At 41.6% G+C, this 57,671-nt stretch carries 50 protein-coding genes, 1 tRNA gene and 1 pseudogene; 25 read left to right on the top strand and 27 right to left on the bottom strand.

Features of this window, described 5'->3' with window-relative positions; translation table 11 throughout:
- Nucleotides 1-116 precede the first annotated feature (116 nt).
- From H6G92_RS02025 to H6G92_RS02015, 3 genes are all read left to right on the top strand, one after another.
- The gene (locus H6G92_RS02025) at nt 117-668 is read left to right on the top strand and encodes an REP-associated tyrosine transposase (protein WP_190890218.1); all 552 of its coding nucleotides are present in this window, start codon (nt 117-119) and stop codon (nt 666-668) included.
- A gap of 401 nt (nt 669-1,069) precedes the next feature.
- Nucleotides 1,070-3,265, top strand: a complete 2,196-nt coding sequence (locus H6G92_RS02020; RefSeq protein ID WP_190890216.1) for a lytic transglycosylase domain-containing protein — start codon at nt 1,070-1,072, stop codon at nt 3,263-3,265.
- Nucleotides 3,266-3,544: 279 nt separating this feature from the next.
- On the top strand, nt 3,545-4,921 hold the full coding sequence (locus H6G92_RS02015; protein ID WP_190890214.1) for an MATE family efflux transporter: 1,377 nt from the start codon (nt 3,545-3,547) through the stop codon (nt 4,919-4,921).
- Nucleotides 4,922-4,936: 15 nt separating this feature from the next.
- Here the strand turns inward: H6G92_RS02015 and H6G92_RS02010 are convergent, their stop codons facing one another.
- The 3 genes from H6G92_RS02010 to H6G92_RS02000 form a co-directional block, all read right to left on the bottom strand.
- A complete protein-coding gene (locus H6G92_RS02010) occupies nt 4,937-5,926 on the bottom strand; it encodes a D-alanine--D-alanine ligase family protein (RefSeq protein ID WP_190890212.1) in 990 nt (329 codons plus the stop codon).
- A 165-nt stretch (nt 5,927-6,091) separates the two neighbouring features.
- On the bottom strand, nt 6,092-7,252 hold the full coding sequence (locus tag H6G92_RS02005; RefSeq protein ID WP_190890210.1) for a KamA family radical SAM protein: 1,161 nt from the start codon (nt 7,250-7,252) through the stop codon (nt 6,092-6,094).
- Nucleotides 7,253-7,942: 690 nt separating this feature from the next.
- The gene (locus H6G92_RS02000; protein WP_190890207.1) at nt 7,943-8,347 is read right to left on the bottom strand and encodes a hypothetical protein; all 405 of its coding nucleotides are present in this window, start codon (nt 8,345-8,347) and stop codon (nt 7,943-7,945) included.
- A 439-nt stretch (nt 8,348-8,786) separates the two neighbouring features.
- Here H6G92_RS02000 and H6G92_RS01995 point away from each other — a divergent pair, with 439 nt between their 5' ends.
- Nucleotides 8,787-9,071 carry a DUF427 domain-containing protein gene (locus H6G92_RS01995; protein WP_069070791.1) on the top strand — a complete coding sequence of 95 codons (285 nt, stop codon included), beginning with the start codon at nt 8,787-8,789 and terminating at the stop codon, nt 9,069-9,071.
- Between the two features lie 193 nt (nt 9,072-9,264).
- Here the strand turns inward: H6G92_RS01995 and H6G92_RS01990 are convergent.
- The 13 genes and pseudogenes from H6G92_RS01990 to alr form a co-directional block, all read right to left on the bottom strand.
- Nucleotides 9,265-9,838: pseudogene (locus H6G92_RS01990) on the bottom strand (Uma2 family endonuclease).
- Between the two features lie 67 nt (nt 9,839-9,905).
- A complete protein-coding gene (locus H6G92_RS01985) occupies nt 9,906-10,271 on the bottom strand; it encodes a type II toxin-antitoxin system RelE family toxin (protein WP_190890205.1) in 366 nt (121 codons plus the stop codon).
- Entirely contained in the window at nt 10,261-10,500 is a 240-nt protein-coding gene (locus tag H6G92_RS01980) for a type II toxin-antitoxin system RelN family antitoxin (protein ID WP_190890203.1), read from the bottom strand. Before H6G92_RS01980 ends, H6G92_RS01985 begins: the two co-directional genes overlap by 11 nt.
- Nucleotides 10,501-10,722: 222 nt before the next feature.
- Entirely contained in the window at nt 10,723-10,998 is a 276-nt protein-coding gene (locus tag H6G92_RS01975) for a hypothetical protein (protein ID WP_190890200.1), read from the bottom strand.
- Between the two features lie 113 nt (nt 10,999-11,111).
- The gene (locus tag H6G92_RS01970) at nt 11,112-14,813 is read right to left on the bottom strand and encodes a HEAT repeat domain-containing protein (protein ID WP_242059037.1); all 3,702 of its coding nucleotides are present in this window, start codon (nt 14,811-14,813) and stop codon (nt 11,112-11,114) included.
- A 156-nt stretch (nt 14,814-14,969) separates the two neighbouring features.
- Nucleotides 14,970-15,410, bottom strand: a complete 441-nt coding sequence (locus H6G92_RS01965) for a hypothetical protein (protein WP_190890198.1) — start codon at nt 15,408-15,410, stop codon at nt 14,970-14,972.
- A gap of 457 nt (nt 15,411-15,867) precedes the next feature.
- Nucleotides 15,868-18,903, bottom strand: a complete 3,036-nt coding sequence (locus H6G92_RS01960) for a hybrid sensor histidine kinase/response regulator (RefSeq protein WP_190890196.1) — start codon at nt 18,901-18,903, stop codon at nt 15,868-15,870.
- Nucleotides 18,904-18,988: 85 nt separating this feature from the next.
- Nucleotides 18,989-21,817 carry a methyl-accepting chemotaxis protein gene (locus H6G92_RS01955; protein WP_190890195.1) on the bottom strand — a complete coding sequence of 943 codons (2,829 nt, stop codon included), beginning with the start codon at nt 21,815-21,817 and terminating at the stop codon, nt 18,989-18,991.
- A 62-nt stretch (nt 21,818-21,879) separates the two neighbouring features.
- On the bottom strand, nt 21,880-22,377 hold the full coding sequence (locus H6G92_RS01950) for a chemotaxis protein CheW (protein ID WP_190890193.1): 498 nt from the start codon (nt 22,375-22,377) through the stop codon (nt 21,880-21,882).
- A 4-nt stretch (nt 22,378-22,381) separates the two neighbouring features.
- Nucleotides 22,382-22,759 (bottom strand): response regulator transcription factor, encoded by a 378-nt coding sequence (locus H6G92_RS01945; protein WP_190890190.1) that lies wholly within the window; start codon nt 22,757-22,759, stop codon nt 22,382-22,384.
- Between the two features lie 62 nt (nt 22,760-22,821).
- A complete protein-coding gene (locus H6G92_RS01940) occupies nt 22,822-23,889 on the bottom strand; it encodes a response regulator (RefSeq protein ID WP_190890187.1) in 1,068 nt (355 codons plus the stop codon).
- 1,016 nt (nt 23,890-24,905) lie between these two features.
- Nucleotides 24,906-24,987: transfer RNA gene (locus H6G92_RS01935), tRNA-Leu, on the bottom strand.
- Between the two features lie 90 nt (nt 24,988-25,077).
- On the bottom strand, nt 25,078-26,265 hold the full coding sequence (gene alr / locus H6G92_RS01930; RefSeq protein WP_190890186.1) for an alanine racemase: 1,188 nt from the start codon (nt 26,263-26,265) through the stop codon (nt 25,078-25,080).
- Nucleotides 26,266-26,553: 288 nt separating this feature from the next.
- On the opposite strand from alr, the gene H6G92_RS01925 reads away from it, so the two are divergent.
- The 11 genes from H6G92_RS01925 (at nt 26,554) to H6G92_RS01875 (ending at nt 35,926) form a co-directional block, all read left to right on the top strand.
- Complete coding sequence (locus H6G92_RS01925) at nt 26,554-27,051, top strand: HNH endonuclease (protein WP_190890185.1); 498 nt, start codon at nt 26,554-26,556, stop codon at nt 27,049-27,051.
- A gap of 702 nt (nt 27,052-27,753) precedes the next feature.
- Nucleotides 27,754-29,037 (top strand): DHH family phosphoesterase, encoded by a 1,284-nt coding sequence (locus H6G92_RS01920; protein WP_190890184.1) that lies wholly within the window; start codon nt 27,754-27,756, stop codon nt 29,035-29,037.
- Nucleotides 29,038-29,278: 241 nt separating this feature from the next.
- Entirely contained in the window at nt 29,279-29,485 is a 207-nt protein-coding gene (locus tag H6G92_RS01915) for a DUF29 family protein (protein ID WP_242059031.1), read from the top strand.
- A 372-nt stretch (nt 29,486-29,857) separates the two neighbouring features.
- Nucleotides 29,858-30,352 (top strand): phosphohistidine phosphatase SixA, encoded by a 495-nt coding sequence (gene sixA, locus H6G92_RS01910; RefSeq protein WP_190890183.1) that lies wholly within the window; start codon nt 29,858-29,860, stop codon nt 30,350-30,352.
- 108 nt (nt 30,353-30,460) lie between these two features.
- The gene (locus H6G92_RS01905; RefSeq protein WP_190890182.1) at nt 30,461-31,597 is read left to right on the top strand and encodes a citrate synthase; all 1,137 of its coding nucleotides are present in this window, start codon (nt 30,461-30,463) and stop codon (nt 31,595-31,597) included.
- 107 nt (nt 31,598-31,704) lie between these two features.
- Nucleotides 31,705-31,893: a hypothetical protein gene (locus H6G92_RS01900; RefSeq protein ID WP_190890180.1), complete on the top strand. Its 189-nt coding sequence runs from the start codon at nt 31,705-31,707 to the stop codon at nt 31,891-31,893.
- Nucleotides 31,894-32,072: 179 nt separating this feature from the next.
- The gene (gene nuoH, locus H6G92_RS01895) at nt 32,073-33,191 is read left to right on the top strand and encodes an NADH-quinone oxidoreductase subunit NuoH (protein WP_190890177.1); all 1,119 of its coding nucleotides are present in this window, start codon (nt 32,073-32,075) and stop codon (nt 33,189-33,191) included.
- Nucleotides 33,192-33,330: 139 nt separating this feature from the next.
- On the top strand, nt 33,331-33,915 hold the full coding sequence (gene ndhI / locus H6G92_RS01890; protein WP_190890175.1) for an NAD(P)H-quinone oxidoreductase subunit I: 585 nt from the start codon (nt 33,331-33,333) through the stop codon (nt 33,913-33,915).
- Nucleotides 33,916-34,019: 104 nt separating this feature from the next.
- Nucleotides 34,020-34,634 (top strand): NADH-quinone oxidoreductase subunit J, encoded by a 615-nt coding sequence (locus tag H6G92_RS01885; RefSeq protein WP_190890174.1) that lies wholly within the window; start codon nt 34,020-34,022, stop codon nt 34,632-34,634.
- A 59-nt stretch (nt 34,635-34,693) separates the two neighbouring features.
- Nucleotides 34,694-34,999 carry an NADH-quinone oxidoreductase subunit NuoK gene (gene nuoK, locus H6G92_RS01880; protein WP_006199065.1) on the top strand — a complete coding sequence of 102 codons (306 nt, stop codon included), beginning with the start codon at nt 34,694-34,696 and terminating at the stop codon, nt 34,997-34,999.
- A gap of 6 nt (nt 35,000-35,005) precedes the next feature.
- A complete protein-coding gene (locus H6G92_RS01875; RefSeq protein ID WP_190890173.1) occupies nt 35,006-35,926 on the top strand; it encodes an NAD(+) kinase in 921 nt (306 codons plus the stop codon).
- 16 nt (nt 35,927-35,942) lie between these two features.
- Here H6G92_RS01875 and H6G92_RS01870 read toward each other — a convergent pair whose 3' ends face one another.
- Nucleotides 35,943-36,110 carry a hypothetical protein gene (locus H6G92_RS01870; RefSeq protein ID WP_190890172.1) on the bottom strand — a complete coding sequence of 56 codons (168 nt, stop codon included), beginning with the start codon at nt 36,108-36,110 and terminating at the stop codon, nt 35,943-35,945.
- A gap of 232 nt (nt 36,111-36,342) precedes the next feature.
- On the opposite strand from H6G92_RS01870, the gene H6G92_RS01865 reads away from it, so the two are divergent.
- The 3 genes from H6G92_RS01865 (at nt 36,343) to H6G92_RS01855 (ending at nt 40,104) form a co-directional block, all read left to right on the top strand.
- On the top strand, nt 36,343-37,137 hold the full coding sequence (locus H6G92_RS01865) for a GNAT family N-acetyltransferase (RefSeq protein ID WP_190890171.1): 795 nt from the start codon (nt 36,343-36,345) through the stop codon (nt 37,135-37,137).
- Between the two features lie 377 nt (nt 37,138-37,514).
- Nucleotides 37,515-39,176 (top strand): glycosyltransferase family 39 protein, encoded by a 1,662-nt coding sequence (locus tag H6G92_RS01860; RefSeq protein WP_190890169.1) that lies wholly within the window; start codon nt 37,515-37,517, stop codon nt 39,174-39,176.
- 208 nt (nt 39,177-39,384) lie between these two features.
- Entirely contained in the window at nt 39,385-40,104 is a 720-nt protein-coding gene (locus H6G92_RS01855) for a DUF4079 domain-containing protein (RefSeq protein ID WP_190890167.1), read from the top strand.
- A gap of 280 nt (nt 40,105-40,384) precedes the next feature.
- Here H6G92_RS01855 and H6G92_RS01850 read toward each other — a convergent pair whose 3' ends face one another.
- Both H6G92_RS01850 and cobU read right to left on the bottom strand, forming a co-directional pair.
- The gene (locus tag H6G92_RS01850) at nt 40,385-40,834 is read right to left on the bottom strand and encodes a hypothetical protein (protein ID WP_190890165.1); all 450 of its coding nucleotides are present in this window, start codon (nt 40,832-40,834) and stop codon (nt 40,385-40,387) included.
- A 49-nt stretch (nt 40,835-40,883) separates the two neighbouring features.
- Nucleotides 40,884-41,456 carry a bifunctional adenosylcobinamide kinase/adenosylcobinamide-phosphate guanylyltransferase gene (cobU, locus tag H6G92_RS01845; RefSeq protein ID WP_190890162.1) on the bottom strand — a complete coding sequence of 191 codons (573 nt, stop codon included), beginning with the start codon at nt 41,454-41,456 and terminating at the stop codon, nt 40,884-40,886.
- A 216-nt stretch (nt 41,457-41,672) separates the two neighbouring features.
- Between cobU and H6G92_RS01840 the strand changes: the two genes are divergently transcribed.
- The 6 genes from H6G92_RS01840 to H6G92_RS01815 all read left to right on the top strand — a co-directional run bounded on the left by H6G92_RS01840 (nt 41,673) and on the right by H6G92_RS01815 (nt 48,753).
- On the top strand, nt 41,673-42,482 hold the full coding sequence (locus tag H6G92_RS01840) for a hypothetical protein (RefSeq protein WP_190890160.1): 810 nt from the start codon (nt 41,673-41,675) through the stop codon (nt 42,480-42,482).
- Nucleotides 42,483-42,616: 134 nt separating this feature from the next.
- Complete coding sequence (locus H6G92_RS01835; protein WP_190890157.1) at nt 42,617-43,549, top strand: glycosyltransferase; 933 nt, start codon at nt 42,617-42,619, stop codon at nt 43,547-43,549.
- A 67-nt stretch (nt 43,550-43,616) separates the two neighbouring features.
- Nucleotides 43,617-44,573, top strand: a complete 957-nt coding sequence (locus H6G92_RS01830) for a glycosyltransferase family 2 protein (protein WP_190890155.1) — start codon at nt 43,617-43,619, stop codon at nt 44,571-44,573.
- A 26-nt stretch (nt 44,574-44,599) separates the two neighbouring features.
- The gene (hpsU, locus tag H6G92_RS01825) at nt 44,600-45,181 is read left to right on the top strand and encodes a hormogonium polysaccharide biosynthesis acetyltransferase HpsU (RefSeq protein WP_190890153.1); all 582 of its coding nucleotides are present in this window, start codon (nt 44,600-44,602) and stop codon (nt 45,179-45,181) included.
- A gap of 554 nt (nt 45,182-45,735) precedes the next feature.
- Nucleotides 45,736-48,132 (top strand): hybrid sensor histidine kinase/response regulator, encoded by a 2,397-nt coding sequence (locus tag H6G92_RS01820; protein ID WP_190890150.1) that lies wholly within the window; start codon nt 45,736-45,738, stop codon nt 48,130-48,132.
- A gap of 144 nt (nt 48,133-48,276) precedes the next feature.
- Complete coding sequence (locus H6G92_RS01815) at nt 48,277-48,753, top strand: hypothetical protein (RefSeq protein ID WP_190890148.1); 477 nt, start codon at nt 48,277-48,279, stop codon at nt 48,751-48,753.
- A gap of 43 nt (nt 48,754-48,796) precedes the next feature.
- On the opposite strand, the gene H6G92_RS01810 is transcribed toward H6G92_RS01815, so the two are convergent.
- From H6G92_RS01810 to H6G92_RS01800, 3 genes are all read right to left on the bottom strand, one after another.
- Nucleotides 48,797-49,195: a nuclear transport factor 2 family protein gene (locus tag H6G92_RS01810; protein WP_190890146.1), complete on the bottom strand. Its 399-nt coding sequence runs from the start codon at nt 49,193-49,195 to the stop codon at nt 48,797-48,799.
- A gap of 38 nt (nt 49,196-49,233) precedes the next feature.
- Complete coding sequence (locus H6G92_RS01805) at nt 49,234-50,241, bottom strand: zinc-binding dehydrogenase (protein ID WP_190890143.1); 1,008 nt, start codon at nt 50,239-50,241, stop codon at nt 49,234-49,236.
- A 91-nt stretch (nt 50,242-50,332) separates the two neighbouring features.
- Complete coding sequence (locus H6G92_RS01800) at nt 50,333-51,127, bottom strand: aspartyl/asparaginyl beta-hydroxylase domain-containing protein (protein ID WP_190890142.1); 795 nt, start codon at nt 51,125-51,127, stop codon at nt 50,333-50,335.
- A gap of 117 nt (nt 51,128-51,244) precedes the next feature.
- On the opposite strand from H6G92_RS01800, the gene H6G92_RS01795 reads away from it, so the two are divergent.
- Nucleotides 51,245-52,723 (top strand): amidohydrolase family protein, encoded by a 1,479-nt coding sequence (locus H6G92_RS01795; protein ID WP_190890141.1) that lies wholly within the window; start codon nt 51,245-51,247, stop codon nt 52,721-52,723.
- Between the two features lie 359 nt (nt 52,724-53,082).
- Here H6G92_RS01795 and H6G92_RS01790 read toward each other — a convergent pair whose 3' ends face one another.
- From H6G92_RS01790 to H6G92_RS01770, 5 genes are all read right to left on the bottom strand, one after another.
- On the bottom strand, nt 53,083-53,544 hold the full coding sequence (locus H6G92_RS01790; RefSeq protein WP_190890140.1) for an antibiotic biosynthesis monooxygenase family protein: 462 nt from the start codon (nt 53,542-53,544) through the stop codon (nt 53,083-53,085).
- Nucleotides 53,544-54,446: a DUF4437 domain-containing protein gene (locus tag H6G92_RS01785; protein WP_190890139.1), complete on the bottom strand. Its 903-nt coding sequence runs from the start codon at nt 54,444-54,446 to the stop codon at nt 53,544-53,546. Before H6G92_RS01785 ends, H6G92_RS01790 begins: the two co-directional genes overlap by 1 nt.
- A 152-nt stretch (nt 54,447-54,598) precedes the next feature.
- Nucleotides 54,599-55,423, bottom strand: coding sequence for an alpha/beta fold hydrolase (locus tag H6G92_RS01780; protein ID WP_190890138.1), 825 nt, complete (start codon nt 55,421-55,423; stop codon nt 54,599-54,601).
- 150 nt (nt 55,424-55,573) lie between these two features.
- Complete coding sequence (locus H6G92_RS01775) at nt 55,574-55,873, bottom strand: protealysin inhibitor emfourin (protein WP_190890136.1); 300 nt, start codon at nt 55,871-55,873, stop codon at nt 55,574-55,576.
- Nucleotides 55,874-56,050: 177 nt separating this feature from the next.
- Nucleotides 56,051-57,130 (bottom strand): M4 family metallopeptidase, encoded by a 1,080-nt coding sequence (locus H6G92_RS01770; protein ID WP_190890133.1) that lies wholly within the window; start codon nt 57,128-57,130, stop codon nt 56,051-56,053.
- Between the last annotated feature and the right edge of the window lie 541 nt (nt 57,131-57,671).

The following is a 57,671-nucleotide window of genomic DNA, read 5'->3' as shown; positions in this document are numbered from 1 at the left end:
CTTGTAGGATGCGTTAGCGCCAGCGTAACGCATCCCCCATGTAATCAACGTGCTGAATTATGGATTCTCAGCTGGATTTGGGCAAACTAATCAACAAATCCGAATAGCATCATTCAATGACCAATTACCGCAGAATAAGGATTGAGGGCGGCACTTACTTCTTTACCCAGGTCACACATCAAAGACAACCGTGGCTTTGCACGGATATTGCCCGTCCTTTGCTGCGGTCTGCATTTCTCAAGGTTCGTAAAAAATATCCGTTTGTGATCGATGCCATTGTGTTGTTACCTGACCACATCCACTGCATCTGGACTTTACCACCCAATGATAGTGATTATGCAACTCGTTGGCGATTGATTAAAAGCGATGTCACCAAGCAAGGAGCGTCTAAGCTACAGTTGCTGGCAAACCGGAGTGAATCACGGCAGAAACGCAGAGAGAGCAATCTTTGGCAGCGACGATTTTGGGAACATTGGATTCGAGATGATGCTGATTTTGCGCGGCATTGTGATTATATCCATTACAATCCAGTACAACATGGGTTGTGTCAGCGAGTAATCGATTGGAAGTTTTCAAGTTTTCACCGATATGTAGCACAGGGTATTTATTCGGTTGATTGGGGAATGAAGGAGGAATTGATGCCCTTATTAGAGGTATGGGATCGGTGAGTTCAAGGTTTTGGGTGATGCGTTACGCTGCTGCTAACGCATCCTACAAGATCGGGCGATCGCACTGCGAACAGCTTTTCCACCAGGGAAGCGCGGGTATAAATTAATTTATGTTGCGTTTCGTAAAGCCTGCGGCATAGCTACGCTTAGGGTGCAGTCTCTCGTAGAGTAGCCGCAGCATCTATAGACTTTTCTCCTCTTCTGACAAATCATTTATGACATACCAAAGATAGATGCAATAGTATCTAATATGTGTTAATTACTCATTACTGCCAACAGTAGGATTGAAAATTAAGATTTTTCTACATAAAATTAAAAATCTAAAATTAAAAATTGGTAACACTGATGGTTAAGAGTGTTAAAGTTTCAGGAAATTCATCGGAACTTTTCAGCGGGTATTCATGCTGAAGAAACTACAGAAAAAACAAATTTCCATAATTGCGGGTGCGGCACTCTTTGCCTTTTTAGCTGGGGCAATGGTATCAGCACCTGAGATTGGTAAATCCGTTGGGCAATGGCTCAAACTGGGTAAGAATCAGGCAGAGCAAGCATCTGATGCTAGTATTGCTCAATCAGCCGTCTTTCCACTGATATCACAATCTCTGCCAGAACGGGCGGCAAAACTAGCAGAAATCGCAGGGCAGTCGCGATCGCCTGACCGAAATCGCGCTCGTTATCTTTTAGCGAGTGATTATATTGAAAGAACCCAAGCGCAAAAAGCCCTAGCTTTACTGCAAGGCTTAGAGAAAGACTATCCTATTCTTGCGCCCTACATTTTGCTGAAACAGGCGCAGGCAGAGGATATGCTGGGGGAAGATGGTAAAGCCTCGGATCTTAGGCAAAGTGTACTGAAACTGTATCCCAAAGAAGCGGCCGCAGTAAAAGCACTATATTTGATTGCCCTACCGAAGCAGCAAGAAATAGCGATCGCTCAATTTCCTTCCAATCCTCTAACTTGGGAAATTATTCGTAAACGCTTACAAGAAAATCCCAATCAGCCACAATTACAATTGATTTTGGCTAAATATGCCTATGACCAACCTGGTATAGTGGGCGTTTTGGATCAGTTGGTAAAACAGCCTACCCTCAAACCCGAAGACTGGGAACTCATTGGTACAAGCTATTGGGAAAATAATCAATTTCTCAAAGCGGCGAATGCTTATGCCAAAGCACCTAAAACATCGCGCAACCTCTACCGCACTGCACGAGGCTTACAGGTAGGAGGCAAAGATAAAGAAAAAGCGATCGCCACTTATAAACTACTAGTACAGCAATTTCCAAATGCTGAGGAAACTGGGACTGCGCTACTACGGTTAGCAGAAACCGCAAAAACAGGTAAAGACGGCTTACCCTATCTTGACCAAGTAATTAGTAAATTTCCGGAACAAGCTAGTACTGCACTGGTACAAAAAGCTAAAATTCTCCAAACTCTCAAGGATCAAAAGGCAGCTAGCGCAGCGTGGCAATTACTCATAGCCAAATACGGCAATTCTAATGAAGCGGCAGAGTACCGCTGGAAAATAGCCCAAGATAAAGCCAAAGCTAAAGATTACGTCGGTGCTTGGCAATGGGCAGAACCAATTGTCAACAACAATCCCAACAGTATTTTGGCTCCGAGAGCAGGCTTTTGGGTAGGAAAATGGGCAGCTTCACTAGGGAAACAGCAGGAATCTCAAACTGCTTATGAGTATGTGGTTAGCCAGTTTCCCTACTCATACTATGCATGGCGAGCCGCGACAATGTTGGGGCTAAATGTTGGCAACTTTGACAACGTGCGCGTCATGAACCCAGAAGTAATCGCACCCCAGCGTCCGTTACCGCCGGCTGGCTCTGAAACTTTCAAAGAATTGTATCTGCTGGGTCAAGACCGTGATGCCTGGTTACAATGGCAAACAGAATTTCAAAACAAAATTCAGCCAACGGTAGCAGAGCAATTTACTGAAGGGTTGATGCGGCTGGCTAAGGGAGAAAATCTCATCGGAATTGACAAAATTTCTAAATTGGAAGACCGGGAAATCCCAGCTGAACTTGCCCAATATGAGACTCTGAGCAAACAAATCACCTACTGGCAAGCCCGTTATCCATTTCCCTATCTTCGAGAGATTGAAAAGTGGTCTACTGAGCGTCAACTCAATCCCTTGCTAGTCACTGCTTTGATGCGTCAAGAGTCACGGTTTGAACCAAAAATCAAATCCGTCGCTGATGCCACTGGCTTGATGCAGGTGTTGCCGAGTACAGCTAAATGGATCGCCCCACAAATCAAAGTGGATTTCAAAACAATAAGCCTAGAAAATCCCAACGATAACATCATGCTGGGTACATGGTATTTGGATCATACCCATGAGCAATATAACAATAACTCCTTGCTCGCGATCGCCAGTTACAACGCTGGCCCCGGTAATGTCTCCAAATGGCTGCAAACCCTAACTACACAAGACCCAGATGAGTTTGTTGAACAAATTCCCTTTGATGAAACTAAAAATTATGTACGGCAAGTATTTGGCAACTACTGGAATTATTTGAGGCTTTACAACCCTGAGATTTCTGGCATTGTGGCAAAGTACTCAACTACACACCCCAAATTGCCGACGCAGTAATTTTACTCAATCGAATGAGCAAGTACAGAGCAGAGGAGCAGGGAAAGCACATATACAATTTTACTTCTCCTCATCTCTAGCTCAAATGCAAAATTTTACACATAGTTAAGTGGGGCGATGCCTAGGTTAGTCTGCGCCTACGCGGTTTTTTCTGTTGAGAGGGTCAGGCGATCGCTTATTTCACTGTTCACAGCTTAAGTTGAGCGCGGCTTAGGTATTAATATATCTTAATATATTAAATGTTACTTTTTTCGCGCCATCCTTAATTTCTGTGCCCCAATGGAGTTAACTTCAAAAGAATTTAAGTCAGAACTGATATTAGAAATCCAAGCCTGCCTGCAATTGGCAGTTCCTCTGGTAATTACTCAAATATTAGAAGCGGGCATTCCTTTATTGGATGGGGTGATGATGGGCTTACTTAACAGCCAAGCCCTAGCAGCAGGTGCTTTAGGTGCTGTTACCTTTTCTACCTTAGCTTCCATTTGTCGTTCTATTCTTTCAGCAGCAGGTGTGAGTGTCGCAAATGCCTTTGGTGCAGGAAAGATAGACCAAGTTCGCCGAGCTACCGGCCAAGGAATTTGGTTAGCTGTAACCATGTGCTTGCCTGTGATGTTTATCATTTGGCACTTTGACTATATGCTGCTGCTGACTGGTCAAGAAGAAAGCAATGTTTTATTAGCTCAAACATATTTGCGGTCTATTGTTTGGGGTTTTCCTGCTGCACTCGGTTTCTGTATCTTAAAAGAAGTTAGCTCTGCGCTCAATCGTCCTCAATTTCTAACAGTAATTACGGTAGCTGGACTATTATTGAATGCGGCTGCTAATTACGTGCTAATGTTCGGTAAATTTGGTTTACCAGCCCTTGGTTTAGCCGGTATAGGTTGGGCAAGTACACTCATTTTTTGGCTGAATTTTATCGCCGCCGCCAGTTGGATTTGCTTTGATAACTACTTTAAAGATTACCAGCTTGATCGCGCTCTGCACCAGTTCGATAAAGATATGTTTATAGATATCTTTCAAACTGGATGGTTCTTGGGGTTGCAGTATGGAGCAGAAATTGGAGTATTCACTGCCACTGCTTTAATGATGGGGTGGTTTGGGACAGAGACGTTAGCAGCCCATGAAATTACTGTTGAGACAGAAAGTTTTGTCGAAACGGTTTCTATAGGTATTTCCTATGCCATCACGATGAGAGTGGGACAGTTGAGAGGACAAAATGATCTTAGGGGTGCAAGCAGAGCAGGATTTATCTGCATTGCGCTTGTTACCCCCATTGTGAGCATTGTGGCACTAATTTTTTGGCTGTTTCCCAACTATATTGTGGCAATGTATTTGGACACCAGTAATCTGGATAATATCGAGATCGTTAAAACGGCAACTTCTTTCCTAGCCGTGGGGGCATTAGTCCAGATATTTTATAGTATTCAGACTATTGCTGCTGGTGCATTAATCGGGTTGAAAGACACCAAAGTGCCAGTGTTAATAACTATGTTCGCTTACTGGGGTGTAGGTCTAGGTGGTGGCTATCTGATGACATTCACTTTAGGCTGGGGTGCTATAGGTTTATGGTTGGGTTTAGTACTAGGGCTACTTATGGGTGCAGTGCTTTTAACTTGGCGTTTTTATCTTTTGACTTCTGAGATTGAGTCTGCTTGAACAGCCCTAAAAATTTCAGCATTTGTACCTTTGCCATGCAGACTCGACAATTTCAGCAATGATTTCTGTGTATGTCACACCACCCAAACGTCCCATAATTACCAGGTCTGAGCGGATATGGTGTAGTCCTGGCAGTGGGTTAACCTCCATAAACTGCAACACACCACTAGCATCGCAGCGCAGATCCACGCGGGCAGCGTCACGGCAACCAAGAGTATGGTAAACATCCAATGCTAGTTGCCTTGCCTGTGCTGCCAGTGGTTCGGGATCTATGAGTAAACGATAAGATACCCGTTCTAGATACTCATCTTTATTAAGAGTGGTATAAGCGAAAGCTTCAGTTTGTCCTGTAAAAATTACTTCCATCACACCTACTACCTGTGAGTTGCTACCGTTACCAATAATGCCCACTGTTACTTCTCGACCGGGAAGAAAGGTTTCTACGAGTACGGACTGCTGAAAAAGTTCGCGTAACATTTGATAAGTATTGACTAGCCCCTCGCGTTCTTTGACAAGAGAACGCTCAGTTACCCCTTTAGAACTGCCCTCCGCCACAGGCTTGAGGAAAACTGGCATTGGCAGCGACACGGCTGCTGCTTCTGCGGTAGTACTCACAACTTCAAAGGGAGCTGTAGGCAAACCGCGATCGCGCACCACCCTTTTAGCAAGTGCCTTATCTAGCGTTAAGGCGCAGGTGAGCGGATCGGAAAAGGTGTAAGGTTGAGCAAATAATTCGCAGACTGCCGGGACTTGGGCTTCACGGGAGCGACCCTGCAAACCCTCAGCAATATTGAAAACCAGATCCCAGCGATCGCCTTTTGCCAAACGCAGAGCCAGTTCTCTACCATTGCCGACACGTTCAAATTGATGACCTAACTGAAATAGTGCATCTTCCAACCCGATGATAGTTTCTTCATCGTCGAACTCCATGACTTCAGATGCACTGAAACCAGCCTGAAGGTAGTCTGCCTTCAAGTCATAACACAGACCAATTAATAACCCCATAGCCTTATAATTCCCAGTGAAAAAGCTTTCGCTGTTAGCTTTAATGTACAAATTAGGTATCTTCATTGAGGAATGAAGATTACTAAATCCTCAATGAAGCGAAGATATCTGATCAACAATATCAAACCATACAGGAGATTTGTCGTGGCGATCAACTATATAGTGTTAGCCCTGCTCCACAGGATCTACATAAGTGTATGTCTCACCTGCCCAATTTCGCACTGTAGCTGTGCCCTTCTCATAAGCAACTAGAGTTTCGGCTTGAATTGGAACTTTACCACCGCCGCCAGGGGCATCAATTACATAAGTTGGTACAGCGTAGCCAGTAGTATGACCACGCAATTTAGAAATTAAATCAAGCCCTGTTTGAACACTCGTTCGCAGATGTGCGGTGCCAACAACTGGGTCGCATTGGTAAAGATAATAGGGACGTACACGCAGCTTCAGAAGACCGTGAAACAGATTCTTGAGAGCTTTTTCAGAGTCATTCACACCTTTTAAAAGCACAGTTTGACTACCTAGAGGAATACCACCATCAGCTAGGCGATCGCAAGCTTGCGCCACTTCTGGGGTAAGTTCTCGGACATGACAAAAATGCAAAGACAGCCACACACGATGCTTGCGGAGCAAAGCAACCAGTTGCGGTGTAATTCGCTGTGGTAAGAAACTCGGCACACGAGAACCAATCCGAATAAATTCAATATGCTCAATGGCACGTAACCGCCCAAGCAAATTATCTAAAGGTTCATCAGACATCAACAAAGGATCACCACCAGAAATTAGCACATCACGGATCTCGGTGTGTTCTTCTAGGTAAGCGACGATCGCATCCAAGCGCCGGGTTACTGGGTACATCTCACCTTGGCTCACCAAACGAGAGCGGGTGCAGTAACGACAATAAGCAGCGCATGTGTCTAGAGCAAGCAGCAACACCCGGTCAGGGTAGCGGTGTACCAGTCCTGGCACTGGAGTATCGTTATCTTCACCGCATGGATCTACCATGTCTGCTGTACTAACTATTAGTTCTTCTTGGCGTGGAATGACTTGTAACCGTAGCGGGCAAAGCGGATCTTCTGGATCAAGTAGTGATGCAAAGTATGGGGTTACGGCTACAGCAAACTTCTCTGGTGCGATTAAAAGTCCCTGTTCTTCAGTAGCACTAAGCCTTAATAACTTCTGAAAATGTTCCAGCTTAGTCAACCGATGACGCATTTGCCAGCGCCAATCGTTCCAGCGTTCTTGATTGTAAGTCTCTCCTAAAATCTGACAAATTTCTTCACACCGAACATTGGTAACTAGAGGCTCTAGAATAGTGTTTTTGATCATGGTTAGAACTAAATTAATCTGAGAATAATAAACCAATCACAGCCTAGTTCTTTTACCTGCATTCGTAGATAAAAGAAAAAACTATTGACAAATGTGACCAATCCTGAATTAAACTCCTCATCAAACAGGTAGTGATTGTTGTGGCGTAGAAATATAAATAGTTTGACTTGTTTGATGTCAGAGATGATGGCTATTTCTGCCTCTAATAACAAGGATTTGGCACATCCTCAGTATAATCACGGCAATGATTAAGAGCGTTCATAATTGCCTCAGATTTAAATGCCTCAGCCTTAGCAGCATAAACAGCTGGCTTTTTATGAAGATGAGGTGGAATTTTAACATCGACTTGAATACAAGGCATGAAAACAAAGTTTAAGTACTCTAGAAATGATACCAAAAGTTTAACAATAAGTATCTTTATACACAGAATATAACTCTGCTGTTATGCTTGTTAATTTAATTATTTAGCTTTTTTGATTGAGATAGGTATTAGGCAGGCTAAAGATGATGACTAATTTCCAGAAAAACCAAAAACCTCTTTCAAAGCCAAACAGGCTAAGAAAAAGGCATGAATCCAAACACTATCCACCCACTAAGGATGAAAATAATTTTTTGGTGTAAAAACCGACAACATACCTTAGTAGGTCAAGAAAGGCTATAAATCAGTTACAAACTTTGTCAAACCTGTACTTAGTAATCTGAATCGCTAGGATTGCTGAGTGATGTCAATTGCGACTCGACCGCATTAAGATAACCTGGATCATTCAAAACTTGTGCTGGTAATTTGTGAGCTTTGATAGCAGCCTGAACTACATCTTTTGCAGTCAGGTTTCCTGTTTGGTATTTAAATACTAAAGCGCTCCCACTGGGAATACCCTGCTCTTTAAAATAACCTTGATAAGCTAGAAAGGCAGTATTGAAAGGTTGGAGATAGCTGGCCTTTGTGGAATTAGCATGTAAAGTATTAGAGTTAACATCTGTGTTGAGTTGTCCGCTACTATTGTTAGTATTAACTGTTTGAGCGCCAACAATTTCAGGTATAAAAGCAATACAAGCAACGATAAGCGCAGAATTGATCAAGTTTATAAGTTTCATAAATTTTTCCTCATTTGAACTAGGTTAATTAGTTTTATCTAGTAATCAAATCCTATTTTTTGGCAATTTCAACCACATAAAATGAATTGTTTGCCAGCGTTTATCGAAGGTGCGATCGCTCACATATATGTAATGATGATATTCTCTTCTAAATTTTTTTTACTTTAGGCTATAAACTAAAATCCAACTGGGTTTTGGCTAATTAACTTTGCATACCAATATGCTAGAAAATCTTTCTGACAAAAGCAAATACTTTTAATTCTTAATTGGATAAATAAAATTGATTGTAATTAATACTGACATTGCCAAGTTTTCTCTCAACTTTACTTACCATTCATTTGAGCTTGGATAAACTCTGGTGTAAGTTAGCCGTTAAGGAGGATAAAATAAGCTGAACGTGTCAAAATGTTAAGTGTATAGTTTATTTGCAAACTCACTTATGCCGAAAGCAATTTGGAATGGCGCAGTTTTAGCCGAGAGCGATAATACCGTAGTTGTGGAAGGCAACCATTATTTCCCTGTTGACACCATTAACAAGCAGTATTTCACAGAAAGCAATACTCACACCACTTGTCCCTGGAAAGGTGTCGCTAGCTACTACAGTATCGACGTGGATGGACAAATCAACAAAGATGCTGCTTGGTACTATCCCAGTGCTAAGGAGAAAGCTAAGAATATTGAGGGTTATGTCGCCTTCTGGAAGGGTGTAAAAGTTGAGGCTTAATAAGGGTTCCTGAAAGTATTTTAGTTTCAGGGACATTGATATTATGTCCAGCTAATTGCCCATACATAAGATAATTTGCCCGCGCAGAGAGAAGTCTGAGCGGGCTTCGTATTTAAACTATTTGCGAATTTATTTTAAAATTCAAAAACTCTGGGATATTAGTCTTACATCTTTTAACTGAATATTAATCATTTTATGAATTGACTTTTGTTGGTTTTAGCCATGCAAAAACCTGTGTAACTGTTAAAATCAGTTGCAAAAATTCAGCTACAGGCAATACTTCATCTCCAGTCATCTCTATAAGTTGCTGTCCTAGCAAAAATACTAATATTAAGCGTTCATCTGGATCGATTAACCACTCTAATCGAGTACCGTGTTTTAGACAGTGAAGAATATTTATAATTACCGTTAGTTGTATTCTGTTCTGGTGAAATAATTTCAATTGTCCAATCAGGATAAATACCAAAGGTATTTTAAATTTCCCCATTAGCATCAAAGGGAATGCGTTCCCAAACAAATACACTCACGTCTGGTACAATCGAACGTCCACCAAAGGTACAGCGTAATTCTGGAAAAGCCAAAGCAATTTCTTGTTCTTCAGCTATTTGGCTAATTGCGTTACAAAGTTTTAGTTGTAGCCGAGAATGTTTGCCTTGCGGCATTGGTTTCTGGTAGATACGACCATCGATAAATTCACTAGCAGGCTCTGTTTCTGGCAGTTTGAGGAACTCTGCTAAGGAGATTGATTTATGCAGCGTACTTGTCATAGCTGTGCAAATGCCATATTTGATTAGAATCTTAGCATTTTCTATCCTTGGATTTTAGGAAGCGAGTCTATTCTCCTTGATGTTGCTGCTTAAAATCAGCTAATATTTGTTGAATTTCTTCTGCTGAAATGTCTTCTTGTTCAGATTTAGAGTAGATGGTTACTAAAATAATATTTGTATCTGTCTTTAAATAATAAATTACTCGATACCCACCACTTTTACCTTTTTGAACATCACTATTTTTGGCCCGTAGCTTAAAAATTGTATATCCAACTCCGGGTATTTTGTCTCCTGGTAATTCTCCTGATTGCAGTTGTTCTATTATTGGTTGAATATCATTACTAATATTCCGGTACTTTTTGGCTAAGATACGCAGATTACGTTTAAATTTAGCAGTGGCTTCGACTTGAATCAAAGGTGGTTCACTCTGCATCAATACCTTCCCACAGTTGAGATATAGGTATAGTATTTCCGGTCATTGCATCGTACCAACCTTGACGAAAACTTTCACAGGCAGACTCAACAAGTTCATCATCCTCTTCATTCTCTTCCGTGATTAAGACAATGACTCGGACGCGGCTGTGTTTTGCTATAGTCAACGGCTTGTCTAAAGAAATTTGACCCCATTCGTTCACGGTTCCCTTGACTTCAATTGCTTTCATTGTCGTGAATCTGAGTTGTGCTGTTAATAGTATAGGACTTGTATATATAAGTTTTGTTTAAGCTGTGGTAACGATCGCATAAGCATTTGCCACAAATAGATAAGCTCTGGTAACGAAACCACTTCATTGATAAGCTTTGCTTAAGCGTTGTTAACGATCGCATAAAGGTTGTCACAAATAGATAAGCATTCTTAACGAAATAACTTAATTGATAAGTTTTGTTTAAGCGTTGTGAACGAAGACATAAGTTTTGTCACAAAAACACAAGCATTCTGGACGAAACAAGTTGTGTTCTGAACGAACAGACAAGTTTTCTGTAACAACAGACAAGCGTTCTGAACAAAACAACTTGTGTTGTGAACGAACAGACAAGTTTTCTGTAACAACGGACAAGCATTCTGGACGAAACAACTTGTGTTGTGGACGAACGGACAAGTTTTCTGTAACAACGGATAAGCATTCTGAACCAAACAACTTGTGTTGTGGACGAACGGACAAGTTGTGGTAACGAAAACAACTTTATTCTTAACGTCCGCTTCTGTTTTGGTAACAAATTGACAAGCTGTTGCGTTGCGGCAACTTTATTTGTAACGTCGTTGTTGCAAAATTACTTAAACTATTCTTGTGAAGAGGATTTTCTTTAAGCTTTGCATTGCACGAGTAGCAAAATTATGCTGATGCCAAGCTTGATAGAAATCGCGGTAAGGCATATTCTTAGCGCATTCCCAGGCTAAATCGTAGTACTCATCATCCAATCGCCAACCACTCAAAGCTTTGACTACCTTAAAGCGATGCTCATTGTCTCGTAGGATTCCCCCTAAGCTTGATATTGCTGCCTTACGGGTGTCGTTATCCACAGTAGTTGATTGCAGCAGTTGCACCAAGGCAGCGATCGCAATTTCATTGCCAGTGCCGATTTTCCCTAAGCTTTCTGCTGCCTGCCTACGGGTGTTGTGAAACACAGTAGTTGATTGCAGCAGTTGCACCAAGGCGGCGATCGCAATTTCATTGCCAGTGCCGATTTTCTCTAAGCTTTCTGCTGCCTGCCTACGGATGTAGTCATCCACAGTAGTTGATTGCAGCAGTTGCACCAAGGCAGCGATCGCAATTTCATTGCCAGCGCCAATTTTCCCTAAGTTTTCTGCTGCCTGCCTACGGGTGCCGTTATCCACAGTAGTTGATTGCAGGAGTTGCACCAAGGCGGCGATCGCAATTTCATTGCCAGTGCCGATTCTTCCTAAGCTTTCTGCTGCCTCCCTACGGGTCAGGTAAGACACAGTAGTTGATTGCAGCAGTTGCACCAAGGCGGTGATTGCAAATTCATTGCCAGTGCCGATTTTCCCTAAGCTTTCTGCTGCCTCCCCACGGGTGTAGTCATCCACAGTAGTTGATTGCAGCAGTTGCACCAAGGCGGCGATCGCAATTTCATTGCCAATGCCGATTTTCTCTAAGCTTTCTGCTGCCTCCCTACGGGTGCCGTCATCCACAGTAGTTGATTGCAGCAGTTGCACCAAGGCGGCAATCGCAATTTCATTGCCAGTGCCGATTCTTCCTAAGCTTTCTGCTGCCTCCCTACGGGTGCGGTCATCCACAGTAGTTGATTGCAGCAGTTGTACCAAGGCGGCGATCGCAATTTCATTGCCAGTGCCGATTCTTCCTAAGCTTTCTGCTGCCTGCCAACGGGTGTAGTCATACACAGTAGTTGATTGCAGCAGTTGCACCAAGGCGGCGATCGCAATTTCATTGCCAGTGCCGATTTTCCCTAAGCTTCCTGCTGCCTCCCCACGGATGTAGTCAACTACTGTGGATGATTGCAGCAGTTGCACCAAGGCTGCGATCGCAATTTCATTGCCAATGTCGATTTTCCCTAAGCTTTCTGCTGCCTCCCTAGGGGTGTAGTCATCCACAGTAGTTGATTGCAGCAGTTGCACCAAGGCGGCGATCGCAAATTCATTGCCAGTGCCGATTCTTCCTAAGCTTTCTGCTGCCTCCCTACGGGTGCGGTAAGACACAGTAGTTGATTGCAGCAGTTGCACCAAGGCGGCGATTGCAAATTCATTGCCAGTGCCGATTTTCTCTAAGCTTTCTGCTGCCTGCCTACGGGTGGAGTCATCCACAGTAGTTGATTGCAGCAGTTGTACCAAGGCGGCGATTGCAATTTCATTGCCAGTGCCAATTTTCCCTAAGTTTTCTGCTGCCTGCCTACGGGTGCCGTTATCCACAGTAGTTGATTGCAGGAGTTGCACCAAGGCGGCGATCGCAATTTCATTGCCAGTGCCGATTTTCCCTAAGCTTTCTGCTGCCTGCCTGCGGGTGTAGTCATCCACAGTAGTTGATTGCAGCAGTTGCACCAAGGCGGCGATCGCAATTTCATTGCCAGTGCCGATTCTTCCTAAGCTTTCTGCTGCCTGCCAACGGGTGTAGTCATCCACAGTAGTTGATTGTAGCAGTTGCACCAAGGCGGCGATCGCAAATTCATTGCCAGTGCCGATTCTTCCTAAGCTTTCTGCTGCCTGCCAACGGGTGTTGTGAAACACAGTAGTTGATTGCAGCAGTTGCACCAAGGCGGCGATCGCAATTTCATTGCCAGTGCCGATTTTCCCTAAGCTTTCTGCTGCCTGGCAACGGGTGTAGTCATCCACAGTAGTTGATTGCAGCAGTTGCACCAAGGCGACGATCGCAATTTCATTGCCAATGCCGATTTTCTCTAAGCTTTCTGCTGCCTGCTTACGGGTGCCGTCATCCACAGTAGTTGATTGCAGCAATTGCACCAAGGCGGCGATCGCTTTTGTACGGTCTGTTTGTTGCAATACAGACCTAGCTTCCCCTTTAATTGGATAAATAAATTCTGTCCAGTTCTGTTTTTCGATACTGAAATAACCAAAGCCCGATTTGACAATTTGCGCTAGTATTTCATCGGCTCTAGAATAACCTCTAAACTCGGCAATTCCTGCCGCAGCTAAAAAATAGGCGCGATATTCATAACATCCTTTATCTATATCTTCTCTATTCCAATTACCACATCCATCTTTAAAGTTGATCAAAGCATTAACAAACTGCTGCTTTTTATTTTTGAGGTTTTCTTCTTCTCGCCCTAACCAAAGTAATATTGTTTGCTTCCATTGCGGTTCAAAGATGCGATAAGTTCCTTGGCTGGGATTATGGGGAACGTGCTTGAGAAAGAAATGCCCGTCATCAATTGCTTTAGCAGCAAAATACTCTTGAAATGAGGCATGAAAGAAAGCGTAAACAGGTTTTCTATTTGTATCTATCCCTACACAGTTCAGCCAACCGCGATTTAGTGCCAATTTCAGCAGCGAATTTTCATCTTCAGCATTCCCTAAGAAGCGAGTAACAAAATCCTCTTGCAAGCGAAAACGGGTTGCTTCTTTGTCTATTGCTTCTTTAGCTAATTCCCCTAGTTTGCCATTGAGTTGCTGACGCTGGCCAGAGTTTGTAGTAAATTTATCTTTTTTCCACTTGTAGAAGTCATCAACAAATTGCTGATATAGTCCCGCTTGAGTATCGGGTAATTTACCATCTCCTGATTGCCAATTCAAGCAGAGCAGCGTCAACCGCAGAGGATTTTTCACTAAATCTTGAATCCGTTCTTTACCTGATTCTTTCAGGGCAGTGCATAACTGCTTTCCAGTTTCGGGAATAGTAGCGAACCGTTTGTGAATAAATCTCTCTACCTGTTCAGGATAAGAAAAATCTAAACTGCGATAGGTATCAAAATCATCAAGTGCATTAATGCTGCTATCCCACAGATTAACCCGACAGGTCAGTACAATCCGCGCTTGAGAAATTAATCCTGCTTCACGGAATTGTCGGGCAATTTCTGCGAGAGGATTACCTGAAGATGCGAACATTTCATCTAACCCATCTAGCAGCAGCCACACATTATTTTGATTAAATAGAGCAACAAAATCATCCTTCAGTTGCGTAGTGGCTTCAGCTTTACCTATTTTCTCAGCCACCTGAATCAACCAAGTCTCGAATAAATAAGATTTTAGTTCCTGACCTCGCAAATCTGCTAAAGATACCCAAATGACAATCGACTGATCAATCTCACGAGATACCCAATCAGCAATCTGCTGTAATAGTGTTGTCTTTCCTGCTCCTGGTTCGCCAATGATGGCAATCCGTTTACCTTGACTTTTAGGTGTGTTCTTCTGTTTGAGAACTTCTTTAAGAAAAGCATCATAATCAAATGCTTTGGTGATTTCTGTCTCCTTGTACAGTTCTGAACCCTGTTCTGGAGAAACATCACCCTGACGTTTAGATTGTTTTTTACGCTCAACTAATCCCAGTGGTACGTAAACATCATCAACTTGCAGGATGACTCCTTCAATTGATGTCAGAGGATTTGTAGTCAGCTTTCGCCGTTTTGCGAGTATTTCACGGCAGACTTTGCGCCAGTTATCGGGAGTTAACTTTGTCCCATCCTCCCCTTGGAACGACTGTAGTCAGCTAAACGTGACTGGAGCGTTAAATTGATTGCCTTGGAAGAGATTCTTAATCTCATCTGCTAACTTTGCATTGTTGACAACTGAGGGCTGCGAGTTGATTTGTTCTACTAATTTTTTAATTTCCTTAGCAGTCTCAGACTGGTCCTTGTTGACTGCTGTTTCTACTTCCACAACTGCTTGAGCAATTTCCGGATCTTGGTCTGCTGCGGCTTTCAGTTCCAGCACTGCTTGACCATAATCTAAACGCTGCAGTTCATTTCCCTCAACAGCACTGGTGAGTAATGGCGACTTATTCTTTTGGCGGAGCTTTTCTATTAACTTGCTACTTGCCGTCCATATAGCATCACCAATGTTTTCGCCGATTTTCTCCAGTGGTTTAGTCAAAAGCGTAGTAGTTGCGATCGCAGTCACAACAGCCGTCAGCGTCATAGGTTCCATAAATTCACTATAGATAAGTTTATGTCAGTAATTACTTCAAGCTTGATAAATACCATTTCGCAAAAGCTTGGCGATTATTGCCAACATAACTCAGAATATCACGCAATTTAGTAGCAATTATCCAGTTGGGTTCTTAGTTGCCAGGAACTAGCGAATTGCAAAAATCTTTAATTAACCCTATTCTGGAGAGTCCATCGTGGAGAGTGCGATCACTTAAATCATACTACTTCTTTATACGCGGACTAATGAAAAAGGCAAATTTTTAACCCACGGAGGTGGGTTTTGTTTGTGTAGCCGCGATTTCTAATCGCCAGGGCTACCGCAAGGCGGAAGTCAAAAATCAAAAGCCAAAATAAATATGCATAAACGTTTCGTTGATTTACGCCGTGCTGTACTAGAGCGTTAGCCTTTGCTGTAAAACACCCTACGAAAATATCTGAAACATAATTATGAATTATTAATTAGAAGCTGCCTTTTGCGCTACAGTGCGAATTATTTCCTCCAGCGTTTGGAGTAATTCTTGCTCATTATAAGGTTTAGAAAAGTAAGCCCGCGCCCCTAATTGCATAGCGAGTTGTCGATGTTTATTGCTACTACGAGAAGTCAGCATTGCAACTGGAATATTTTTTGTATCAACATCTGAATTTACCTTACCTAAAAAGCCATAACCATCAAGGCGAGGCATTTCAATATCACAAATTACTGCTTCAACTCTCAATCCACTATGGAGTTTTTCTAAAGCATCTTGACCATCTTTAGCTTGCTCTACTTGATATCCTCCTTTTTCAAGGGTCAGAGCTAAAAAGCGGCGAACATTAATTGAATCATCTACGATTAAAATTGTGCCTTTCTGCTTAACAGATGCTGCTGATATTTTCTCTTCATCAAATATGAGGAACGGTGTCTTTAACCTTGCTGATGGTAATTGAGTACCTCTGGGAGTCCGCCGATTTGTAGCAATCCAATACAGCAACTCATTAACATTAACTAGTGGCACTACTCGACCATCACCGAGAATTGTGCAGTTGCTGAAGCCTTCAGGTAAAGGTATATTTCCCTCAACTTGGCGAATAGCAACTTCCTGTTCACCCCAGCAACGGTCTATTTGGATAGCTACTGGCTGATTATTACCTTTGACTACTAACACGCTGTTAGCATTAATTGCGGCTGGAGTCTCCAACTCTGGGCTATCGTAGCGCAGGCAATTAAACTCTAAGTAGCGAGTCAGGCGAATCAGTGGTAGCATGGTTCCTTGCCAATTTAGAACTTCGCTACCTGCCATTTGGAAAACTCGCTCGTCTTGGAGTAAAGATATTTCTGAAATGACATCTGTGGGAAATGCCAATAGGATTTTGTTGATTTCTACCAGCAGAACTCGCGCAACGGAAAGTGTAAATGGAACTGATAGGGTGAAGGTAGTACCAACCCCTGGTTCCGTATCAACTTTGACATCTCCTCGAATCAGTTTGAGGTTATTGCGAACCACATCCATACCAACACCGCGGCCAGATAATGCTGTCACTTGCTCGGAGGTGGTAAAACCTGGTTCAAAAATTAGTGATAACAGTTCTTCATCACTAGCATTAGCGAGTAGAGAAGCATCTAATCCCATAGCTAGAGCGCGGGTGCGAATTTTCTCCAGAGAAATGCCCCAACCATCATCACGGATAGTAATGAGGGTACGATTACTGCGGTGAGTAGCTGTAATTTCAATCAATCCTTGTTCTGGCTTACCCAAAAGGCGGCGGGTGGCTGAGTCTTCAATACCATGATCGAAGGCGTTCCTTAATAGGTGCATTAAAGGTTCGTTTAATGCTTCTAAAATGCTGCGTTCAATTAAAGTGTTGCCACCTTCAATTTTTAACTGGACATTTTTCCCATACTCTACATTTAAATCGCGCAAAGCTCTAGGAAAACGTTCGACTAAATCGGACAGCGGCCGCATCCTGATATGATTTAGTTTTGTCTGTAACTGTTTCGATGTTTTATTTAGTTTACGAGCAATTTGGTCTGTATCATCTACACTGAGTTGTACATCAGTTGTAACTTCCTGTACCTGAACAATGGTTTCCATAACTTCCTGCGATCGCAGGTTTAAATCGTTATAGCGATCCATCTCTAAGGCATCAAATTCCCTTTCTATACCTTGTGTTTGGTGGCTATTTTTATCTTGCACCCGCACTTCAGTAGACATGGAAGCTTGAGTGGAAATTTTGTCGTAGACTATACGTAATTCCTGATTTTCGCGGTCGAGAACTTGGACTCGTTGGTTAAGGTTACGAACGAGTTTGCGTAATCTTTCTAGTTGGGAGTTTAACCCATTCCGCTGAACAATTAGTTCGCCAAATAAATCATTAATTTGCTCTAATTGTTTGCTAGGAACTCGAACGCTATTTTCATGAATTTCCCTCTCTTTAGCAACGCCATTTTGTTCTCCTTTGCCTTCACCAAATCTGGCATCTGGAGAATTATTTTCTTTAGCAAATATTGTATTGTGCTCGGTGACATTGACAGCATTTACGTCATCGGCAAATTCTGCATCCACAAATGTAAAATTAGCCGCGATACCTGCGGTGGGCTGCACCAACGCTTCATCATTAGTCCAATTTTCCCTAATGTTTTCTGGTTGCCAAACAGATGTTGACACTGCTTCTGTGTCTGTGGCGATAAACTGTGGTATTACTTCTGCTGGTAATAGTAGCTGGGATTGCGTATAACTACCAAAATCAAGTTCTGTAGGCAAGTTATCTAATTGATTCGTCAGCACCAAAGCTTGCGATCGCCGCCATGCTTGCAATGCTAACTGGGCAATTTCGGGAATGCGCGAGCTAGTAACAGTTTCCAATTGCTGTGTTACTGACTCACAAAGCTTGGTAAAAGCTGCCAACTGGAGCATTTCCCCTAAACCACCCAATTCAGCTGCCATGATCACAACTTCTTCATGCAAACCGGACTGTTCGCTATCTGCCAATACAGATTCTAGACGCTGTAAACACTCTTCTACTTCTGTGCCAAATAGCAAGGGGATAACGTCTTGGCCATCTTCTGGGGACAGCATAGTTGAGGCATCCTCAGGGGTGGGGTCACCCAAGCGATCGTGCAACTCATCAAAAATTGGGTAACAGAAGGTTGCTAACCACGCATCTTCAACAACATTTCCTTCTGCAAGCAATTCTACAATTTGACGCAGCCAGTCAACTCCAGATAGCAATAAACTTTGCAACTGAGTATCAATTTCTAACGAATTTTTTTTAGTTTTTAAAACTTTAAAGGAATCTTCCAGACGGTGAGATAAATCACTTAGCGATCTAAATCCCATCATCCCCGCACCACCTTTGATAGAATGAGTGGCGCGGAGTGCAGCATTGATTTTATCTAAATCGATGCGATTAGTAGTATCGATTTCCAACAATACCGATTCTAAGGTATTCAAGTATTCAGTTGCTTCTTCCAGAAACTGCATCTGGATTTCTAGTTCTTTGTCTTGTAACATGGTTTTTGTTAATAGTCATTTGTCATTTGTCATTTGTCATTTGTCAGTAGTAAGTAGTGAAAAACAAACAACTGACAGATGACCACTAACTAACTTTGAAAGCCTCGACAGTCTCTTGCAACTGCTGGGAAATCTCCACAGTTTGTTGCAGAGATTCGGAAACTTGGCGAGAAGAATCGCTAGTGCGTTGTGATATGGCAGCGATATCTTTCATTAATTGGCTAACACTTTGTGATGTTTCAACCTGAGATGCAGTTGCAGTAGAAATTGACTGCACCAAGGAGTCAATTTGACACGATACATCCAAAATTTGACTCAGACTTTGTTTAGCCTCCTCCACAATTCGAGTCCCTTCTACCACTTGGGTGGTTCCTATTTCCATTGCTTGCACTACTTCACTGGTTTCGCGTTGGATATTTTCAACAATTTGTTCAATTTCTTGGGTTGCTGCGGCACTCCTGACTGCTAGTTCGCCGACTTCTTCAGCCACTACGGCAAAACCTTGACCTTCTTCACCCGCACGCGCTGCTTCAATACCGGCGTTAATCGCAAGCAAGTTAGTTTGAATAGCGATTTGGTTAATCAAGGAAACCACGCGAGAAATTTGTTGCGAAGATTCTCCCAAACGTTTCACTTTCTTAGCAGTTTCACCCACAGTTTCCCGCAAAGACAGGATATTTTGTACTGTCAAATCCATCGCGTGTCCACTCTTGGTGGCGGTGTGAGCAGCATTGTTGGCAATGAAAGCAGCTTTTTCGGCGCTTTCGGCTACGGCTTTCATGGATTGGGTCATTTGGTCAACAGCATCGAGGGTGCGGTTGATTTCGGCAGCTTGGGTGAGTGCTTCTTCTGCTAGATGGCGAATGGCTCCTTCGTTAGAGCCAATGGCACTATTCACATGGATAGCAGCTTGTTTAACTTGGGTAACAATATCCCGGAGGCTTTCCACAATGGAGTTGAAAAAGTCGGCAACAGTACCTATTTCCCCAGCGGTTACGTCTGCACGCACTGTCAAGTCGCCTCTGGCTGCACCTTCTACGTCGTTGAGTAGTTGTAAAAGTTGTTGTTGCAGTGTTTCTTTTTCTTGCTGTTCTTCATCTGAACCCGTTACGGCAAAATTCCTAGATTGCTCTATCTCCTCTAATAACTTGGCTTGTTCTAAGGCATAGCCAACTTGAGTTGCTATCTGTTGAAACAAGTCAATTTCCGGCTGTTGCCAAACACGAGGAGTTTCGCAATGATGAGCAATTAATAAGCCTAAAAGTTGCTCTTGGGCAAGAATCGGTACGATCAAATTACCTTTGACAGCAAATTTTTCCAAAAGTTGGATGTAACCGTTGGCATTTTTCAGGCTTTGGTCTTGATGAATGTTGGCAACTGCTTGCACCTGTCCATCGTGATAAGCTTCTACATAACGTTCCCGAAAATAGGGGTCGTTAATTTGCACTCCGAGCATTTCCGGCCAATTACCAGTTACCGATTCAGCAACAACAACGCCATCCCAAGTATCTGGATTCAGACTATAAATGATTACCCGGTCTGTTTTTAGCACTCGGTGAACTTCTTTCACTGCTGCGTGATAGATATCTTCAGTTTTGAGAATTTTCCGAATTCGTAGGGTAATATCTGCTAGTAATTTTGCCCCTTCAACGTCTACTTCTTGTTCCTTAACTAAGACCTGCAATTGTTCGGCCATCTGGTTGATATTTGCACTCAATAACCCTAATTCGTCTTCTCTTTCGATTTCCAGACGGGTATTGAATTTACCTTGACCAAGCTTTGCTAATGCCGCAGTCGCATTGAGAATTGGCTGTGTAGTCAGTTTAGCTAACCGAGATGCGATCGCAGCTACAATCAATGCTGTCACTGCTGTGCCGATGGCTATAATCCACAATAATTGTCTTTGCGGCTCAAATACAGTTGCTGTGTCTGTGGATAAAAGTACCTGCCAGTTTAAATCTGGTAAGCCTTCTAGCGTACTAGCTGGGACGTAGCTGACTAGTTCTTGTTTTTTATAAATTTTGGGAACTTCTATAAAACTATTTGGCTTTTTAGCTGCAAGCAGTTTGGGTAAACTAGAATACTCTTCCTTTGCCTCTTTCCCCAATAATTCCTTTTGTGGACTCAAGAAAACTGTTCCCGAAGCATCGAGCAAATGGTATTGTTGCCCATTGGCTACATAGTTTTTGACTACTTCCTCTAAAGATTTTACGGGCATACGCGCTCTTAGCACACCAATAGTTTGGCCCGTCCTTGTCTCTTTCACAGGTGTAGCTAGATAAATACTCACTACACCAGTATTTTTTGCTGCTTCTGGCTTACTGATAACAAGAGTATCTTTTTGCAAAGTGTCTTGAAAATAAGTACGGTCTTTTTGGTTTTCTAGTGGTTCGCCTGTGGACTGCACAATTAAGTTACCTTGGCGATCAAAAACAGCAACACTGTCATAAGCTTTGTAGGCTTCGACAACTCGATCTAGAACTGCTTGTTTTTGCTGAGTAGTGATACTGACACTAGCTTGGGGACTTGTCAAAAATAGCAAGTTTGATATTACCTGAATATCTGCGTAGCGTCCCAGCATGAAGCGGTTAACTTTATCACTTAAATCAATGGCTTCGGCTTGTTGAGATTGAGTAATTTGCTTAGTAATCGATTTATTGGCAAAACTAAAAGCGATCGCGCCGATGCCCAATACTGGTATTGTACCGATTGCGATCGCTAAAATAGTCGCTTTCTTAACCAATCCCAGCCTTGTAAAAGAGCCAATAGCCTGATTTAGAGAAGAATTATTAGCCTTTTCAGTAGTAGTCTTAGTTGGTAGCTTTACTACGCTACCAGTAATTTTTTGGGATGAAATCAGGGATGCTCGATTTTGAGCACCACTCCCTTGATTCGTGTTGGTTTTATGAAACATAAAAGTAGTTCTCCTAACTATGTGAATAAGAACACTAAAAATCCTTTTTTTAGTAATAGACCCTAATCACTGCGGAGAATAGAAGACTGTACAATTGCTTGTGCATCTAATACCAGTAATATTTCTTCTTGTTGCACAACGCAGCCACATAAATAAGGAACTAAACTGGATGCCACTTGTCCTATAGGAGAATGAATATCATCAGCCATGAATTTAGTTGTACCTTTTATTTCTTGGACAACTAAGCCCAACACCAATGATTCCACTTGGATAATGATCGCATTGTACTGCCGCAGTCGATAATCTATAGATTCTAAATTGAGCATTCTTGGCAAATCAACTACCCAAATTATCCGACTGCGCCAATTCATTAATCCTAATATGCAGGAGGGCATATTGGGCATTGAGGTAATAGATTCAACAGGTACAAGAATTGCCTCTTGCGTATGTTTCATTGATAAAACAGCAGCAGTCTGTTGATTTAGCTGAAACTTCAGATAACCGTCTGCTAAGTTATTTTGGGTTGGTTTTGAAGGAAGTGTAATGTTGTTACTAGTCATTGATTCAAATTACCACTGATTTAATAGTACGTAGGAGATGTTCGCGGGTGTAAGGTTTAGTGATATAGGCATCTGCACCTTGTCTCATCGCCCATAAACGATCAATTTCTTGATTTTTGGAACTACAAACTACAATCGGCACTTTTGCAGTAATCGGATTTCTTCTCAAATAACGACATAATTCAAATCCACTCATTTCTGGCATTACTACATCAGTAACGATCGCATCTGGTTTTTCTAACACAGCTTTTTCTAAACCCTCTTTCGCACCACTTGCTTTAATTACGTTATAACCACTCTCTTTGAGATAATGGCTCATTAATTCCAATTCACTGGGAGAATCTTCTACAATCAGAATCGTGCCAAGCAAAGTCAGGCTCACTATTAAATCTCCTAAAAAAATAAATTAAACATATTTTGTTATTTTTATTTGCCTTGTTTAAATCAACCAAGATGCTTAAAAACCATTTTTAGCAATTCTGATTGGGTGAAAGGCTTAGTCAAATATCCTGATGACCTGACCATTTTAGCCTTTGCTCTGTCGATAAATCCTGTTCTACCAGTCACCATAATGATCGGTGTATTTTTAAAAGCTGAATGTTTCCGTAATAAGGAACATAGTTCGTAGCCATCTAAACTTGGCATTTCAACATCTAGCAAAATCAGATCGGGCTTACTCCGAAGAATTTGCATTAAAGCTTTTACTGGATCATTGATCATTACAACAGAAAATGTGTTTTCATCCAAAAAGTGTTTGATGGAATTCAAAACTGTTTGGCTATCATCAATGCAGGCAATTGTATATAGTTTTTTGCTAACAGTTGGCTGAGTAGTTTTATTATTCTCAGAAATATCAAAATTGATTGGTATCGGTAACTTTTGCCCAAGTTTTATTTGCAGTTGTGGCTGAACTTGAGATGGTTGTGTTTTAGACAAAACTTGGGAACTCCCACCAGCCGGTATTGATGACTGGATATTTTGCCGATTTCGTAACTGCTTTTGACAATGTTCAACAAGTAACCGCAAATCCAGGCGGCAGAATTTTGGTAGTTTATCCAAAGAGCTTTCCGGGCTGAATTCATAGCTACCTTCTTTTAAACACAGAAATGATTCCAGTACTTCTTTTGCCAATTCGTCTATCAGGCTTCCTGCTTGTACAGAAGTAATATAATCCTGATTTACTAACCAACAAATAGCTTGGTAATCTGCATTTGGTATTGATTGATGTTCATTCTTCGTCTCAAACATCAGCCGCATCTGCACGCGAGTGGCGCTGTTGAGAGCTGGAATTTGCTGGCTCAAGCGTCGCAAGTGACTGTCAAGCCGCTCAAACAGTTTATCTGAATAGGAGGCATAAGTAAGTTTACCGTCCTCTAGATAAATTGACCAAGAAACTATTCCAGTAAATATGTTTAAGCACCCTGTAGCACGCCGACTGGTTAATTGTGCCAACAGAGATAGCGGATGTAGTTTCTGGAACAACCTGTAGCTACCTATAGGAGTTGTGCTCATTTTGCTTTTACTTCAGCTAAATTCGATACGTGTAAGCTAATTTCATACAAAGTGATTTCACAATTGAAATCAGGTAAAAAATATTAAACTTTTGTATGTTTAGGTACATCAGTTTATATCTAGGGTTTGTGTTGAAACTCAACGAAAACAGCGTTATTTTCAAAGATCAAATCTCAGTAAATTCGTAAATTATTATTAATTTACTTCCTGTTACTGAGATTTACAGACATCTTCGGAGAATAAGACATAAAAATGTCAAGACTAGATGAAGCCACTTTCCATTGAGTAACCCCAATCTGACCACAGGAATAATACTGATTTTGTAAATAGTAATATATTTGAACTTCTGTATTTACACTTAAGTAAAACCCAGTCTTTAACCAACTAAGGACTATAATGAAGCCACTTTGCATTGAGTAACTTCAAGTTGACCACAGCAATAATACTGATTTATTGATAATAATAAATTAATTTTTTAATATTCACCAAGGCGGCGGGAAGCCCACTTCTTCTCTACGAGACGCTGTGCAAACAAAGGGTGTTCGGGATAGCCGCCTCGCCGTTAACTGTTGACTGATGACTGTTAACTGTCAACCGTCATCAGTTATCAGTATGCACGTGTTATCCCATCCCCTTTTAGAGGTGGGATGAGCTTAAACTTAAAAATGTCGATTAAAGAGAATGTAAAAGTTATTTTTTGTAGCGACAGCATAATCCACTAAAAGCACTTGGAATGGTACGTTATACTCCTAATGCACCCTACCTACGAAAATTGTAGATTATTAAATCCACGTTCTTTATATTTGAAACTATGCTGGCTAAACATATTTTTATTTAGCAGGACTTACGCATTTAAAACCTGAAACTTCGTTCTCGTAGCGCACTCCTCCTTAAAAAGAGGATCTTTTATGCGTAAGTCTTATTTAGGTAAAATTTAAATAGGCTGGTAACTATCCTTGAAGTTTTAACTCAAGGATAGTTACCAGCCTAGATAAGGCAATTCAATTTGTTAAAAGTGCGGATGAAAGGACTTGAACCTTCACTCCTTTCGGAACTAGAACCTAAATCTAGCGCGTCTGCCAATTCCGCCACATCCGCATCAGTTTACTATCATACCATAAGAAATTATTTATGGGAATAGAGAATGAGGGACAAGGGAAAAATTAATTTCCTATGCCCCATACCCAATTACATAACTGCAACACGAGGCAGACGATGCTTAAACCCACAGAGAATTTCCCAAGAAATAGTGTTTAATTGTTCTGCCCAATCGTCCGCTGAAATTTGTTCTTTTCCCTGTTCGCCTAGCAAGGTTACTACTTCCCCTTCTTGGATATTGGGTATAGCACTCACATCCAGCATCAATTGATCCATTGTAATTGTCCCGATTTGCGAAACCCGCTGACCGCGAATTAACGCCTGCATTTTGTTCGAAAGATTACGAGGCACACCGTCAGCATAGCCAATTCCCACGACAGCGAGGCGAAGTTCACGCGGGGCAATAAATTTATGACCGTAGCTGACACCAGTTCCTGGGGCAATTGTTTTGACTTGGGTGACTCGTGCTTTAAGTTGCAAAACGGGCTTGAGGTCGATTGCATTTTGTAAATGCGGGGCTGGGTAAAGTCCGTAAACAGCTAAACCTACTCGCACAATGTCGTAGTGCAATGCCGAATCTGTTAGTGCAGCCGCTGAGTTTGCCAAATGCAAGCAGGGCGGTTCAATTCCCATTGCTTTGATTTGAGCGATCGCTTCCTCAAATCGTTTATGCTGTTCTTCCATTGCCGTCGGATCAGGATCATCTGCTGTTGCCAAATGAGAATAAATACTGGCAATAGAAAGATGTGGTAACCGCTGCACTAATTGCACAAATTCGCCAGCTTGCCGCCAATCGGTTCCCAACCTAGACATTCCCGTGTCTAATTTGATGTGTACGGGCACTGGAGAACCATGATTAATGGATTCTAGGATATCGGAAAATACCAAAGCTTGTTTAGGACTACAGAGTGTGGGCTGAAGTTTCCAATGTGCGATCGCATGAATCTGCTCTGGTGTATGAGTTGCCCCTAAAATCAAAATGGGTGCTTGAATCCCGCCTTCTCGTAATTGAATTGCTTCTGGTACTGTAGCGACTCCCAGCCAACTAGCTCCCGATTGAATTACAGTTTGGGCGACTGTTACCGCTCCATGTCCATACGCATCGGCTTTTACTACTGCCATCAACTGGGTACCTGGCGATAAAAACTGTACCAATTGCTGTATATTGTACGACAACGCCCCTAAATCAATTTCTACCCAAGCTCGTTGCGAAAACCACGCGTAGGGGTCGCACTGCTGATTAGGAACTACACCAGGGATTTGTTTGCGACTTAACATTTGTACTGACTCCTATCCCACCACGGCTAAACTTCCAAGTTATCTATCTATACACGCTCATAAAAGCGAGATCAGATTAAATAGGAAGTTTACCCTTCATATTGGAATTGATACAAGATATTGCGATAGTAAAGTAAAAGTTAAAAGTTGTGAATTTATAAGTTTAAACTCATAACTTAATTTCCGAATTCTCCCGAAAGTATAATTTATTCTCATCACCCTAACAGGGTAGATTTGTGTTAATATATGTAAAACTTAGTGTAAAACTAATACCCTGAGCGCAGATAAATGGGGAAGGTTTTAGTCTTAAACGCCTCTTACGAACCTCTCAATATAACGAGTTGGCGTCGTGCTGTGGTTCTGTTAATTAAGGGCAAAGCAGAACACGTGGAACACAACGGTAAATTCCTATACTCGGATTTTCCGTTGCCGACCGTAATCCGGTTACGTCATTACGTGCGTGTTCCTTATAAAGAAATTCCTCTGACTCGTCGAAATATATTGCACCGTGATGGTCATGCCTGTCAATACTGTGGTTACACAGGGGATGAGTTGACTCTAGACCATGTAATACCGCGATCGCGCGGCGGGGGCGATAGCTGGGAGAATATTGTGACCGCTTGTGTCCGTTGCAATGTCAAAAAAGGCAGTCGCACTCCCCACGAAGCTCATATGCCTTTGCGTCATCCCCCACGCCAACCTTATAGCAGCCTCTATTTTGAAGTCAGCAAACATCTTAAGAGTGGACTGCACACAGAGTGGCAAAAATATGTTATAGGTCTTTGAGCAAAAAAGCAGAGGAGCAAAGGGGGAAAGAAAAAATAACCTCTTGCTTTGGGACATAACCAATAACTTTAGTTATGGAGCGTTTAAAAATTGTCGGCTATATGGCTTGCAACGAAGGCGAGTGCGTCTCGTAGACAGGCACAATCCGTCAATGCTCAATGCTTCTACATTTGTGTATGGGTTTCCCCCTTGCTCCTCATCTTTCCTGGCTTCTGCCTTCTTCCACTAGGCTCGCTCTAAATTATCAGAATTATCAGAATTTTCAAAGGGGATACTAAACACGCGTTGTTGATTAAAAATAATTATTAATTGATTTGCTCAATAGTCACAATGATGAGAATATTAAGCATAAGAATATTTCAAATATCAAGGACTAATTCTAAAATATAAAATAGAAAATATACCCTAAGCCAGATAAAAATTCAGTTGATTCAATCAAAGGACGAGAAAAAAGCTCCTAAAAGAAATTTATGCTGTCAGATACAGCCCGATATACTAAACTTCTTTGCCTCCAGCACCTATACGCACTCTCATGGAATTTAGTTTATTGTTAAGCGCTGTTACTGACAAAAAATATACTTAGATGTATAGTGCAATGTCTTGAAATTTTTGCGAAGATCAGAATAATGTGGCTAAATTCAGTGAATTGCTGATCGTAGTATTTCTGAATTAAAGGAGCCTCACACTTTAAAAAAGTTCCCTATGTACTTGAATTCGCCCGTTACTCAGTTTGAGAGTTTGTCATTGACCACAGAGCCAAACCCAGAGGAACCTGAAATCGAGAAAGCGCCAGTGGAAGTTGCATTTAAGAGTCCGTCATTACCGCCATCGGTAGGTGATGGGGCTATATATCTCAGTCAGCGTGGTAATTCGCTGGCACAACAAAAGTCAGAAGAACTGCAAAAAACTCTTTTGGCACATCGGCACGATCGCCAACTGGTAATTCTGCAAGATTTTCCTGACCCTGATGCCCTTTCCTGTGCTTGGACTTATCAGTTAATCGCCCAGCAATATGATATCAAATGTGAAATAATTTATGCTGGTGCGTTGAGCCATCAAGAAAATATTGCTTTGGTAAGGCTAACTAACTTACCAATCCAACGTTGGACACCGCAAACGTTGAAAACCAAAGATTTGTCATCTTATCAAGGTTTTGTACTAATTGATAACCAGGGAACCACTTCACAGCTACTGTCAGCGGTGCAGCAAGCTGGAATTCCCCTAGTGGTACTAGTTGATCATCACAGTATACAAGGTGATCTCCACTCAGAGTTTGAGGATATCCGCCCTTATGTAAGAGCAACAGCAACAATTTTTACCCAGTACCTCCAGACGGGATTACTGGCATTAGATACCAGCATAAATCAACACGTCAAATGCGCCACTGCCTTGATGCACGGCTTGCGATCTGATACAAATCGGCTCATGCAAGCGCAAGAAGAAGACTTTATGGCAGCGGCGTATTTAAGCCGATTTTATGATGCTCAACTGCTAAACGCCATTTTACAGGCGAACCGTTCCAAGCGGGTAATGGATGTGATCGAGCGATCGCTAAAAAATCGCATCGTCCAAAATAACTTTTCCATTGCTGGTGTTGGTTACTTACGTTACGATGACCGCGATGCCATCCCCCAAGCGGCTGATTTTCTCGTCACTGAAGAAAACGTCCACACCGCCGTAGTTTATGGCATTGTTCACGATGAAGACGATGAACTAGAAATAGTCATCGGCTCCTTGAGAACCACCAAACTCACCCTTGATCCTGATGAATTCATCAAAGAAGCCTTTGGACAAGATAGTGCAGGGCGCTTTTTCGGCGGTGGAAGAACAAGCGCAGGCGGCTTTGAAATTCCGATGGGCTTCTTATCTGGCAGCAACGAAAATTCTGCCTATGCGAAAATGAAATGGGAAGTATTCGATGCTCAAATTAAACAAAAACTGCTGAGGTTGGTTAATCCCAGAGATAACCCGATTCAGTCGGAGTAGAAAGAGATTAAGGAGATGGGGAAAACTCCTAACTCATGTAGCAGTCAAAATGTTTGGTCAGATAGCATCCCTAAGTCATTTGTGATAAACATATTTCCCGACTTTTGAGAAAAGTCGGGAATTTTGATCTTTTCACAGAGGCTGAACTGATTGAGGATGTAGTTCATGCTTAATGTTAAGTAGGTAGGCACAAATAAAATTAAATCGCGCCTACCTATTTTATTTGCTAAAAAGAAGCGTCATGAAGTCTATAGAACTCCAAATGTTACAAACTCTGTATGAGCAAGATTTTTGTGCGTGGGTAGAACAGACAGCAGAGCTTTTACAATCCCATCAGTGGGACACGCTGGATTTAGAACACTTAATTGAGGAAGTCGTGGACTTGGGTAAGAGTCAACAGCATGCCTTGCAGAGTGCGTTCAGGTTATGCATACCTTATTTGACTTAAATCTCATTGCCATTAATCCAAAAACAATGATGGTTCATATTTCCCCTATTCTTAAAATCACTGAGTATCGAATACTTGAGGGGATCAAATTACGAGTTCCAGAAGAAAAAATTTGCCATCCCAAACAGGAGTATTTGAAACAGAGGTTTGATCAGTGTAAATGGTGTCCTGCTGTTGAATAATTCAAAATCATCTTCATTTTTTGTTGAGAGGTATCAAAAATGATCCAGTAAGAGTTATCGAAACTTCGCGTTATACCGGACAAATGAGAGATTAATGAATACGTAGTAATAATGATTAAGATTAGGATAGGTTAATTAACACCAGACGTAAATCCTAACTAAGCAAGGGCTACGCTAAAAAATTCAAAGTATGGAACTATACTTAATTCGTCATGGCATCGCCGAAGACAAGGGATTAGGCATCAAGGATGAGGAGCGCAGCCTTACCAAAGAAGGAAGGCAAAAAACGGAGAAAGTTGCTCAGAAACTTGTTAAATTGGGTTTAAGCTTTGATTTGATTCTCACCAGCCCCTTAGTGCGGGCCCGCCAAACGGCTGATATCCTCATATCAGAAAAACTAAGCTCCCAGTTAGAGGAATCTAGCCACCTCGCCCATGATGGTCAAATTTCTAGTTGGCTAAAAGACTGGTTAGAGCCAAGAAATTATTCCCAAAATACCCAACTGGCGCTGGTTGGACACGAACCTGATTTGACCAATTGGGCAGAAATTCTCCTATGGGGAGAAGTCAAAGAAAGCTTAGTCTTGAAAAAAGCAGGTATGATTGGGATAAAACTACCAGAAACAGGTTCTCCTCTGGGTCGTAGTCAGATGTTTTGGTTGACACCACCCAAGTACCTGCTATAACAGTTTTTCAACATTTTCTATTGTTGTTAGAACGGCTACTGTTATGGCGACAATAAATTTCTGGTAAGTTAGCTTGATCAGATATTTCACAAAGCGAATGGTGTTGCCATGATGGTGTGCGAATACAAGCCTGGTTTAGAAGGCATTCCCGCCGCTCAATCAAGTATCAGCTATGTTGATGGGCAAAAGGGAATACTAGAATATCGTGGCATCCGGATTGAAGAACTAGCAGAAAAAAGTACATTCCTAGAAACTGCTTATCTCTTAATCTGGGGCGAACTGCCAAGCAAGGAAGAACTGGAAACATTTGAGCATGAAGTTCGTTACCACAGACGAATAAAGTACCGCATTCGGGACATGATGAAATGCTTTCCAGAAAGCGGTCACCCAATGGATGCGCTGCAAGCCTCTGCTGCTGCTTTAGGCTTGTTTTATTCGCTCCGGGATTTACATAATCCTGCTTACATTCGAGATTCGGTGGTGCGCCTGATAGCAACCATTCCCACGATGGTGGCGGCGTTCCAACTGATGCGAAAAGGCAATGACCCGGTGCGTCCCCGTGATGACTTAGACTACTCCGCCAACTTTCTTTACATGCTCAATGAGCAAGAACCCGATCCTCTGATGGCGCGGATTTTTGATATCTGCTTGATACTTCAGGTTGAGCATACAATGAATGCTTCCACCTTCAGTGCCAGGGTGACAGCTTCCACCTTGACTGATCCTTACGCTGTGGTTGCTAGTGCCGTGGGAACCTTGGGAGGACCCCTGCATGGTGGAGCCAATGAAGAAGTAATTCAGATGTTGGAAAAAATTGGCACTGTGGAAAATGTCCGTCCCTACATAGAGCATTGTCTGCAAACTAAATCTAAGATTATGGGCTTTGGACATCGTGTGTATAAAGTGAAAGATCCACGAGCCATAATTTTACAAGGACTAGCAGAGCAACTGTTTGAAAAGTTTGGCTATGACAAGTTCTATGACGTTGCTCAAGAAATGGAACGAGTGGTAGGAGAAAAACTCGGTAGCAAAGGGATTTATCCCAATATTGACTTTTACTCAGGTTTGGTGTACAGGAAGATGGGTATTCCCACAGACTTGTTTACGCCAATATTTGCGATCGCTCGCGTTGCCGGTTGGCTAGCCCACTGGAAAGAACAACTAGCAGAAAACCGGATTTTCCGTCCTACCCAGGTTTACAACGGTCGGCACGAAGTTACTTATACCCCCATTGAACAACGTTAACTGGCAGTCAAGCAATTTTGGATTTTAGATTTTGGATTCTTTTTCTTAGTGAAAACAAGGTGCTTTTACCAAAAAATCTCAAATCGACAGTCTAAAATTACTAAGTCATGTCAGTCCCCAGTTCTGGGGAAGCAGAAAATTTCACAAAGCAGACAACCGTTGCCAAAAGGGAAGCGGAGTATTTGTGTTGTCGTGCCGGGGGACAAGGAGGACAAAGTAAAATTTTCTCCCTTGTTTTCCCCTGCTCCCCAAATTCTGAGGATTTATTAGCCAATCTCAATGCCAACCATAAGTAGAAGTTCTCATCTCGCTTCAGAGGGCTAAAACCATCCAAGGATATACTAGGCATGGGAATTAGCGACAAATCTTCAATCAAGCGTCATCTGGGCAAAAATTATAAATGGGTGAATTTACAGGTATTAATTTAACTAATAGTTGTGATTCACCATGACTCGATGTCTTAAAGAGCGGAAACATGAACTCAGGAATTGACCTCCAAGGAACTTTTATTGAATCCCTCCGGGATTTAGGTATACCAGCAGGAACAGCCAAAGCAATTTGGATGCCACTGCCAATGATACTGATGCTGATTGGGGCAACAGTGGGGGTATTAGTCGCTACTTGGCTAGAACGAAAAATTTCCGCCGCTGCACAGCAGCGAATTGGACCAGAATACCAGGGTCCTTTTGGGTTACTAGTACCTGTAGCGGATGGATTGAAGTTGGTATTTAAAGAAGATATAGTACCAGCCAAATCTGACCCCTGGCTGTTTACCCTTGGTCCAATTATTGTTGTGATTCCGGTGTTTCTGTCATTCCTGATCGTCCCCTTTGGGCAGAACATCGTAATTAGCAATGTGGGTATGGGCGTATTCTTGTGGATTGCCTTATCAAGCATTCAACCGATTGGTTTGTTAATGGCTGGCTACGCATCTAATAACAAATACTCCCTCTTAGGGGGGTTGCGGGCAGCAGCGCAATCTATTAGTTACGAAATTCCTTTGGCGTTAGCGGTGTTAGCGATCGCTATGATGTCTAACAGCCTCGACACCGTTGATATTGTCAATCAACAGTCTGGCTACGGCATCCTGGGCTGGAACATTTGGCGACAACCAATCGGTTTCCTAATCTTTTGGATAGCCGCCCTAGCTGAATGTGAACGATTACCCTTTGACTTACCAGAAGCGGAAGAAGAAATCGTCGCAGGCTATCAAACTGAATACTCAGGTATGAAATTCGGTCTTTTCTACCTGGGTTCTTACGTTAACTTGATCCTTTCTTCCCTACTAGTAGCAATTCTCTACCTGGGCGGTTGGGACTTTCCCATTCCCCTCAACCTCATCGCTGGTTGGCTGGGAGTCAGTGAACTAAATCCCGTGTTCCAGATAGTAACTGCTGCTTTAGGGATCACGATGACCGTGTTCAAAGCCTATTTACTAGTGTTTGTCGCCATCCTGTTGCGCTGGACAGTGCCACGGGTACGGATTGACCAATTGTTAGATTTAGGATGGAAGTTTTTGTTGCCAGTTGGTTTGGTTAATCTCCTATTAACTGCCGCCCTGAAACTAGCCTTTCCCTTCGCCTTCGGCGGGTAATGAAAGAGTTAAGAGTTAGGAGTTATAAGTTATGAGTTATGAGTTATGAGTTTTTAATTAACTCCTCATTCCTCACTCCTAACTCCTCACTCCTAACTCCTCACTCCTAACTTTTATCCCCTTAAAAGAGAGACAAAAAATGCTAAAGTTCCTGAAACAAGTTGGTGATTACGCCAAAGAAACAGTACAAGCTGCGCGTTACATTGGTCAGGGACTTTCTGTCACCTTCGATCATATGCGGCGGCGTCCGATTACCGTACAGTACCCTTACGAGAAACTGATTCCTGGCGAACGGTTTCGCGGTAGGATTCACTTTGAATTTGATAAGTGCATTGCCTGTGAAGTTTGTGTTCGCGTTTGTCCGATTAACCTGCCTGTAGTAGATTGGGAATTCGACAAAGCCAGCAAAAAGAAAAAACTCAATCACTACAGCATTGACTTTGGGGTTTGTATTTTTTGCGGTAACTGCGTGGAATTTTGCCCAACTAACTGTCTATCCATGACAGAAGAGTATGAGCTTTCCACTTACGATCGCCATGAATTGAACTATGACAGCGTGGCGTTAGGTCGTCTGCCCTACAAGGTAACAGATGATCCAATGGTTACACCACTACGCGAACTAGTTTACCTACCCAAGGGCGTCCTCGAACCACATGGACTACCCGCAGATGCACCACGTGCGGGTGCGCGTCCAGAAGACCTGGTGGAACAAACAGAAAAATGAATGTAATTTGTCATTTGTCCTTCGTCCTTTGTCTAATGACAATTGACCAATGACCAATGACCAATGACCAATGACTAATGACCAATGACTAAGGACAAAAAACAGTGAATCTAGCAGAAGGAGTACAGTTTGTATCGCTTGGCATATTGGGTGTGATGATGATTGGGGCAGCTATTGGTGTGGTGCTGTTCTCCAACATCGTCTATTCAGCCTTTATGCTAGGCGGCGTGTTCATCAGCATAGCGGGAATCTACCTGTTGCTAAATGCTGATTTTGTTGCAGCTGCACAAATACTGATTTACGTTGGGGCGGTTAACGTATTGATTTTGTTTGCCATTATGTTGGTGAACAAGCGGGAGAGTTTTGTAGCATTTCCCAACTCTTGGGTGCGGAAATTACTGACTGGTTTAGTCAGTGTAGGATTGTTTGGTCTTTTAAGCACAATGGTTCTGGCTACTCCTTGGGCCTACTCAACTCCTCCTGTGGCGGGTGGTGAAAGTTCTATCATTTTAATTGGAGAACATTTCTTCACTGACTTTTTACTACCCTTTGAATTGGCTTCCATTTTGCTGCTGATAGCAATGGTAGGAGCAATTATTTTGGCACGCCGCGAGTATTTGCCAGACCTGTTGACACCATCCAAACTGGGGCAAACTGTTTTGACTTTGCAAGAACGCCCCAGAGAACTGGTATCAACAACCAGCGAAACAAAAGAGTAATATTTACTACTCAGGTCGTAAATAAATAGCCAGATTTTTCAGGAGGGATATTCAGATTCATGCAACTCCAGTACTTTCTATTACTAGCAGCAGCTTTATTCTGTATCGGCATCTACGGTTTAATTACCAGCCGCAACGCTGTGCGGGTGCTGATGTCAATTGAGTTACTGCTTAATGCTGTTAATCTGAATTTAATGGCATTTTCCAACTTCCTCGACTCAACATTAATTAAGGGTCAGGTTTTCACAGTATTTGTGATTACCGTGGCCGCAGCCGAGGCGGCGGTGGGTTTAGCGATCGTGCTTGCCATTTATCGCAACCGCGATACCGTCGATATGGAGCAGTTTAATCTCCTGAAGTGGTAATTGTGCGTGCAACTCAAGCAGGTAATCATTGCTTATAAAGCGCGGGATGCCCGAAGTAAAGAATGGGCAGAAATCTGTGCTAAACAACTAGAAAGCCGCGAGTGCCATGTGTTGATGGGGCCTAGCGGGCCAAAAGACAACCCCTATCCTGTCTTTTTGGCTTCAGCGGGCCAACCAATCGATCTCGCTTTGGTACTCGGTGGCGATGGTACTGTTTTAACTGGTGCCAGACATTTAGCCCCAGCGGGCATCCCTATTCTGGGAGTGAATGTGGGAGGTCATCTGGGGTTTTTAACTGAGTCAGTAGAAGAGTTTCAGGATACTGAGAAAATTTGGGATCGACTGTTTGAGGATCGCTATGCTATCCAACGGCGGATGATGTTACAAGCTGCGGTGTATGAGGGTCATGGGTCTAATTTAGAACCAGTGAGTGAGCATTACCTGGCTTTGAATGAATTTTGCGTCAAACCCGCCTCCGCTGACCGGATGATTACTTCAATTCTGGAAATGGAAATTGACGGTGAGGTAGTCGATCAGTACGTCGGAGACGGGTTAATCATTGCTACTCCTACAGGTTCTACTGGTTACACTGTTTCTGCTAATGGGCCAATTATGCATGATGGCATGGAGGCGATTACCATCACTCCTATTTGTGCAATGAGCCTTTCTAGTCGCCCCCTCGTTTTGCCCCCTGGTTCTGTGGTAAGTATTTGGCCTTTGGGCGATTACGATTTGAGTACCAAACTGTGGACAGATGGGGTATTGGGGACTTCAATTTGGCCGGGACACCGCGTTGATGTGCGGATGGCAGATTGTCGGGCTAAATTTATTATTTTGCGCGAGAACAATTCCTACTATCAGACGCTGCGGGAGAAGTTGCTTTGGGCAGGTACAAGGGTTCGCTACAGCAATAATCACCGTAATTAAGTATTGTAGAGTGCATTTACCGCAGATTGCTTAGGCGTAGCCCGTCGTAGACATCGCATACCCGCCCCCGTAGGCGAGAGAGATCGCTACGCTCACTGCAAACATCGCAGCTAAAATTATCCAAGCCCCTGGATTTATCCGGGGGCTTTCTGCCCTGATTTTGACTTTCTTTGCTGACTTGCATTTATAGCGTATATCAAAGGAAAATTTTGTATCTTATTGCCAGATTTTTTCGGAATTAATGTCCATAATAAAAGCACTCTACCTCTAATTCAAGAGAGTAAAAAAGCTCTCTAGAGGTTCTTTTAGCGAAAACCGTCTCAATCACGCTTCGACACATTAATGCATAATGTGAGCTATTTGTATAGTGCCTAAATCCTAGTAGGATATTTTCGCAAATCTAAGTAGGAAGATAGATGGAAGTTTCTGGACGCAACATCAATTACCAACTGAATCCTCCTCCGCCTCTTGAAGATTTTCCCGTCCTTCAAACTGAAAAATATATCCTACGCCTGGCATCAACTGAAGAAGAATTAGAATCAATTTTCCAGTTGCGCTTTGAAGTTTTTAATCTTGAACTAGGCTTGGGATTTTCTGCTTCTAACTTTACCCAGATGGATATAGATAAGTTTGATGCGGTTTGCCATCATTTAATCCTGATCTCCAAACAAACGGGTAAAACCATTGGAACTTATCGGATGCAAACCTATACAATGGCTTCTCAAACACTAGGCTTTGATGCTGCCGATATATTTAATCTTAATGCGATTCCCAATTCTGTGCTTCAAGCATCAGTTGAAGTTGGGCGTGCATGTATAGCTAAAGAATACCGCAACAGTCAGGCACTTTTATTACTATGGAAAGGGCTAGCAAATTATCTCATCTGGAGTAGAAACCAATATTTTTTTGGCTGTGCATCATTACTAACACAATGTCCTTCGCAAGCTAGTTGCGCTTATGATTATTTTCAGAAAAATGGTTTGATGCATCCAAGTATTTTGGTTTATCCCAATCCACAATCTTGTCTAGAAATATCTCAAAATTGTCCAGATCCATATAATGTTGAAATTCCTAAAATTTTGCAGGCATACTTGAATATTGGAGCTAAAATATGCAGTATTCCAGCCATTGATAGACACTTTAATACTATTGATTTTTTAACTATATCTAATAGTAAAGATTTTGGTAGATGGCGTTACCAAATATTGTAAAAATTCTCTTTTGTCCTAGCGACGCTCAGTCGCGGCTACAGGAACAAAGTCCGCCTATTGTGCTCTTGCTAGTGCACAACACAGACTGTAAGAATAGGAATACTTGTGATATTTTACCTCCATCTACATCTCATCTGTAAAATTAAGGTCAGTTTTGCCGTATTTGATACAACCTTGTGCAATTGTTTTCAGAGTTAATAGAAGAGAGGTATTTATTGCGAATATTTCAAATCAAATGACTCTTAGTCAAAGCACGTTTGCAATGTCTGATAAACAGGCTCAGAATTACTAGCGATGTCTACAATGGGCGTAGCTATGGCACTTCACCCAGTGCACCTAAATAGATTATTTTAGAAAAATTATTGGACAAACTACTTATGCGCCATCTCAAATTTGCTCCGAGTTGGTTGCGATTTTTAATTATTTTCTTATTGGCAATGGGTATATTGTTTCGGTTTTTTAACCTTGATGGCAAAGTTTTCTGTCATGATGAAATTTATACCTCATTGCGAATTTCTGGTTACACAATTAATCAAGCAAAACAGCAAATTTTTAATAATCGTGTCATTACAGGAGAAAGCTTTGCTCAGTTTCAAGGTGCAAATAAACAAAAAAGCTTAAATGCCACGATTATGACTTTGGCAAAAGAAGATCCTTACCATCCACCGCTTTATTACATAATAGCCAAATTGTGGATGGAAATATTTGGTAATTCGGTGACGGCGATTAGGAGTTTATCTGCCTTCATCAGTTTGCTGGTTTTCCCTTGTGTTTATTGGCTATGCCGAGAATTATTTAATGTACCATTATCGGTTCCTGGTGTAGCGATCGCACTCATGGCAATTTCTCCAATTCACTTGGTTTATGCCCAAGAAGCACAAGAATATATTCTCTGGTTAGTCACCATATTGCTATCCAGTGCGTCTCTGTTGCGAGCAATGCGGCTGGAATCACAAGATAAAAATGAGCATGTGAAAGAACGGCAACGACCAGATTTATTCGCTATTTGGAGCATTTATGCAGTAACTTTAGCTATTAGTCTTTATACATTTCTTTGGAGTGCATTTGTAGCAGTTGCTCACGGAATTTATGTGATGCTCACTGCCAAATTTCAGTTGACTGAAACTGTCAGAACTTATCTTTTAGCATCACTGGTAGGTTTTTTAGCCTTCATGCCTTGGATAACAATTGTAATGGGTGACTTTTTTCAATTTTTGATTTCAGCAGATAAGACAATAACACAGCCAAACTTAACGCCTGTTTTTCCATTTTTGCTGATGCAGTTAAGCAGGATTTTTTTTGATATAGACCTTAGCCCAGATAATTATTTTAACTATTTAATTACACCAACTTTTTTAATTTTGTTAGGATATTCAATTTATTTTCTTTGTCTAACAACTAATTATAAAGTCTGGTTTTTTCTCATCACATTGATTGTAGTGCCAGCACTACCCCTAATACTGTCAAGTGCTGGGGGTATACAATCATCTACTGAAGCATATTTCATACCATCTTATTTAGGAATCCAAGTGACTGTTGCTTACCTACTAGCTACGCAACTATATAATGGGAGCTTGTCACGCCGGAGCATTTGGCACATAATCATGGCATTAGTGATTATTTGTGGTCTAATTTCTTCTAAGGTGAGTTCCCAGGCAGAAACTTGGTGGAATAAGGGTATGAGCTATGGCAATCCACAAGTTGCCCAAATCATCAATCAGACAACTCGCCCACTTTTGATTAGTGATGCTTTGGGCAATAATTATGGGAATGTTTTTTCTCTCAGCTATCTTTTAGAACCAAAAGTCCGTTTTCTGTTGGTAAACAACCAAAAAATTCCTAAAATCCCTGATGGTTTTGCTGATGTATTTTTATTAAATCCTTCAGACACTTGGCATGAAAAAATCGAAAAAAAGTATAAATTAAAGACAGATATTGTTTACAGTGATAAATATTATTCAGTTTGGAAATTGGCTAAATTTACGAAATTACGCCGACGTAATATTCTACCTAATAATAAGTTATCTGCAAGTTTATAGTGTGGTAATGTATATGTTTCATGTATATGGGTGGAAAAAGTATTTACAAAAGTTATAAATTATTAAAATATTTGCTTTTTTAAAAATTTAACAATAACACAATTAAATAAATATTCAACAGATTCTCATCTGAAATTAATTTAAGTGATAGTAAAATGCTTTATATTGCCATTTGACATGAATTTAATGATTAATTTAAAGGTGTTGTATGGAAATAACAGATTTTATACGTCTTTTACATCCAGCGATCGCAGTTATATTCGTCTTCCCACTCATCGGTATAGTGGTTAATTTTGCTTGGCAAACACGCCAACGCAGATTGCAAATTTTATCTGGGAGTAAGAGCAAAATTCCTCCAGTGGTGGGTGGAGAACATAAGGAGTTAGGTGAAAGACTAACAAGTGCAGTTGTCGGATTAAGTTTAATCGGATTAAGCTACCCTATAGGCAAAAATATTATCACAAATCAGTTATGGAATAAAACACCTTTTCAGTTTGCTTTTATTCTGTTAATATTTGCTGCTACTATCGCCTCTTTAGTTTTACTTTATCGGGCAAAGCAGCGAGTATGGCGGGCAATTTTTGCTACGTTAACTGGTGCAGGTTTAGTAATATTAGGTTGTCAGGATGGAGTATATCGTCGCACCAATGAGTGGTATTGGTCACATTATTATATTGGCATTACCGCAGCACTGCTAATGATTTTTTCATTGGCAATTGTTCAAGATATTTATCAAGATAAGTCCAATCGATGGCGCATCGTCCATACGATTTTAAACTGCATTGCTTTGTTGCTATTTATTGGACAAGGTATGACAGGAACGCGAGACTTATTAGAAATTCCCGTGAGTTGGCAAGAACCCTATATTTATCAGTGTGATTTTGCTAATAAAACTTGTCCAACGCCAAATCTCCAAGTCCCAAAGTGAACTCAGGGACTTCCAATAAAAAAATATCCAACTGATAGGGGAGCCAGCGCCTTCCCCAGAGTTATCTGTAGCAAGATGAGGATGTGAAAGCTTCTTCCGTATCAGGTTTTTCGTTCGTGAATTGGTATCAACTGGAAGCCAAAACACGAGAGAATACAGATGTGCGTCCCTATTACAGATAGGTAAAAATCCTGTAATGGAACTAAAAGCCACTACAGGAAAAATTAAAATAATCAAATAATTAGAGAAAACTTATCAGATTTACAACTTGGTTGTTTGTTTATGCAATATTATCTAACAGCCGATCGCGAATTGTTTTGAGTTGGTCTTGAGTCTTAATTGGCTCTCGCGGTGCTGGTAATTCGGTATTAGGCCAGTTAGGTAAATCATTGCACGGGCATAACAACGCCGGCATCCCGACGTTTCGGGCGGCTACTGGCATACTGCAACGGCCACAAGCCACCATATCCCATGCTGGTGTCAACAGTTCAGCAATGGTTTCATGTGTACCCTCTAGGTAACAATCACCCGATTCCGGTGAGAGAATTTTTTGCCAGCACTGTTCAAATTCTTCACTATAGCGATCGCCATCTAGCACCGATAGCGGAGCCTTAGCGAGTCCGCGAGCGTCTTGGGGCAAAAAGCTTGCCTTACCGTTGCCCGTAATCACTTTCTTACCCAACTGAAACCAGTAGGCGAGGTATCTTCTAACTTCTTGTTTGCTTGCCATATTACAATTTTAGATTTTAAATCTTAGATTTTGGAGTAATTTGAATTAATTAAGAATCTTGACTTCTCACTTCTCCTCCGCCTCTATTTGGTAATGGGTAACCAAGGATGCTGAGATTGAGAACATGACCACCAGTAACTAAATAAACAGTATTGCTGAGTACACCTAGCTTGCGCACTAAAGAACCCAAGCGATCGCGGAATGTCCTCCCAAGCGGATAAGCTGGTACCACACCCCAACCCACCTCTTCTGCTACAAACAGCATATCAGCAGCAACCAAATCCACCGTCTCTAATAACTCTGCAAGGATGTTTTCCCAGGTAGATTCGTCTTCTTCTAAGAGATTAGCAACCCAAGTCCCTAAAGAATCGACTAAAAGACAGGTATATGGTTTGGCATCGGCGATGGTAGCAGACAGTTCTACAGGTACAGATAAAGTCACCCAGTCTTGGGGACGGCGTTGTTGGTGTTCTAAAATGCGTTGATGCCATTCTTGGTCATCTGGGTTATCGGTGGCTGTTGCTACGTAAACAACTGCTTTTCCTGACTGCATGGCCAGAGTTTCCGCCCATTCACTTTTACCAGATCGTGCTGGCCCTGTTACTAAGATGATTTTACCCAACGTTGTTACCTGAATATTTTAACAATATGCCTACGGTTGCAATTTATCACCACAGTTTTTTACTTCATCGGTAAAATTTTTAGTTTCAAATAACTTTTAAGGGATAAAATTAGCACCAGCATCATTGATGCCCTAACTGGCAAAAGCCAAAAATCCCAACAACCCCATTTTCAATTATTCAACACCATTGGGGACAGCAAACTTTAGGATGTCTTTATGAACGCAGGCTTAAAACGCATTGAAGCAACTCTACACGATTTAGGGAATCGCGGCACTGCCTCTGCCGCTGAAACAGTTGATACGACGACAAAACGGCCTTTTTCTTTTAGAATCAGCGTCGGAGCCAACGAACCCACAGAAAGTACACAGACTTCATCCTCTCAGGAAGGACAAACAGTTGACTTGGGCGGAGATACTGAGAATGATTATCCTTCTGAACAAAATTTCTTTCCTCAGCATGACTCTGTGCAGACCTTTCAAGCAGAAGAGAATGGTGGCAAAACACCCAGCCTACCCAAGCTGAAAACTCCGACCTTTAGTAGCCATCGTCACGGAGCGAATCCAGCATTGGCGATGAATCTATTGCAAGAAATTCAGGAAACTGTCGCGGGTTGGCAAATAGAACTGCAAAATATTTTGAAGCAAATTCAGGATATTTACTTAGAAGGCCCAATTGTCAATGGCTGGTTAGAATCTAATTCCACCGAGCCAGAACCGGGAGGAACCGCAACACTGCGCCATGCAGAAGTTGATCGCCTGATGAACTACGTAGAAGAAATTTGCGCTACTGGTGGGAAAGTATCTTATCAATCATCTATTACTGGCTACCGCCTTTGTGGCGTGGACGATGCTGGTAAAGTTTGGTCGCGCCCATGTCCAGCAGATCAGGTTCCCAATGTTAGTATGGCGATCGCTCGTTACCAAAAGTTACGTCAACTGCTGGGGCGCAAGCAATCTTTGGAAACCCGCCTGAGTCAACTAGCCCAAACACTTGTAGTTTTACACAGTCATATTCAACAAACGTGAAGTTTTAAAGATTATTTCCGAAGAAACTCGGTTGGTAGGTAGGTAATTTTTGGTTTAGATTAACTCTCAGCAGGTGTGCGTTGGATTTAAGATTTTTATCTAAAATCCCAAATCTCAAATCCAAAATAAAATCTATGCCAGACACCCAAATCTCTGCCATTATCTGTACCCACAATCGAGATACCTATTTAGGGGCTGCAATTGATAGTCTTTTAGCGCAGGATTTTGCTGCTGACTTTGAAATTGTGGTAGTTGATAATGGGTCTAGCGATCGCACCCGTGAGGTTGTAGAACAAAGGGCCCACAATTCGCGCCTGAAGTATGTCTTTGAACCCACCATTGGTTTATCTGTCGCCCGCAACACGGGTGCAAAAGTAGCTAATGGTGATATTCTTGCTTATCTAGATGACGATGCCGTTGCGAGCAAGGGCTGGCTGCAAGTTTTATATTTTGCCTATTACAATAACTCTAAACTAGCGATCGCAGGTGGCAAAGTCACTCTCATCTGGCCCGAGGGAATCCAGCAACCACGGTGGTTATCTCCAGGGCTAGCTGCAAATTTAGGTGCATACGATTTGGGTGACAGTATCATCTATATCGAGCAACCTGGCTTAACACCCAGAGGCTTAAATTACTCCATCCGTCGTGGTTTCCTAGAAGAAATTGGCGGTTTTGATCCTCACCTCGGTCGAGTGGGGAAAAATCTATTATCAAATGAAGAACTGCAAATGACCGAATTTGCCCTAGAGCGCAATTGGCAAGTCGCTTATCTTCCCGAAGCGCTAGTTGCTCACAATGTTGCCCCAGAACGCCTCCAACGCTCCTGGTTTTTAAACCGAGGTTGGTGGCAGGGGATCAGTGAATGCTATAGAGAACAACTCACTGGTAAAGCTGGAATCGCTCAATTGCAGCGAGGTAGCGAACGGTTTGTGCGCGGCTTGTATAAGGCATTGCAATATTTTTCTGACCCAGCAGAACGGTTTGACAAACTTGTATATGCTTACGGTCAGATTGGTTACTTAAATGCTGCTATTCAAGGTCTTTTATCCACATCAAATAAGAAATAAAGAAGAATGGAGAAGTCAGAATTCAGAATTCAGAATGCTTTACTCCTAACTCCTAACTCCTAAATATATGTCATCTAAAATACCAGTTTCTGTTTTAATTCCCGCAAAAAACGAACAAGCAAACTTGCCAGCCTGCCTCGCTAGCCTCGCCAGAGCAGATGAAATATTTGTAGTAGATTCTCAAAGTACCGATAACAGCATTGAAATTGCTAAAAGTCACGGTGTAAATGTCGTGCAATTCAACTTCAATGGACGCTGGCCTAAAAAGAAAAATTGGTCTTTAGATAATCTCCCTTTTCGTAACGAATGGGTGCTGATTGTAGATTGCGATGAGCGCATCACCCCCGAACTTTGGGAAGAAATTGACCAAGCAATTCAAAATGATGAATATACAGGTTATTATCTCAATCGCCGCGTATTTTTCTTAGGAAAATGGATTCGCTATGGTGGCAAATATCCAGATTGGAATCTACGTTTATTTCAGCATAAAAAAGGTCGCTACGAAAACCTACATACAGAAGATATTGCCAATACTGGTGATAACGAAGTTCACGAACACGTGATTTTGCAGGGGAAAGTTGGGTATCTCAAAAATGATATGCTCCACGAGGACTTCCGCGACCTTTATCACTGGTTAGAACGGCACAACCGCTATTCAAACTGGGAAGCCAGCGTTTATTTTAATATTCTCACAGGTAAAGACGATAGCGGTACTATCGGTGCTAATCTATTTGGTGATGCAGTTCAACGCAAGCGCTTTCTGAAAAAAGTGTGGGTACACCTGCCATTTAAACCTATTTTACGGTTTGTTTTATTTTATATTATTCAACGTGGTTTTTTGGATGGCAAAGCCGGATATATCTATGCACGCTTGCTGAGTCAATATGAATATCAAATTGGCGTTAAACTCTACGAATTACGCAACTGTGGTGGTCACTTAAATACTGCAACTACCCCGAAGGAAGGAGCAGGGGAGCAGGGGAGCAGAGGAGTAGAGGGAAAGCTATTGACCATTGACTCCTAACTAAGTGATAAATGACTAAATGACTAATGACTAATGATCAACCTTTTGTAGATTTACGCAAATATGACCAATCTTGGTTTGATCGTGGGCGTCCAGCTTGGTATATTTTGTTATGGTGGCTTATACAAGCGATCGCCTTTCCCCTCACTCCTCAACCGTTAAATATTCTGCGTTGTGCTTTGCTACGACTATTTGGCGCTCGTATCGGTAAAGGTGTATTAATTCGACCCACCGCCCGCTTCACCTACCCTTGGAAAGTTACCATTGGGAATTACAGTTGGATTGGAGATAACGTAGTTTTATACAGCCTCGATCAGATCCACATAGGTGAACACTGCGTAATTTCCCAAAAAAGTTACCTATGTACTGGTAGTCATGATATCCAAGACCCTGCCTTTGGGTTGAAAACAGCGAGTATCACCATTGAGAATGGTGCATGGGTAGCAGCAGATTGTTTTGTTGGGTCGGGGGTGCAAATCGGGGCTAATGCTGTGATTGGCGCTCGTAGTAGTGTTTTTAGTAATATGCCTTCTGGGCAGGTTTGTTGGGGAAGCCCCTGTCGTCCCAAGACAGTTCGGATAAAACTTGATCCCCCAACAACCCCGTAATTTGATGGATAAACGTATTAGGGGCGCACAACTAGCTGTGCGCCCTTAAATTTTCTACATATTTCTCAATTGCATAGAACACAGTCTACTCGTAGAAGCACAGGATTGCTTTCTCTACCGTGTATCGTCGTGTATTGCATTGCATCCAAAAGAGAAGCGCTATAGGTGAATCATCAAGCTAAAATTGCAAGTAGCGTAGGATTACCTACGCCTACACCGAACCTTCAATTTGTAGTGCTCTAACTCAGAGGCTATGTACTTTTTACACACATAGCTGGGCTGATGTTTCCTACCTATAAGCTTTACTTTATAGACGTAGGTATTTCCAGGAAATAGTTTACTTTTAATTCAATCTTTTTGCTTGGATCTAAAAACTTGGCAGAAGATGTGATATACCAAATCAGCCAGAAGATAGTCTAATTAGCAAAAATTATTTGCCATTCCAACGAGTAGGTGATAAAGTGCCGTTTGCCATCCATATTCGTCAACTTGCCAAAGATTTTAAAGGCAAACAAATTCGATAATTTTTAAAATAAATTTAATAAGAGGCAAGTATGAATTTTAACAACAATGAAAACAATGTCATTTTAATAGTTGATGACGCTCCTATTAACTTAGAAGTATTATTCGATTTTTTAGAGTTTTACGGCTTTAAAGTTTTAGTAGCTGAAGATGGAATAACTGCACTTAATATGGCAGAATATGCCTCACCTGACCTGATTTTATTGGATGTATTAATGCCAGGAATCGACGGTTTTGAAACTTGTAGACTTTTGAAAACAAATCCAGCTACTCAAGATATTCCTGTAATATTCATAACTGCCATGACTGACAAGGTGGATAAAATTAAAGGTTTGAATCTTGGGGCAGTAGATTACATAACTAAACCTCTAGAACATAAAGAGGTTTTAGCTAGGGTAAATACCCATTTACGTTTACGAAACCTCACAAAAAAACTCACAGAGCAAAATAAACGTTTAGAGGCGGAAATCTTGGAGCGCCAGCGGGTAGAGGAAAAACTTCGATGTCATTCAGCTGCATTAGACGAGTGGAACAATCGCTATCAAGCACTAATTCAAGCGAGTGGTCAGATTCTCTACGACTGGAACCTGCATACCAATGAGATCAAATATGGTGGCAATGTAGAGGGAATATTAGGTTACTCTATGCCTGAGATGTTAGGAGGTTTAAACCGTTGGCTAGAGTTGATTCATCCTGATGATAGAAACTTCTTTAACGAAGAAATTAACCGCGTTCTATCCACAAAAGAGCGATTCCACCTTGAATTTCTTATATGTCGCAAAGATGGCACTTACATCACAGTTGAAGACAACGGGTATATCTTTTTAGACTCTACAGGCAAGGTTGCTCGAATGGCGGGCTTTGTAATTGATATTACCGAACAGCAAGCTGCGCTACGCGAACGCAAAAACGCAGAACAGAAAATTCGTGAGCAAGCCGCTTTGCTCGATATCACCACAGATGCGATTCTCGTTCAAGATTTGGTTCACAAAATTCAATTTTGGAATAAAGGGGCTGAACATCTCTATGGCTGGATGGCAGAAGAAGCACTGGATAAGGATGCTAATCAGCTTTTATATCAAAAGCAAAAATTTTGCCAACTGAAAAACATTCAGAAAACTCTATTTGAACATGGTTCGTGGCAAGGTGAGTTAAATCAAGTCACAAAACAAGGTAAAGAGATGATTATTGCTAGCCGCTGGACACTAGTAAATGATGATGAAGGGCAAGCCAAATCCATCCTCATTGTCAACTCCGACATCACAGAGAAAAAACAACTCGAAGCGCAGTTTCTCCGGGCCCAGCGGATGGAGAGTCTTGGCACCTTAGCAAGTGGCATCGCCCACGATCTCAACAATGCACTGACACCTATGATGATGACAGTGCAACTTTTGGAGGCAAAACTCCCAGATGAGAAAAGTCAGCAATGGCTAACAATTATGGAAAAAAACGTTAAACGTGCAGCAGATTTAGTTAAACAAGTGCTGTGGTTTTCCCGCGGATCTGTAGGTAATTTTAAAACCTTACAGGTGCGGTATTTAATTTCAGAAATTGAAAATATTGTTAAGCAAACATTTTCCAGAGCTATTGAAATTCGCATCGATGTTCCTCAGCAAAACCTATGGAATATCTTTGGCGATGCTACTCAGCTGCATCAAGTGCTGATGAACATCTGTATTAATGCTCGTGATGCCATGCCTCATGGCGGTATCCTAAAGATTTCTGCGAAGAATTTCTGGATTGATAGCGACTATGCCCGGATGAATATTGATGCTAAGGTGGGTTCTTACGTGATGATTAGCATCTGTGATACAGGTATAGGAATTAAAAGAGAAATAGTAGATAGAATTTTTGAGCCATTTTTCACAACAAAGGAACTAGGTAAAGGCACAGGGCTTGGTCTTTCAACAGTGCTTGGCATTATCAAAAGTCACGGCGGCTTTGTAAATGTAGTTACTGAAGTAGGCAAAGGCACGGAGTTTCAAATTTGCTTACCCGTCACCCAGACGATGGAGATAGACAGTAAATTATGTGGAGATCATGAATTACCAGCAGGGCATGGAGAATTGATTCTAGTTGTTGATGATGAAGATTCAATTAGAGAGATTACTCAAACCTGGTTAGAAAAAAATGCCTATAAAGTTCTATTAGCTAGCGATGGTATTGAGGCGATCGCACTATATACAAAACATCAACCAGAAATTAGTGTGGTCTTGGTTGACATGATGATGCCATCTATGGATGGGCCAACAACTATCAATGTGTTGAAAAAAATTAATCCAGATATCAAAATTATTGGGGTTAGTGGATTAGCCTCCAATCATGAAATGATTAGAATGCTTGGTAATAATGTCAAACTCCTTTTGTCTAAGCCCTACACCTCAAGCGACTTGTTAAGAAATTTACAAATGGTGATTAATACAAAGTAGAGTTTGTCATGAGTCATGAGTTATGAGTTATTAGTTATTTTCCCTCTGCCCCATCCCCTGTTTGTCCAATGCCCTGTTTGGTCAAGCAAAATGGTAAGCAGCAGTGGTAATATGTTTTCATGGCTGCTCTAATCCTTGCTATTGATGAACAAACTATTGGATGAAACGCTGTCAATCAAAATTGCTGAAAGCATAAACAGCAGAGCTAGCACTCCGTTTGATAATGCTTATAAAGCAGCATTATCCACTGAGGGAGCAAGATATATTCAGGGATTTTTAGCTTTTGGCGGAAAGCCATACAGACCGATTGAACACAGTTGGATTGAGATAGGCGACGCCTCGGATGTCCGCATTATCGATCCCACATTACCGCACCTAAACAAAAATCCCCAAGAACTCTGGTATTTTGCAGCACAAAGGCTGACCGTTAAAAAACTGAAAGCCATTATTGAAGAATCGAAAGAAGATTATCCAGAAGATGATCCATTACCAATCTATGGTGATCCACCTTATGAATATTATGGTGATGTGATGTTGGGTGGTCAAGACTATTTAGCAGCATATCAAGCCGCAGAGGCTAAATGCAGAGAAATCAACGAACTCAACCCTGAAAGGAACTAACAAAAGTGTATTAAATAATTCGTAATTTGTAATTACGAATTATTTAATAGGATTTACCATCGCTGCCGAAGTATTCCCTATAGCCACAAATTTTGTCTCCACGCACATCAAAAGAAACTGCTACCCGATTTTTGTAAAGCTGTCCGAACAAAAGCCCCTCATCCCGAAACTCAAAAACAGCTGTCGTTTCATTGCTAGTAACACGGTCTAGACCAGTCAGGTTCAAACCAGGATTGAAGGATTCGAAAACGTACTCAAAAAATTCTCTAGCTCGCTCTTTTCCGACGTTTAAGCCGTGAAATTTTCCCATTGGAAACCAAAGGGTAAAATCTTCTGTGAGCATATCTAACAATGCTTCCCACTCTCCTGTTGCCATACCATGCGTAAGATTATCAAATGCTTGCCGAGCAACTTTTAAAGTATTTTCTGAATCTTGTATCATTCTCACCCCCCACTGGATATAAACTAATACGGTGTTACTTAAAACCTCACCACTACTTTGCCACAATTATGACCACTGAGAAGATATTCTACAGCGTCGGGTATTGATTCTATGCCTTGAAACTGGGTTGGGTCAACGGCAACTTTGAGTTTGTCTGTGTAGAACAGGTTTAAAAGGCGATCGCGTGCCTCTGCCATATGTTCTTTATAATGAGGCATGAGAAAGCCTCTCACAGAAGCAGCTTTCCAAAATAGCTGGTGATAAATTCGTGGTTGTGTAATTTGCTCTACATCAATTGCGTATTCGGATATGAAACCTACTACTATTAACCGTCCTCGCACTGCCAAGTTTTCAACGCAGGTATCAAAAACTTGTTTACCTACACAGTCGAAAATTAAATTAACCCCATTGGGGTATTCTTGCTTGAGGACTTGATTGAGGTTTTCTGTGCGATAGTTGATAATGCGATCGCACCCTAATTCCCTTAGTAACTTTGCCTTCGCCTCAGAACTACAAGTACCAATAACATGATTCCCAGCTAGCTTTGCCAATTGCACTGCAATATGACCAGTTCCCCCGGCGGCAGCTGTAACTAAAACCACTTCATTACTTTTCATCTCCCCCACTTGTTCCAATGCAACTAAAGCTGATACACCTGTAGGCATTAGTGTTAGCAACTCTGGCGTTGCTTCCCGCACCTTCACTACTAAGTTTGCATCGATAACCTGATATTCTCGATAGCCGCCACCACGGACGGTAGTTACTACAGCATCACCTATTTGAAAATCTTTAACATTTTCACCCACAGCAACAACTTTTCCCACTGCTTCCACACCCAAATCAAAGGGAGGAATCAAGTTAACATAGGGAACCACCCCATGACAAAGTAATGTGTCAAAGCCACCGTTAACGCCAGCAAACTTGTTTTGAATTAAAAGTTGACTAGACGCAGGCTGAGGAATAGGAATTTCGACAATTTCAATGGCAGATTTAAAATCTTGATTAAGTTGCTTTGCTATTAACTTTTTGTAAACTATTGCGTTCATTTACCCATCTTAATTTAAGAAATATAAATGTAGGGTGCGTTATACTTTCAGCTAACGCACCATCAACAATCTAAAGTGCATTACACTCAGCTTATAAAGCTTTATCCCACTCTAGTTGATGAGCTAAACCATACTTAATAAAATCTTCTACTTTAGCTTTATCGCTTTTACCAAAAACGCCTAAGCTATAAGGATTATCTTGCATACGTTTTGTGACTTGCTCTTTTTCAAATCGGATAACTTCCTCTATAGATTTATCCGGTTTAAAAAAGTCTACAACCAAGACAGTTCTATCATAATTGGTATAATTATGCGGGCAGTGTGGATAGCTGTGATCTAAAACCAGGAATTTTCCTTCATGCCAATAAAGTTGCTCATGGCATATTTTCATAGCCACATCTCCCTCTGGGACGATTAATCCTAAATAGCCACGGTTCATGTGAGGGTTATAATTTACATGTAGCTTTATATCCAAGCCTGGATGGAATGTTCCGAAATACACATTTCTAATGATTCCATCATCGCTAAAGTTGACTTTTTCTATTACTTTAGCCAAATTCGGGAAGTATTTCTCTCTTAATATAAGTGCTTTTTGTGATGCATCATCTGACCCATAATCAGGATATTGTATTTGATGCGCCTGAATATATTTTTCAATAAACATACCTTGAAATAAAATACCAAAAGCACTGTATTTTGCATCACCCTTGGTTTTAATTGTTTGACTTTTAGGCCCCAAAATCTCATAAGTTAACTTTAACTCTTCATCAGATGCATTATTAATAAAGCGTGTAAACTCATCTCTAATCACTTGCCAGTTCTCTTCAAAACTTTTGAGAAAAGTAAAATTTTTTGGGTCTATATGATACTCATTAAAAGTTTCCATTGTCTTTTCTCCTGAAGATGATTTCATAAAAAACCGTTATATAATAATGGGATTTGGTCTTCGCCCCAATTCGATGTTGGAATTCCTGACTAAACTCATTTTAGTGTGAGGTCTACTGTGTCTGAAACTCCCGTATTAGATAAAATTATCAAAAATGTGCGGGTAGTTCGTCCCCATCAGGATGCAATCGAACTACTTGATTTAGGCATTAAGGATGGAAAATTTGCTCAGATTGCCCCTAATATTAGCCCAGACACAGCTAAAGAGGTATTTGATGGCAAAAATCTGCTCGGCTTTCCTGGGGTCGTGGATGCCCACATGCACATTGGTATCTATCAACCTCTGGACAAAGATGCTGTGACTGAAAGCAAAGCAGCCGCAATGGGAGGCGTGACTACCAGCCTGAATTACATCCGTACAGGGCAGTATTATCTCAACAAAGGCGGCTCCTACCGGGATTTTTTTCCAGAGGTATTGGCGTTATCCGCAGGTAATTTTTTTGTAGATTACAGTTATCACATCGCACCTATAGCCAGCCAGCATATCGACGAAATACCTCTATTGTTTGAAGAACACGGTGTCTCTTCGTTTAAAATTTTCATGTTTTATGGCGGTTATGGCTTGCATGGTTTGTCAGACCAGCAAAACCTCTTCTTGATGATTAATAAAGAGGAACGGTACGACTTCGCCCATTTTGAATTTATTATGCGTGGTCTAACTCGCTTGATGGAAAAACATCCAGAAGCGCGAGATACTATCAGCTTGAGTTTGCACTGCGAAGTTGCAGAAATTCTCAACGCCTACACCAAAATAGTTGAAAACGATTCTAGTCTTAGCGGATTACATGCTTACAGTGCAGCGCGTCCGCCTCATTCTGAAGGTTTAGCAATTTGCATTGCTTCTTATTTGGCGCATGAGACTAACTGTGCAAATATCAATTTGTTGCACCTGAGTTCGCGTAAAGCAATGGAAGCAGCTTTGACTATGCAGACTGCTTTTCCTCATATCAACTTTCGGCGAGAAGTTACTGTTGGACATTTGTTATTAGATGTTGATACTCCCAATTCAATTTGGGCAAAAGTCAACCCTCCTATTCGTCCCCGTGCCGATGTGGAATACTTATGGCAAGCAGTACTAAACAATCAAGTAGATTGGATAGTTAGTGACCACGCTTGCTGTTCTGCTGAACAAAAAAGAAGTGCTAAAGACCCGAATAATATTTGGTTAGCAAAGTCTGGTTTTGGCGGTACGGAATATTTACTTTCGGGTGTATTTAGTGAAGGTAGCAAGCGGGGGATGTCCTACAATCACATGGCTAAATTGCTATCTTGGAACCCATCGCGGCGTTTTGGTTTGTTAGAAAAAGGTGATATTGCTATTGGTTATGATGCTGATTTAGTGTTGGTAAATCCAAATGAAACCTTTGTGGTACATGCTGCTGAGTCGGAGTCACAACAAGGTTATACACCCTTTGAAGGAGCCGAGTTAACCGGACGGGTGAAGAGTACCTTTTTGCGGGGAAATCTGATTTATAACAAAGGACAAGTTCTAGGTTCACCTACTGGACGTTATTTAAAACGCTCCCACTATTCGTAAGCACACAATGATTGACGTGAAAAATACTTTAGAAGACTCCGGTTTTTTATGATCGCTTAACATTTAATATAGTTTCTACTAGGGGAATACTGTTTCTGTCTACCCTGTAGCAACTTCCGTCTTTCCTGTAAGAGCTTCTGCCTTCACGTTTCCGTGTTACGCGCAGTCTGTAGCAACTTCCGTCTTCACTGTAAGAGCTTCCGTCTTCACATTTCCGTGTTACGCGCAGGCTGTAGCAACTTCTGCCTTCCCTGTAGCAACTTCCGTCTTCACGTTTCCGTGTTACGCGCAGGCTGTAGCAACTTCTGCCTTCATGTTTCCATGTTACGCGCAGACGGTCGCTACATTTTGATCTAAAATTATTTGCGATCGTCTAGCATGACATCAAAGTGTTTAACTGTAGTTTCTGGTTTTATAAGATATTCTTTATCTCTAGGAAGAAATCTGACTTTTTCAATATCGTTACCAGCAAACTTGCGAATTGCATCCCGTGATTCCCAGTAAGAGATAACAGTAAATTCTGTATTATTTCCATCTGTGCGGCGAAGTACTTGCACTCCCAAATTACCAGGAATTGACTCAATTTTTTTAATTCCAGCTTCTACCAAATAAACATAGTATTCATCTGCTTTTGATGTTAGGGTTGTACCATGCCAAATACGTGCTATTACTTTCTTGGATTGGGTAGCAGCAGTATTATTTGGCATAGGTTGTGCTGAAACTGTAAGAATTTCAACTCGTGCAAAAGAAGCCAGTGGCAAAATCAAAGCTGAAACCGTCAATCCACAAAGAATACCAAAAAAATTACTTGGTGTAATCATTAGGTATCTCCAGGTGCGTATGACAGGACTGTTGCAACTTGTGATAAATCTCTATCAACTCTAACAAAGAATAAACCGCCATCATCACTGATATGCCTGGGAAGAGTACTAAAGCTAGGACAATACCAATAATGATCTTTTACGATTCGATAATCTCCTACATCACAATACCCCGTTAAGCAATACCCCTCTTCGTTGTATGGTTGTATCATTTGATATTTATTATCAAAATGCGGCAAGATGGTGAGCAACCATACTCCACCTCCGTTAATATCTTTCCTTAGCCACTTCTTATTTGCTTGCACAAACTGAACTGTATCTGCCTTGCCCCAAGGTAGTAATTTACTATCCAATGCTGGGATGAAGTCACGTAGTCGAGCATCTGGATGATCGTTTAGTGCATATTTATATTTGAGAGAGCCGTTTTCCATCCAGAGGATTTCCGTTTCCTCATCACCCAGAACTTTCCAAGGGCCTACTTTGACTCCTGCGGGGATAAAAGAGTAGCTATGCTTGCTTAACTGCCACTCCCCCACTTGGATTGCACCCCTAAGCACGAAAATCTCCAAATCAGAATTAAAGAAGCCAGACGGTGCTTCAAACTGCCGTGGTATTACAACTCTTGAGGTTGATGCACCACTGTCATGCCAAGTAAGTAATCGACGGCTTCCAGCTACTACATTCTCTGGCAGTTCACTAACTCTCCACCCTTGCTTTTCTAGTACAGTATTTGTGTCAAAGAATTGGTACTGACGAGGTAGGTATTCTTTAGCGATCGCGGTGCGCCTTCCTGATAGGTTCATGCGCCCTCTACCGTCTCCACCCCAATCCTCTTTTACAGATGCTACATGCAAAAAGTCGTCAGCCTCTTGTTCACGTGCAGAATTTTTTTTATTTTCCATGTTATTTAGAACTCACACAGCCAATCTTAAAAACGTATGGGGCACTAACACAGTAAATCATCTTTACAACAATGTAAATGAATTTTTAATGCTGATTGAATTAACTCATATTTTTTCTTAATATTTTTTCTGACAACTTACTCTTTAACATTTTAAATAAGTGTATTATCTAGAAAATCCATTACTATCTGCGATATTTCTTCAGGCAATTGGTTCATCATACAGATTGTCCCGCCTTCAATTTCAACTACCTTACTATGAGGAATTGCTTTGGAAACAAAATATCTATTTTCTACCTTGGCTAAACCAAGTCTGTCAAAGATTTTCATATCTTCAGTTCCCCACATAATCAAGGTGGGAGATTTGATCGACTGAAATCTTGTTGGTGCATCCAGACAGTAGTTTTGTACAGCCCAGATAGCATATAAAGGATAGCCAGAGCTTTTTAAATCGTCTAAAACCCAACGTTGATTTAATTCTGGAGAGCCTACATATTGGGCGCGGGCTGACCATCTTTCCATGAGATGAGAGCCATCTGCTTTTATTTTAAAACCATCCGAAAATCTCTTTGATAACGCTTCTTTTCCTTCTTCATCGAAGCCAAAAGCATTACATAATATAAGTTTATCTATTCTTTGGGGATATGCTACTGCCACTTCTCCGGCAACAAAAGCACCCGTATGATTTCCTAAAATACTTGTACTGGAAATACCTAATTCATCCAAAAGCGCAATGACAGTTTTCGCATAGTCTTGGATAGAGTAAAGTCTTGGAGGTTTATCAGAATCACCTAATCCTAAAAAGTCCATAGCAATGACACGCCTTGTCTGAGCAAGAATAGACATTAACTCTATAAATTCGTCACTGCTTCTGGGATTTTGATGTAGTAAAAGCAGAGGTTCTCCTTCACCACCAATCCGGTAAAGAATTTGTCCGTCTTCGGTGTCTAAAAAGGCTCGTTTGATTGGTTTATTCATATCATGCTTATAAATTTTAGTGTGAATTAATTGATGCTAAGACAAAATATTGATGAGGGCACAACAATGTTGTGCCCCTACTGCGTATTGCTACTTCATGCTTTTTATTTTTGATTAGGGCAATAAAGAGTATGAGTAATTTTTGACTTTTTATCTTTTTTGTGCTGCGTTCTGTAACCATTCAATTAGGGGTCTTAAAGTTCCTGGCAATGCTGCTTCACTCACAGTCACGGTATGCTGCCTGCCGTTATCTTCTACTGTTAACTTATACTGAAAGCGATCGCTCTGAGGATTTGGCGAGGTAATGTGTTCAGGTAGCCTAAATAAATCAGCAGCTTCCACCAGTCGGGGAAGTGTGCTGGCTTCGTTTGGTGGGAGAGTGTCTGTATCAACGGTTGTTTTCTTGGTAATCCCAGCAAAGCCACCCGTGCGTTCAAAGGATATCCGCATTTTTTTTGCTCTCCGTTGTGCTATTTAGTTGGGATAAATACAAAGACTGGGAGACGATAGTTCTCACCTCCCACTTTAGCAACAACAAACAACAGATTTATCAGTCCTGAGTGTTGAGTGAGGGATTAGAAGGTATTGACCATTTATTTCTAACTCCTCACTCACAACTCATAACTCCTAGATAACTCCTACCTTTTGCCAAGCATTCTGCACAGCTTTTTGCTCATGACTGTCATTACCATAGAGTTCGCCAGCAATTTGAATGGTGACGTTGGCAGCTTTTTTAAAATCTGCTTTGGCACGCAAGCGATCGCGTAAGGCTATGTACCAAATTTTACCAACTTTTTCCCAGGCATAGCCACCAATCTCAACAGCAGCTAGATAAAAGGCATGGTTAGGGATTCCTGAGTTGATATGCACCCCAGCATTATCTTCAACACCTGTATATTTATCTTTCATATGGGCTGGTTGGGGATCTTTACCCAGTACTGGGTCATCGTATGCTGTTCCTGGTGCTTTCATTGAGCGGAGGGCAACACCTTTGACAGTCGGTACTAAAAGACCTTCGCCAATCAGCCAATCTGCCTCTTGTGCTGTCTGATTTTTGGTCTTTTGTTTCACCAAGCAACCGAAGACATCAGAAAACGATTCATTCAGTGCCCCAGGTTCGCCATAATACTGTAATCCCGCTTCATACTGAGTTATCCCATGAGCTAACTCATGTCCAATCACATCAATGGATTTTGTGAAGCGTTGAAACATTTCTCCATCGCCATCACCATAAACCATTTGGTCGCCATTCCAAAAGGCGTTGTCATATTTGACGCCATAATGGACGGTGGAGTCTAAACGCAGCCCCTTGTCATCAATCGAATTGCGATCGAATATCTCATAAAACAAGTCATAAGTAGCACCAGCAGCATCGTAGGCTTCATTCACTGCTACGTCGCTGCTTGGTGGATCTCCTTCACCTCGCACCAATGTGCCAGGTAGTTGCTGCCCATTTTTTGCATCGTAGATGGTGCGGCGCTTTTCACCCGGAGAAGGTGCAAATGATACAGTACCTATGACATCTCTCCGTCCACGAAGCTGTGCCGAAACATTTAATGTATGAAAAGCCCAACTCCGCTGTTGGGGGTTGCCATTCACCACGACATTTTCCAGCATGTGGGGCGGGATAATACAACAAATAGGGCATCTAGAGTCAAATGGATGCTCATATTTAAACCCGGCTGATTTCTTTTTATTTCGAGCCATCCAAGATATTCTCCTTTTGAAACTAAGTGATGGCAAACAGTGGGTTGAACTCCACTTTTGAAACGAGCAGAGAAATGAATCTAAATCGCGTGTCCCTGGTTTCTTTATGAATAAAATTTTCTACTCTGTATTTTCGGATAGGTCTGTGGAGGATTGATAGTACCCTCACGGGTACTTTCTGATTTGGAAATATTGCATAGAAACATAAAGCAAGCTTAATTACCGCAAGTTTCAGCCAAAAACCTTGCGTCAGTTAGCAAGACCTCCTTCACAGACCTAATGCGTTTATATATTAGTTCTGATCAAGAGAAATAATGTTATTTATTGCTGTTTTGTTACTATCAAGCTGTTAATGCTATAAATACCTATTAGAGACAGGTAAATCCCAAATCCAGGCATCAAAACCTAAAATTTTTATGAAGTGTGATGCGTAAAACCCTCGGTTTCCAACCGGGGGATATAAGCGAATATGCCAAATAAATTTGGCTATCTTATGTGAGAAGTGTTAACATAAGATAGTGGTTAACTGGTCGACACCATG

The sequence above is a fragment of the Nostoc foliaceum FACHB-393 genome (assembly GCF_014698505.1).
Taxonomy (GTDB): domain Bacteria; phylum Cyanobacteriota; class Cyanobacteriia; order Cyanobacteriales; family Nostocaceae; genus Nostoc; species Nostoc foliaceum_A.
Note: the sequence above shows the minus strand (reverse complement) of the source record. Positions and strands in the feature narration are given on the sequence as shown.

Coding starts and splice junctions, on each gene's coding strand:
- H6G92_RS02025 (WP_190890218.1), top strand. CDS start 117: ATGACCAATTACCGCAGAATAAGGATTGAGGGCGGCACTTACTTCTTT.
- H6G92_RS02020 (WP_190890216.1), top strand. CDS start 1,070: ATGCTGAAGAAACTACAGAAAAAACAAATTTCCATAATTGCGGGTGCG.
- H6G92_RS01985 (WP_190890205.1), bottom strand. CDS start 10,271: ATGCAGAGTGAACCACCTTTGATTCAAGTCGAAGCCACTGCTAAATTT.
- H6G92_RS01920 (WP_190890184.1), top strand. CDS start 27,754: ATGTACTTGAATTCGCCCGTTACTCAGTTTGAGAGTTTGTCATTGACC.
- H6G92_RS01790 (WP_190890140.1), bottom strand. CDS start 53,544: ATGATTACACCAAGTAATTTTTTTGGTATTCTTTGTGGATTGACGGTT.
- H6G92_RS01925 (WP_190890185.1), top strand. CDS start 26,554: ATGGGGAAGGTTTTAGTCTTAAACGCCTCTTACGAACCTCTCAATATA.
- H6G92_RS01905 (WP_190890182.1), top strand. CDS start 30,461: ATGATGGTGTGCGAATACAAGCCTGGTTTAGAAGGCATTCCCGCCGCT.
- H6G92_RS01850 (WP_190890165.1), bottom strand. CDS start 40,834: ATGGCAAGCAAACAAGAAGTTAGAAGATACCTCGCCTACTGGTTTCAG.
- hpsU (WP_190890153.1), top strand. CDS start 44,600: ATGACTAATGATCAACCTTTTGTAGATTTACGCAAATATGACCAATCT.
- H6G92_RS01950 (WP_190890193.1), bottom strand. CDS start 22,377: ATGACTAGTAACAACATTACACTTCCTTCAAAACCAACCCAAAATAAC.
- H6G92_RS01995 (WP_069070791.1), top strand. CDS start 8,787: ATGCCGAAAGCAATTTGGAATGGCGCAGTTTTAGCCGAGAGCGATAAT.
- H6G92_RS01915 (WP_242059031.1), top strand. CDS start 29,279: ATGAAGTCTATAGAACTCCAAATGTTACAAACTCTGTATGAGCAAGAT.
- H6G92_RS01785 (WP_190890139.1), bottom strand. CDS start 54,446: ATGGAAAATAAAAAAAATTCTGCACGTGAACAAGAGGCTGACGACTTT.
- H6G92_RS01865 (WP_190890171.1), top strand. CDS start 36,343: ATGGAAGTTTCTGGACGCAACATCAATTACCAACTGAATCCTCCTCCG.
- H6G92_RS01800 (WP_190890142.1), bottom strand. CDS start 51,127: ATGGAAACTTTTAATGAGTATCATATAGACCCAAAAAATTTTACTTTT.
- H6G92_RS01780 (WP_190890138.1), bottom strand. CDS start 55,423: ATGAATAAACCAATCAAACGAGCCTTTTTAGACACCGAAGACGGACAA.
- H6G92_RS01980 (WP_190890203.1), bottom strand. CDS start 10,500: ATGAAAGCAATTGAAGTCAAGGGAACCGTGAACGAATGGGGTCAAATT.
- H6G92_RS01805 (WP_190890143.1), bottom strand. CDS start 50,241: ATGAACGCAATAGTTTACAAAAAGTTAATAGCAAAGCAACTTAATCAA.
- H6G92_RS01830 (WP_190890155.1), top strand. CDS start 43,617: ATGTCATCTAAAATACCAGTTTCTGTTTTAATTCCCGCAAAAAACGAA.
- nuoK (WP_006199065.1), top strand. CDS start 34,694: ATGCAACTCCAGTACTTTCTATTACTAGCAGCAGCTTTATTCTGTATC.
- H6G92_RS01860 (WP_190890169.1), top strand. CDS start 37,515: ATGCGCCATCTCAAATTTGCTCCGAGTTGGTTGCGATTTTTAATTATT.
- H6G92_RS01835 (WP_190890157.1), top strand. CDS start 42,617: ATGCCAGACACCCAAATCTCTGCCATTATCTGTACCCACAATCGAGAT.
- ndhI (WP_190890175.1), top strand. CDS start 33,331: ATGCTAAAGTTCCTGAAACAAGTTGGTGATTACGCCAAAGAAACAGTA.
- H6G92_RS01900 (WP_190890180.1), top strand. CDS start 31,705: ATGTCAGTCCCCAGTTCTGGGGAAGCAGAAAATTTCACAAAGCAGACA.
- H6G92_RS01820 (WP_190890150.1), top strand. CDS start 45,736: ATGAATTTTAACAACAATGAAAACAATGTCATTTTAATAGTTGATGAC.
- H6G92_RS01940 (WP_190890187.1), bottom strand. CDS start 23,889: ATGAGCACAACTCCTATAGGTAGCTACAGGTTGTTCCAGAAACTACAT.
- H6G92_RS01855 (WP_190890167.1), top strand. CDS start 39,385: ATGGAAATAACAGATTTTATACGTCTTTTACATCCAGCGATCGCAGTT.
- nuoH (WP_190890177.1), top strand. CDS start 32,073: ATGAACTCAGGAATTGACCTCCAAGGAACTTTTATTGAATCCCTCCGG.
- alr (WP_190890186.1), bottom strand. CDS start 26,265: ATGTTAAGTCGCAAACAAATCCCTGGTGTAGTTCCTAATCAGCAGTGC.
- H6G92_RS02000 (WP_190890207.1), bottom strand. CDS start 8,347: ATGAAACTTATAAACTTGATCAATTCTGCGCTTATCGTTGCTTGTATT.
- H6G92_RS01840 (WP_190890160.1), top strand. CDS start 41,673: ATGAACGCAGGCTTAAAACGCATTGAAGCAACTCTACACGATTTAGGG.
- H6G92_RS01960 (WP_190890196.1), bottom strand. CDS start 18,903: ATGTTACAAGACAAAGAACTAGAAATCCAGATGCAGTTTCTGGAAGAA.
- H6G92_RS01955 (WP_190890195.1), bottom strand. CDS start 21,817: ATGTTTCATAAAACCAACACGAATCAAGGGAGTGGTGCTCAAAATCGA.
- H6G92_RS01965 (WP_190890198.1), bottom strand. CDS start 15,410: ATGGAACCTATGACGCTGACGGCTGTTGTGACTGCGATCGCAACTACT.
- H6G92_RS01810 (WP_190890146.1), bottom strand. CDS start 49,195: ATGATACAAGATTCAGAAAATACTTTAAAAGTTGCTCGGCAAGCATTT.
- sixA (WP_190890183.1), top strand. CDS start 29,858: ATGGAACTATACTTAATTCGTCATGGCATCGCCGAAGACAAGGGATTA.
- H6G92_RS01770 (WP_190890133.1), bottom strand. CDS start 57,130: ATGGCTCGAAATAAAAAGAAATCAGCCGGGTTTAAATATGAGCATCCA.
- H6G92_RS01815 (WP_190890148.1), top strand. CDS start 48,277: ATGAACAAACTATTGGATGAAACGCTGTCAATCAAAATTGCTGAAAGC.
- H6G92_RS01870 (WP_190890172.1), bottom strand. CDS start 36,110: ATGCAAGTCAGCAAAGAAAGTCAAAATCAGGGCAGAAAGCCCCCGGAT.
- H6G92_RS01775 (WP_190890136.1), bottom strand. CDS start 55,873: ATGCGGATATCCTTTGAACGCACGGGTGGCTTTGCTGGGATTACCAAG.
- H6G92_RS02015 (WP_190890214.1), top strand. CDS start 3,545: ATGGAGTTAACTTCAAAAGAATTTAAGTCAGAACTGATATTAGAAATC.
- H6G92_RS02005 (WP_190890210.1), bottom strand. CDS start 7,252: ATGATCAAAAACACTATTCTAGAGCCTCTAGTTACCAATGTTCGGTGT.
- H6G92_RS02010 (WP_190890212.1), bottom strand. CDS start 5,926: ATGGGGTTATTAATTGGTCTGTGTTATGACTTGAAGGCAGACTACCTT.